Origin of the sequence: Psychrobacter sp. UBA2514, from assembly GCF_002341255.1 — a bacterium.
Classification (GTDB): Bacteria; Pseudomonadota; Gammaproteobacteria; order Pseudomonadales; family Moraxellaceae; genus Psychrobacter; species Psychrobacter pacificensis.
On sequence record NZ_DDNS01000018.1, the window covers coordinates 1 to 55,658 of the forward strand.

The 55,658-nt window shown below is 43.1% G+C and carries 48 protein-coding genes; 24 read left to right on the forward strand and 24 right to left on the reverse strand.

Features of this window, described 5'->3' with window-relative positions:
• Positions 1 to 126: 126 nt before the first annotated feature.
• The 3 genes from B3V51_RS06220 to xthA form a co-directional block, all read right to left on the reverse strand.
• Positions 127 to 525 carry a DUF4377 domain-containing protein gene (locus B3V51_RS06220; protein WP_058024290.1) on the reverse strand — a complete coding sequence of 133 codons (399 nt, stop codon included), beginning with the start codon at positions 523 to 525 and terminating at the stop codon, positions 127 to 129.
• Positions 526 to 921: 396 nt separating this feature from the next.
• Positions 922 to 2,145 (reverse strand): bifunctional glutamate N-acetyltransferase/amino-acid acetyltransferase ArgJ, encoded by a 1,224-nt coding sequence (gene argJ / locus B3V51_RS06225; RefSeq protein ID WP_071001472.1) that lies wholly within the window; start codon positions 2,143 to 2,145, stop codon positions 922 to 924.
• A 173-nt stretch (positions 2,146 to 2,318) separates the two neighbouring features.
• Positions 2,319 to 3,143, reverse strand: a complete 825-nt coding sequence (gene xthA / locus B3V51_RS06230) for an exodeoxyribonuclease III (protein ID WP_286708116.1) — start codon at positions 3,141 to 3,143, stop codon at positions 2,319 to 2,321.
• 232 nt (positions 3,144 to 3,375) lie between these two features.
• On the opposite strand from xthA, the gene B3V51_RS06235 reads away from it, so the two are divergent.
• From B3V51_RS06235 to B3V51_RS06255, 5 genes are all read left to right on the forward strand, one after another.
• On the forward strand, positions 3,376 to 3,954 hold the full coding sequence (locus B3V51_RS06235; RefSeq protein ID WP_286708117.1) for a thioesterase family protein: 579 nt from the start codon (positions 3,376 to 3,378) through the stop codon (positions 3,952 to 3,954).
• Positions 3,955 to 3,960: 6 nt separating this feature from the next.
• Positions 3,961 to 4,797: an ABC transporter ATP-binding protein gene (locus B3V51_RS06240; RefSeq protein WP_083328798.1), complete on the forward strand. Its 837-nt coding sequence runs from the start codon at positions 3,961 to 3,963 to the stop codon at positions 4,795 to 4,797.
• A gap of 103 nt (positions 4,798 to 4,900) precedes the next feature.
• A complete protein-coding gene (locus B3V51_RS06245) occupies positions 4,901 to 5,677 on the forward strand; it encodes an ABC transporter permease (RefSeq protein WP_286708118.1) in 777 nt (258 codons plus the stop codon).
• A gap of 569 nt (positions 5,678 to 6,246) precedes the next feature.
• Positions 6,247 to 7,944 carry an AMP-binding protein gene (locus tag B3V51_RS06250; RefSeq protein WP_286708119.1) on the forward strand — a complete coding sequence of 566 codons (1,698 nt, stop codon included), beginning with the start codon at positions 6,247 to 6,249 and terminating at the stop codon, positions 7,942 to 7,944.
• Between the two features lie 561 nt (positions 7,945 to 8,505).
• Entirely contained in the window at positions 8,506 to 10,197 is a 1,692-nt protein-coding gene (locus tag B3V51_RS06255; RefSeq protein ID WP_071001468.1) for an AMP-binding protein, read from the forward strand.
• Between the two features lie 96 nt (positions 10,198 to 10,293).
• On the opposite strand, the gene B3V51_RS06260 is transcribed toward B3V51_RS06255, so the two are convergent.
• The 5 genes from B3V51_RS06260 to sohB form a co-directional block, all read right to left on the reverse strand.
• Positions 10,294 to 11,163, reverse strand: coding sequence for an SDR family oxidoreductase (locus B3V51_RS06260; RefSeq protein ID WP_186474628.1), 870 nt, complete (start codon positions 11,161 to 11,163; stop codon positions 10,294 to 10,296).
• A gap of 159 nt (positions 11,164 to 11,322) precedes the next feature.
• Entirely contained in the window at positions 11,323 to 12,084 is a 762-nt protein-coding gene (locus tag B3V51_RS06265; protein ID WP_071001466.1) for a histidine phosphatase family protein, read from the reverse strand.
• A 42-nt stretch (positions 12,085 to 12,126) separates the two neighbouring features.
• A complete protein-coding gene (locus tag B3V51_RS06270) occupies positions 12,127 to 13,371 on the reverse strand; it encodes a phosphotransferase family protein (protein WP_071001465.1) in 1,245 nt (414 codons plus the stop codon).
• Between the two features lie 189 nt (positions 13,372 to 13,560).
• Positions 13,561 to 14,808: an acyl-CoA dehydrogenase family protein gene (locus B3V51_RS06275; protein WP_071003587.1), complete on the reverse strand. Its 1,248-nt coding sequence runs from the start codon at positions 14,806 to 14,808 to the stop codon at positions 13,561 to 13,563.
• 270 nt (positions 14,809 to 15,078) lie between these two features.
• On the reverse strand, positions 15,079 to 16,059 hold the full coding sequence (gene sohB / locus B3V51_RS06280) for a protease SohB (RefSeq protein ID WP_286708120.1): 981 nt from the start codon (positions 16,057 to 16,059) through the stop codon (positions 15,079 to 15,081).
• Between the two features lie 374 nt (positions 16,060 to 16,433).
• Here sohB and aspS point away from each other — a divergent pair, with 374 nt between their 5' ends.
• The 4 genes from aspS (at position 16,434) to B3V51_RS06300 (ending at position 21,196) form a co-directional block, all read left to right on the forward strand.
• Entirely contained in the window at positions 16,434 to 18,260 is a 1,827-nt protein-coding gene (gene aspS, locus B3V51_RS06285; protein WP_071003586.1) for an aspartate--tRNA ligase, read from the forward strand.
• Positions 18,261 to 18,327: 67 nt separating this feature from the next.
• A complete protein-coding gene (locus tag B3V51_RS06290; RefSeq protein WP_071001463.1) occupies positions 18,328 to 19,308 on the forward strand; it encodes a lysophospholipid acyltransferase family protein in 981 nt (326 codons plus the stop codon).
• A 130-nt stretch (positions 19,309 to 19,438) separates the two neighbouring features.
• Positions 19,439 to 20,233, forward strand: coding sequence for a glycosyltransferase (locus B3V51_RS06295; protein ID WP_286708121.1), 795 nt, complete (start codon positions 19,439 to 19,441; stop codon positions 20,231 to 20,233).
• A gap of 105 nt (positions 20,234 to 20,338) precedes the next feature.
• Positions 20,339 to 21,196 carry a hypothetical protein gene (locus B3V51_RS06300; protein ID WP_186474632.1) on the forward strand — a complete coding sequence of 286 codons (858 nt, stop codon included), beginning with the start codon at positions 20,339 to 20,341 and terminating at the stop codon, positions 21,194 to 21,196.
• Here B3V51_RS06300 and B3V51_RS06305 read toward each other — a convergent pair.
• Positions 21,193 to 22,317 carry a glycosyltransferase gene (locus tag B3V51_RS06305; protein WP_286708122.1) on the reverse strand — a complete coding sequence of 375 codons (1,125 nt, stop codon included), beginning with the start codon at positions 22,315 to 22,317 and terminating at the stop codon, positions 21,193 to 21,195. The genes B3V51_RS06300 and B3V51_RS06305 overlap by 4 nt on opposite strands.
• Positions 22,318 to 22,606: 289 nt before the next feature.
• Here B3V51_RS06305 and B3V51_RS06310 point away from each other — a divergent pair, with 289 nt between their 5' ends.
• The 4 genes from B3V51_RS06310 (at position 22,607) to B3V51_RS06325 (ending at position 26,732) form a co-directional block, all read left to right on the forward strand.
• Positions 22,607 to 23,608, forward strand: coding sequence for a Stealth CR1 domain-containing protein (locus B3V51_RS06310; RefSeq protein WP_286708123.1), 1,002 nt, complete (start codon positions 22,607 to 22,609; stop codon positions 23,606 to 23,608).
• 93 nt (positions 23,609 to 23,701) lie between these two features.
• Positions 23,702 to 24,868, forward strand: a complete 1,167-nt coding sequence (locus tag B3V51_RS06315; protein WP_186474634.1) for a nucleotide sugar dehydrogenase — start codon at positions 23,702 to 23,704, stop codon at positions 24,866 to 24,868.
• Entirely contained in the window at positions 24,868 to 25,881 is a 1,014-nt protein-coding gene (locus B3V51_RS06320; protein WP_071001458.1) for an NAD-dependent epimerase, read from the forward strand. The genes B3V51_RS06315 and B3V51_RS06320 overlap by 1 nt, the downstream gene beginning before the upstream one ends.
• Before the next feature lie 83 nt (positions 25,882 to 25,964).
• Entirely contained in the window at positions 25,965 to 26,732 is a 768-nt protein-coding gene (locus B3V51_RS06325; protein WP_284719318.1) for a hypothetical protein, read from the forward strand.
• Positions 26,733 to 26,798: 66 nt separating this feature from the next.
• On the opposite strand, the gene B3V51_RS06330 is transcribed toward B3V51_RS06325, so the two are convergent.
• The 6 genes from B3V51_RS06330 to glnE form a co-directional block, all read right to left on the reverse strand.
• A complete protein-coding gene (locus B3V51_RS06330) occupies positions 26,799 to 27,908 on the reverse strand; it encodes a glycosyltransferase (protein WP_071001456.1) in 1,110 nt (369 codons plus the stop codon).
• Between the two features lie 65 nt (positions 27,909 to 27,973).
• On the reverse strand, positions 27,974 to 29,053 hold the full coding sequence (locus tag B3V51_RS06335) for a glycosyltransferase (protein WP_071001455.1): 1,080 nt from the start codon (positions 29,051 to 29,053) through the stop codon (positions 27,974 to 27,976).
• Between the two features lie 65 nt (positions 29,054 to 29,118).
• Positions 29,119 to 29,985, reverse strand: coding sequence for a glycosyltransferase (locus B3V51_RS06340; RefSeq protein ID WP_071001454.1), 867 nt, complete (start codon positions 29,983 to 29,985; stop codon positions 29,119 to 29,121).
• A 73-nt stretch (positions 29,986 to 30,058) separates the two neighbouring features.
• Positions 30,059 to 30,895, reverse strand: coding sequence for a glycosyl transferase (locus B3V51_RS06345; protein WP_286708124.1), 837 nt, complete (start codon positions 30,893 to 30,895; stop codon positions 30,059 to 30,061).
• 106 nt (positions 30,896 to 31,001) lie between these two features.
• The gene (locus B3V51_RS06350; protein WP_093069073.1) at positions 31,002 to 31,931 is read right to left on the reverse strand and encodes a branched-chain amino acid transaminase; all 930 of its coding nucleotides are present in this window, start codon (positions 31,929 to 31,931) and stop codon (positions 31,002 to 31,004) included.
• A gap of 309 nt (positions 31,932 to 32,240) precedes the next feature.
• Positions 32,241 to 35,105 (reverse strand): bifunctional [glutamate--ammonia ligase]-adenylyl-L-tyrosine phosphorylase/[glutamate--ammonia-ligase] adenylyltransferase, encoded by a 2,865-nt coding sequence (gene glnE, locus B3V51_RS06355; RefSeq protein WP_286708125.1) that lies wholly within the window; start codon positions 35,103 to 35,105, stop codon positions 32,241 to 32,243.
• A 398-nt stretch (positions 35,106 to 35,503) separates the two neighbouring features.
• Between glnE and tusD the strand changes: the two genes are divergently transcribed.
• From tusD to B3V51_RS06375, 4 genes are read left to right on the forward strand one after another with little or no spacing between them, the layout of a single operon-like run.
• Entirely contained in the window at positions 35,504 to 35,968 is a 465-nt protein-coding gene (gene tusD, locus B3V51_RS06360) for a sulfurtransferase complex subunit TusD (RefSeq protein WP_286708126.1), read from the forward strand.
• A gap of 52 nt (positions 35,969 to 36,020) precedes the next feature.
• Positions 36,021 to 36,344, forward strand: coding sequence for a hypothetical protein (locus B3V51_RS06365; RefSeq protein WP_075106164.1), 324 nt, complete (start codon positions 36,021 to 36,023; stop codon positions 36,342 to 36,344).
• Positions 36,345 to 36,397: 53 nt separating this feature from the next.
• Positions 36,398 to 36,727 (forward strand): hypothetical protein, encoded by a 330-nt coding sequence (locus tag B3V51_RS06370; RefSeq protein ID WP_286708127.1) that lies wholly within the window; start codon positions 36,398 to 36,400, stop codon positions 36,725 to 36,727.
• Entirely contained in the window at positions 36,724 to 37,083 is a 360-nt protein-coding gene (locus B3V51_RS06375) for a TusE/DsrC/DsvC family sulfur relay protein (protein WP_102092846.1), read from the forward strand. Before B3V51_RS06370 ends, B3V51_RS06375 begins: the two co-directional genes overlap by 4 nt.
• A 92-nt stretch (positions 37,084 to 37,175) precedes the next feature.
• Here the strand turns inward: B3V51_RS06375 and B3V51_RS06380 are convergent, their stop codons facing one another.
• A complete protein-coding gene (locus B3V51_RS06380) occupies positions 37,176 to 37,736 on the reverse strand; it encodes a tRNA (cytidine(34)-2'-O)-methyltransferase (RefSeq protein ID WP_286708128.1) in 561 nt (186 codons plus the stop codon).
• Positions 37,737 to 37,997: 261 nt separating this feature from the next.
• On the opposite strand from B3V51_RS06380, the gene B3V51_RS06385 reads away from it, so the two are divergent.
• On the forward strand, positions 37,998 to 38,138 hold the full coding sequence (locus tag B3V51_RS06385; protein ID WP_252962385.1) for an entericidin A/B family lipoprotein: 141 nt from the start codon (positions 37,998 to 38,000) through the stop codon (positions 38,136 to 38,138).
• A gap of 108 nt (positions 38,139 to 38,246) precedes the next feature.
• On the opposite strand, the gene hemW is transcribed toward B3V51_RS06385, so the two are convergent.
• On the reverse strand, positions 38,247 to 39,512 hold the full coding sequence (hemW, locus tag B3V51_RS06390; RefSeq protein ID WP_286708150.1) for a radical SAM family heme chaperone HemW: 1,266 nt from the start codon (positions 39,510 to 39,512) through the stop codon (positions 38,247 to 38,249).
• Between the two features lie 462 nt (positions 39,513 to 39,974).
• Between hemW and B3V51_RS06395 the strand changes: the two genes are divergently transcribed.
• From B3V51_RS06395 to accC, 4 genes are all read left to right on the forward strand, one after another.
• Positions 39,975 to 40,463 carry an EVE domain-containing protein gene (locus B3V51_RS06395; protein ID WP_212563602.1) on the forward strand — a complete coding sequence of 163 codons (489 nt, stop codon included), beginning with the start codon at positions 39,975 to 39,977 and terminating at the stop codon, positions 40,461 to 40,463.
• Positions 40,464 to 40,808: 345 nt separating this feature from the next.
• Entirely contained in the window at positions 40,809 to 42,176 is a 1,368-nt protein-coding gene (locus B3V51_RS06400; protein ID WP_212564525.1) for an MATE family efflux transporter, read from the forward strand.
• 241 nt (positions 42,177 to 42,417) lie between these two features.
• On the forward strand, positions 42,418 to 42,846 hold the full coding sequence (gene accB / locus B3V51_RS06405) for an acetyl-CoA carboxylase biotin carboxyl carrier protein (RefSeq protein WP_075106157.1): 429 nt from the start codon (positions 42,418 to 42,420) through the stop codon (positions 42,844 to 42,846).
• Positions 42,847 to 42,971: 125 nt separating this feature from the next.
• Complete coding sequence (gene accC, locus B3V51_RS06410; protein WP_071001443.1) at positions 42,972 to 44,333, forward strand: acetyl-CoA carboxylase biotin carboxylase subunit; 1,362 nt, start codon at positions 42,972 to 42,974, stop codon at positions 44,331 to 44,333.
• 162 nt (positions 44,334 to 44,495) lie between these two features.
• Here accC and B3V51_RS06415 read toward each other — a convergent pair whose 3' ends face one another.
• Both B3V51_RS06415 and leuA read right to left on the reverse strand, forming a co-directional pair.
• The gene (locus B3V51_RS06415; protein WP_071001442.1) at positions 44,496 to 45,116 is read right to left on the reverse strand and encodes a hypothetical protein; all 621 of its coding nucleotides are present in this window, start codon (positions 45,114 to 45,116) and stop codon (positions 44,496 to 44,498) included.
• A 279-nt stretch (positions 45,117 to 45,395) separates the two neighbouring features.
• Entirely contained in the window at positions 45,396 to 47,180 is a 1,785-nt protein-coding gene (gene leuA, locus B3V51_RS06420) for a 2-isopropylmalate synthase (RefSeq protein ID WP_286708129.1), read from the reverse strand.
• A gap of 221 nt (positions 47,181 to 47,401) precedes the next feature.
• Here leuA and B3V51_RS06425 point away from each other — a divergent pair, with 221 nt between their 5' ends.
• Positions 47,402 to 47,890 (forward strand): Lrp/AsnC family transcriptional regulator, encoded by a 489-nt coding sequence (locus tag B3V51_RS06425; RefSeq protein ID WP_286708130.1) that lies wholly within the window; start codon positions 47,402 to 47,404, stop codon positions 47,888 to 47,890.
• A 22-nt stretch (positions 47,891 to 47,912) separates the two neighbouring features.
• Here the strand turns inward: B3V51_RS06425 and B3V51_RS06430 are convergent, their stop codons facing one another.
• The 5 genes from B3V51_RS06430 to B3V51_RS06450 form a co-directional block, all read right to left on the reverse strand.
• Entirely contained in the window at positions 47,913 to 49,169 is a 1,257-nt protein-coding gene (locus tag B3V51_RS06430; protein ID WP_286708131.1) for a YbfB/YjiJ family MFS transporter, read from the reverse strand.
• A 126-nt stretch (positions 49,170 to 49,295) separates the two neighbouring features.
• Positions 49,296 to 50,639, reverse strand: a complete 1,344-nt coding sequence (locus B3V51_RS06435; RefSeq protein ID WP_286708132.1) for an ABC1 kinase family protein — start codon at positions 50,637 to 50,639, stop codon at positions 49,296 to 49,298.
• Positions 50,640 to 50,720: 81 nt separating this feature from the next.
• Positions 50,721 to 51,512 (reverse strand): HesA/MoeB/ThiF family protein, encoded by a 792-nt coding sequence (locus tag B3V51_RS06440; protein ID WP_286708133.1) that lies wholly within the window; start codon positions 51,510 to 51,512, stop codon positions 50,721 to 50,723.
• Between the two features lie 45 nt (positions 51,513 to 51,557).
• Positions 51,558 to 52,430 (reverse strand): peptide chain release factor N(5)-glutamine methyltransferase, encoded by an 873-nt coding sequence (gene prmC, locus B3V51_RS06445; protein WP_186474653.1) that lies wholly within the window; start codon positions 52,428 to 52,430, stop codon positions 51,558 to 51,560.
• A 48-nt stretch (positions 52,431 to 52,478) separates the two neighbouring features.
• A complete protein-coding gene (locus B3V51_RS06450; RefSeq protein ID WP_286708134.1) occupies positions 52,479 to 54,086 on the reverse strand; it encodes an AmpG family muropeptide MFS transporter in 1,608 nt (535 codons plus the stop codon).
• Positions 54,087 to 54,852: 766 nt separating this feature from the next.
• Between B3V51_RS06450 and B3V51_RS06455 the strand changes: the two genes are divergently transcribed.
• On the forward strand, positions 54,853 to 55,658 hold an 806-nt coding region (locus tag B3V51_RS06455), incomplete at its 3' end, for a peroxidase family protein (protein ID WP_349676139.1).

Consider the following 55,658-nt stretch of genomic DNA (forward strand, 5'->3'; position numbering starts at 1 on the left):
CGTTACAAATCTCGCTAAGGCATCTGCATTATCGTCGCTTTGTGCCTTGTCTGGAACAGTTTTAGCGATCAGCAGTGCCTATTTGCAAATGTTCAACACGCCCTAGTTGTATACTTTCAAGCTGTACTATTCAGCAGTTTTTGAAACGACTTCGTTTAAAATCCAAACTGGTTTGACCACATTAGATCCTTCAGCAGTGACTGCTTCTTGGCGTACATCTAATACATAACGGTAGTTTGGCTCATAAGTGAAGCCTTGAATGTTACCACTTAAAGTGGTGTAGTTTTTCTGATAAGTTTGGCGATACTGTAGGCACTGTGATTCAACCATCGTACCGTCTGTTGCAGTCAGGTCACAAACTGCTTTACGCGGTGCGATTTCTACTTCAAAACTTGGAATATTTACCACTTTGACGTTCATAGGCTGTCCTTCTACAACCATTGTACGTTCATTGTCCATGTCCATAGTAGAACAACCAGTAAGAGCAAAAGTTGTCATCAATGCTGCAAGTGCTAATCTTTTCATTATTCAATCCTCAGATAATTGGTAATAATTCTTCATTTTCTATCTAAATTTATTGTTTTAAAAACTCTACTGCATTTCTTCATACAACAAAGCTTCTTTCTATCATGATGATATTTAGAGTCACGCTAATTGAAATCTCTAGCCAGCTTTACTAGCGATGTAGTGAATATCATCTGTTTACCCCAGCAAGTATAGGTCGCAATTCACCTTACTCTCTATGACTGCTTTGTAAAGTAACGTCAGCTTTTGCAACTGATGTTAATAAAGCGTATTGAATAAAAGAGTAATTTGATAACAGCTTAGTATTAGACATAAAAAAGCCAGAGCAATAATCACTCTGGCTTTTTATAAATAGATTTAAAAAATCTGTCAAGATTGAAACTTTTAAGACCGTTTCTAACTGCGATAGTCAGCGTTTATTTTGACATAGTCGTATGACAAATCGCAGGTATACACCGTATCGCTAGCATCACCACGAGCCAAATCAATGTGAATAGTAATCTCAGCGCGGCTCATGACGGCCTTACCTGCTTCTTCTGTATAGCTGGGCGCGACACCGCCATTTTGACAAATCATCACCTCATCTAAATACACATCAACTTGCTCGGTGTCTAGGTCGTCAATACCAGCATAACCGACTGCCGCCAAGATGCGCCCCCAGTTTGCATCACTCGCAAAGAATGCCGTTTTTACCAGCGGCGAATGCGCCACAGCATAAGCCACATCGCAGCACTCTTGCGTGGTCTGCCCGCCAGTCACTTTGACGGTCATAAACTTGGTCGCCCCTTCACCGTCACGGACAATGAGCTGTGCCAAACGTACAAACACGTCGCGCAGTGCATCAAAAACGGCCTGATAATGCGGATGCGCTGGACTATCAATCACCTCTGAGCTGGCAGCGCCTGTCGCAATCAACACGCAGCAGTCGTTGGTCGATGTATCCCCATCAACGGTAATACGGTTAAACGACTGTTCATTGATAGCGCTGAGCATCTCTTGCAACAGATCAGCGGCGATATTGGCATCGGTTGCGACATAACCCAGCATAGTCGCCATATTTGGACGTATCATGCCTGAGCCTTTTGACATGCCAGTGATATGATAGCTAGTACCTGCAACGTCGACTTTTTGGCTAGCAAGCTTAGGGACAGTATCTGTCGTTCGGATACCGTTAGCAGCAGCCAACCAGTTATCAGAGGCTAAGTTTGCTAACGCATCGTCTAAACCTGCAATGACCGCGTCACTATTTAATGGTTCGCCAATCACGCCAGTAGAAAATGGCAATACTGTATTAGCCTCTACGCCAGCTTTTTCAGCCAAGGCAATACAGATTTCAGTAGCGCGGCGTTTGCCATCAGCGCCCGTCCCTGCGTTTGCATTACCTGTATTGGTTACCAGATAACGCGGACTAGCCTTGGTAAAGTGCTCACGTAATATACGTACAGGCGCGGCGCAAAATGTATTTTTGGTCGTGACAACTGCGGTCGTGGCCTGTTCAGCGATTTCAATCACGACCAAATCATCACGATTTTTGTAGCGTACCCCTGCTGCGGTTGCGCTAAGCTTGACGCCATCGATGGGATAGATTGTGTTAGGTACTGCTACGTTTCCAACAGCCATAATAAAATCCTTATTTTTCAATTTTTATCGTTGTTTTTAGGTGATGTAATAAACACTATAGTTGATCCAATTTAAAGGTGGTACAAGGCAACCGAGTGCAGATGTATATGTCATACTTCAAGCGAGGTTAACGCCGTAACGCCTTTATAGTGGATTGACTATATATCTGAATATTACAGTTTTTTTAGATCAAATGCCGACCAGATTGGCGCATGATCTGAGGGTTTTTCCATCGCACGCAGCTCATAGCTGATGCCAGCACCAATGCATTCACTAACGAGGTCTGAGGTGCATAAAATATGATCAATACGTAAACCGCGCTTGGGTTCATCATTAAAGCCGCGGCTGCGATAATCAAACCAACTATATAACTCTGTACTCTCTGGATAATGCAAACGGTACGTATCGGTCAACTCACGCGACATTAATGCTGAGTACCATTCGCGTTCCTCTGGCAAAAATGAGGTTTTTCTATTTTTTAACCAGCGCTTTGCATTGACCTCACCGATACCGATATCGATGTCCTCTGGCGCAATATTCATATCACCCATGACAATGATCGAACGACCTTCTGCCTTTAGTGTATCAATATAAGCCATTAAATCTGCATAATAAGCACGCTTCATCGGAAATTTGGTCGGATGGTCTTGGCTCTCTCCTTGTGGAAAATAACCATTGAGCACATCAACCTCACGCCCTTCAAGCTCATAGCGTGCATGTATAAAACGCTTTTGTGCTTCGGTATCTTCGCTAGGAAAGCCTTTTTGTACAAATATAGGCGCCACTTTTGACAGCAGTGCCACGCCATAATGTCCTTTTTGCCCGAAATACTCTACGTGATATCCTAGACCTTTTATGTCATCAAGTGGAAATTGATCGTCATGGACTTTGGTCTCTTGTAGACCCATGACATCAGGATCGATTACTTCGCGCACTGCCTCAAGCTGATGCTGGCGAGCGCGGATACCATTGATATTAAAACTGACAAAACGGGTCATAAACTGTCCTATACTGATTGATTAAAATACGATGCTGATATAGATGTATGCGATGCAAATGTCTATGATAACAGACCTAGGCTGCCCTAGCTGTTACATGGCCTTATATCTTGAGCTAGAGTAGCGCTTATTATAAATATAATAGAGACTATTTTTTGTTGGGTTTCTTATTTGCCCACATATATAAATTACGTTCGCTAAACAACCTTTATCAAAAATACTGAGCACCCTTATGACGACAACTGAGCATAAAAATACAGCCGTGAATAATATGGAACCACTATTTGCTAAAGATTATAACGTCTACATCAACCATACGGATGCAGGCGGCATCGTTTATCATGCCAACCATCTGGTGTTTTTTGAGAACTGCCGCCGTGATTGGTTTACCAAACTGGGCTTAAACGGATACTTTTTGCAAACTGATGATGGCGACATACAGCATTTTGTCGTGAGTCAGGCGGATTTACAATACAAGAGAGCCATTCTCTTAGATGAAGTCATCTCTGTACGTATCGATAAAGTAGAGCTAAAGCCTGCTAGCATCATATTTTATCAAAGCATTCGCCGTAGCACATCAGATAATAGCGCTACAGACAAAACCACTAGCCAGATATTAAGTAGCACTAAGATCGTCATTGCTTGTGTACAAAACCTCGTTAAGCCAGAACCAATGGCTAATAACGAAACAAATAACGCTCAAGCTGACAACGCAGTAAATACCACACCCATGCGCCCTATCCGTGTACCAAAAGAATTACGAGATGCCATTGAGCAGGCGATTAGTGAGCAAACGAACGAGCGACTGTAGAACGCTATGCGCATTGATCCTGATAGAACTTTGCTTGAATTTAATAATCTCTGGGTGCATGGCAGGCCGGTAGTCGGTAGCAATAATCCTAAGCATAGTAGTGGTGAACAGACAAAAACCTTTGTACCGCATAAACTCTATCAAAGGTGGTTAAATAAGCGACAAAAAAATGCGCTATCTGATGGACTATCGCCTCATAGCCGCATATTGATAAACGGTGCGAGTGGCAAGCTACTATCAGGACAAATCACCGTGTTGACAGGGGCTTCTGGTAGTGGCAAATCTGTCCTCTTGCGGGTGCTGGCAGGATTGTTGCCGATGAGCACTGGTGATATTCATTTGCGTAGTGATGCCACGCCACATCAGCGAGATGAAAGCATTCACGCCACATCGCCAATTACTTGGCGCAAGCAAGTGGCGCTGCTTGCTCAACAGCCACAGCTGTTAGAGGGCAATGTCCTTGATAATTTAAAGATGCCTTATGCTTTAGACGCGCATCAGACCCAAAGTTTTGATATAAACTGGCATTTGACCCAACTTGCGTCTTTGAATAAAAATGCAGACTTTTTGCAACAAGAGGCCAACCACTTATCGGGTGGTGAGCGTCAGCTGGTCAATACCTTACGCCTACTACAACTCAATCCGCGAGTACTATTACTAGATGAGCCAACCGCCGCGCTAGATATCGACACCTCAGCGCAGTTGGTCAGCTTGCTGATGAGATGGTTGCAGGCCAACAGGCAGCGCTCGTTATTATGGGTAACTCACGATACCAAAGAGATTATGTCATTGGCCAGTAGACATTGGCATATGCAAGCAGGTGTACTAACCGAAGCGCTCTAGGGCACGATATGATGCTCAAAAACTTGCTCGAAACCTTCATTACATCGTGCTCATGACATTACTGCCTTCCTTTATAATGAGCCCCCTCAACGGTATGAATCATATGCAAGTATTTTTAACTTACAGTGATATTGCCCTTGCCAGTTGTATGATTATCATCGTACTGCTCATCTCATGGCAACTGCGCTTAAAACTGACAAAGACACTCTTGATAGCTGCTATTCGCACCATCGTGCAGCTTAGCTTTATTGGTTTGATACTGGCATGGATTTTTGCCCGTGAGCAGTGGTATGAAGTTCTGCTGATTTTGACCATCATGACTCTGATTGCAGGGAGTGCCGCCAAAAATCGTGTCAAACGCAGCTATAAAGGGTTGCTAACCGACACGCTACTAGCCGTCGGCATCTCAGCGACACTGGTCACTGCAATAGCGATGATCGTTATTCTAAGAGTACAGCCTTGGTATACCCCGCAATTTATTATTCCTATACTGGGCCTGATACTAGGCAACTCTTTGACTGCCATCTCATTAACGAGCAATCAGTTGATCGAAGCTTTTCATGAGCAGCAAGGGCGTATCGAGATGATGCTGAGTCTTTCTGCTCGACCATTTGAGGCTGTCCATGAGCAGATTCGTGCCGCAATCACAAATGGCATGACCCCAACGCTCAACTCTATGCTAGTCGTCGGTATCGTCAGCTTGCCCGGTATGATGACGGGGCAAATATTGGCTGGTGCCGACCCCACACAAGCGGTCCGCTATCAGATAATCACGATGTTTTTGATCTGTGTGAGTAGCACACTTGGCTGTACCATCAGCGCGCTGCTCATTTATCGACGCTTTTTTAATAAAAACAAGCAGTTTATTCTGCCTCATTGATACCATTTTCTCTTTGCATGATATTCATCTTATTGACCATCAAACGTTGCCAGCTTAGTGACTTGCACCATGAATGAGTCATATCCATTTTAATACTTACGCAATCACTTCTCTGTTTTATCAATAAATCCTTCTACCCTATTGACACGTTTGACTCACTCAAAAACTTATCTTGCGGTAGCAAATTTCTTATACATCATATACCTGCTGTAGTGTTCAGCTTTATCTATGTACTGCTCAGTCTTGCTTTCTATTATTGTCTTCAACATTATTCATGCTACTGTATTGCTTAAATGTATCGTTTTTTTGATACCGTAGTTGCAAAAACCAGATAATATCTACTTGAAATACAGCTTATTTCTTTCATTGCATTATCTAATTGTTTGATTCATTTAACTCACCCATCAGTAGTTAATTAGATTGAACAACGGCAACAACAGCAAGCAGACATGGACGTTACTGCATCCAATAGCAGGTTAATCACATTAATGCTGATTTGTGATATTGACATGCATATGACTGCTTTCTTAAAAAACATTCACCTATATCAAACTGCAAGGACGCTGACTATGATGCCGAACAAACCTTGGCTTGCCAATTATCCCGATGGTGTACCTAAGAATATCAACCCTGATAGATATAGCAGCATAATGGAGCTGTACGAGGAATGCTTTGACCGCTTTCGTATGCACCCTATGAGTATCTGTATGGGTGTGACTCATACTTATCATGATGTCAATAACGCCTCGTTGGCCGTCGCCGCATGGCTACAATCTCAGGGACTACCACAAGGCAGTGTGGTGGCACTGATGATGCCAAACGTGCCGCAGTATCTGCCCACGATGATTGGTATCTTGCGGGCAGGCTATGTATGCACCCCAGTCAATCCACTCTATACAGGCCGCGAGCTGCGTCATCAGCTCAACGACTCAGGCGCACAAATTATCTTTGTGGTAGACAACTTTGCCCAAGCGCTCGAGCAGGTCATCGGCGAGACCAAAATCAAACGTATTGTCTTATCAAAAATGGGCGATATGATGGGGCTCAAAGGCATCTTGGTCAATACTATCATTCGCCAAGTCAAACGTCTGGTCCCCAAATACAAGCTCAACGACCCAAAGTATCAAGTCACCAAACTCCCTGATGTGCTCAAAAAAGGCAAAAACCTTCCCTTTCAAAAGCCAAAAATGTCACTTGATCAAAAGGCGTTTTTGCAATATACCGGCGGCACGACAGGATTATCAAAGGGTGCCATCTTGTCGCAGCGTAATATCGTGGCGGCGGCGATGCAATCAGAGGCTTGGACCCGCCCTATCACCTCTGAGATCAATGAGGTATATATCAATATGGTCATGGCGCTACCGCTGTATCATATCTTTGCCTTTATGCTCAGCTTGCTCGGCATGCGCTCAGGTTATACCTTTATTTTGATACCCAACCCGCGCGATATACCAGGGTTTATCAAAACCTTATCAAAACAGCCTTTCCATATTTTTCCAGCGGTCAATACGCTGTTTAAAGGCTTGCTAGATCATCCAGACTTTAAACACCTAGATTTTAGCTCGCTACGTATCTCGCAGGCAGGTGGTATGGCGGCGACCGAACAAACCGCCACTCGCTGGCTTGAGACCACTGGCTGTGCGATGATCGAAGGTTGGGGGATGACCGAAGGCGTGGCGGTCGGTACGGCCAACGTCATCACAGATCGTAAGTTTAACGGCACAATTGGTGTGCCCGTCCCTAGCGTCGATGCCATTGTGATTGATGATGAGGGCAAGCGCGTCGGTGTAAACCAAGCAGGCGAGCTGTGTATCAAAGGCCCTAACGTCACCTCAGGTTATTTAAACAGAGACAGCAGTGATGACTTTACCAGCGATGGTTACTTCCGTACTGGTGATATCGTTAGTATGGATGAAAAAGGCTATTTTAGACTGTTGGACCGTAAAAAAGACATGATTTTGGTCTCTGGTTTTAACGTCTTTCCTAATGAGATTGAGTCTGTCATGCTTGACTGCGACGGTATCGTTGATTGTGCGGTCATTGGTATTCCTGATGAGCGCCAAGGCGAGGCAGTCAAAATCTATGTGGTGCCTGCGGACAACAATGTCACCAAAGAAGCTATCAAAGAATTTGCGCTGGACAACTTAACGGGTTATAAATGTCCGCGCTATATTGAATTTGTGAGTGATCTGCCAAAGAGTAATGTTGGTAAAGTATTACGTCAAAAACTGCGTGAGAAACATCATGCAGACCACCCTCAACACTAAGTAGCTTCTCTTGAAAAAAGCGCCCTATATCAATAATAAGGCGCTTTTTTGTTGCACCTATTTGCTTTTAATGTCTCATTGAAAGATAAATGTATCGAGCACAAATTTTTATCTACTCTGATCAATTCTGTATACCCTTCACTCTCCAACATATATTTTTTCATATATCAAACCCAAATATAAACTATCAAGTTCTCGTATGCCTGTAACGAGTTTAGTTGTAGTTATGTTAATGTAAACCCGCAATGTGTCACTAAGTTTTCTGTCGATTTAGATTAATCGAATATTGACTTTAGACACGTCAAAACTGTTGATTTGAAAGGTATTTCAATTTTAGAAACAGTAACCCGTTATTTGATCTACCCAGAAGCGTATTTATTAAGCGTTTAGTCTTGGTAGTTAAATCAAATTTTATAGAGGACTCTGTACGTTAGCAGTATGTGAAAACAAAGGATAGCACTCGACAATTTATTGCTCAAAGAGCAATGATGTATATCGTCGACATGGATGTGACTACTTTTTTATAGACCCTTAACTTATCTTAATTTAAGGACGCTTGGCATGACAGTAGAGAAACCTTGGCTTGCTCAATACCCAGAAAACGTACCCAAGACCATTAATCCCGATCAATATGAAAGCCTCATAGAGTTGTATGAAGAGTGCTTCAACCGTTTTCGTATGCATCCGATGACTATCTGCATGGGTGTGACTCATACTTATGATGACGTTGACAAAGCATCATTGGCAGTAGCAGCATGGTTACAAGCTCAAGGCTTACCTAAAGGCAGCGTCGTGGCACTCATGATGCCAAACGTTCCACAATATTTACCAATCATGATTGGTATCTTACGCGCAGGTTACGTCTGTACCCCGATCAACCCACTATATACAGGTCGTGAGCTGCGTCATCAATTGAATGACTCAGGCGCTCAGGTGATTTTTGTGGTGGATAACTTTGCTCAAGCGCTAGAGCAAGTCATTGAAGAGACCAATATCAAGCGTATTGTACTCTCAAAAATGGGCGATATGATGGGCTTAAAAGGTATTTTGGTAAATACTGTCATCCGTCAAGTCAAACGCTTAGTGCCTAAATACAATCTAAATGACCCTAAGTACAAAGTCACGAAATTCCCTGAAGTACTGAAAAAAGGACGTAATCTACCGCTTCAAGCACCCAAAGCCACCTTGCAGCAAAAAGCGATTTTGCAGTACACAGGCGGCACAACGGGTCTGTCTAAGGGTGCTGTTTTGACGCAGCGTAATGTCGTCGCAGCGGCGATGCAATCAGAAGCATGGTATCGTCCAGTCACCTCAGATATCAATGAGGTATATATCAATATGGTAATGGCATTGCCGCTCTATCATATTTTTGCGTTTATGCTCAGCTTACTTGGTATGCGTTCAGGCTACACTTTTATTCTAGTACCCAATCCGCGTGATATGCCAGGGTTTATCAAAACGCTATCAAAACAACCGTTCCATATTTTCCCTGCGGTAAACACTTTGTTTAAAGGTTTACTTGATCAGCCAAATTTCAAAGATTTGGACTTTAGCTCATTGCGTATCACGCAAGCCGGTGGTATGGCGGCAACCGAGCAAACAGCAGCCCGTTGGTTAGAAGTTACTGGCTGTCCGATGGTTGAAGGTTGGGGTATGACTGAAGGTGTTGCAGCGGGTACCGCCAACGTCATTACTGATCGTAAGTTCAACGGTACAATCGGCATACCAGTTCCTAGTGTCGATATCATCGTCGTTGACGAAAATGGTGAACGTGTCGCCATGCATGAGGCAGGTGAGATGTGCATCAAAGGCCCAAACGTCATGTCAGGCTATTTCAATCGAGACAATACCAATGATTTCACAAGCGATGGTTACTTCCGTACTGGCGATATTGTGAGCATGGATGAAAAAGGCTACTTCACTTTACTAGACCGTAAAAAAGATATGATTTTGGTGTCAGGATTCAATGTATTTCCAAATGAGATTGAAGCGGTCATGCTTGACCATGAAGGTATCGTCGATTGCGCCGTGATTGGTATCCCTGATGAAAAACAAGGTGAAGCCGTCAAAATCTATATTGTGCCTGCAGACAACAATGTCACCAAAGAAGACATCAAAGAGTTTGCATTAGACAATTTAACGGGTTATAAGTGCCCGCGTCATATCGAGTTTGTCAGCGAACTACCAAAAAGTAATGTCGGTAAAGTATTGCGTCAAAAGCTACGTGAGCAGCACATATCAGACAACCCGTAAACACTATAATCTGTACATGATTATCTAGCCATAGAGACAAAAAAGCCCACTGTTATTAGAGTGGGCTTTTTGTTTTTATTGCACGAGCGTGTTGCATCAGCTCAATCGACTCATCACTTGCAGCGGCAAACGCTTCATCGCCTGTCCCACGATTGACCATGGTAAGCTCGGTACACACGCCTCTTCTACCTCGGCCTCAATCGCGGCAACGATCGCTTTGGTACCTGTCTCAGTATCGACTTCAAACGGCAATGGCTTGGCATTCGTATTAATCTCAGTACGGATGTAACCGGGATAAATAGTAGAGACCTTAATAGGCAACTTAGTCAATAGCATATCAGCACGAATCCCTTCTGCAAGATGTGCCAAACCTGCTTTACTCGCGCCGTAAGCTGTCAGGTGCTTAGGCAGGCCACGCATCGCTGACATGCTCGACATGACGACCAGATGACCACTGTTTTGAGCCCGAAAGATATTCATCGCCGCTTCGCATTGTGCCAATGCCGAGATGAAATTAATCTCAACGGTACGGCGATTGGTATCAAAACGTCCTTTACCAATACGGCGACTATCGCCAATCCCTGCATTGACCACGATACGATCAATAGTGCCAAAGTCAGCAGCAAATGCGTCAAATACCTTAAAAACAGCATCATAATCACTGACATCTAACGCTTGGTATTCAACGCGTATATTAGGATATGCTGCTACCAGCTCTGACTGCAAGCGCTCTAAACGATCAGTACGGCGCGCACAGATAGCAAGATTATAACCAAGCTTAGCAAACAATCTTGCCATACCCTCGCCCAATCCTGAGCTTGCTCCTGTGATCAGGACGGTTTTGCCTTGACCAACCTGCTGTTTGTTTAGGTCTTTTAGATAGCGTGATGGCTGAACGGCGCTAAATACCTGAGCTTTACTTTGTTTGGCGCTTTTAGTGACTAAATTAAGCAGTTTGTGTTGCATAAGCCCTCCCTTGTATCGACTCTAAATGACACTCCAGTTTTATAGATCCTCTGTACCAACGACAAAAACTGGTTGACTAAAATCGTTTATTGTAATGGCTAATGCTCTACAAATACGTGGCGATTATGTATAAAAGCGCATCCAAACCCATTGACTCAATTATCGCCACGTCACAAACTGCTTACCTTCAGAAAATAAATGACTGTATTCATTTAAAGACAATAAATGCGCGCGCTGACTCTTTAGGGTGATCGATGTCACGCCCGTATTGACTAAGCTCTTATTTAACTGATAAGCGGTTTGACTGCCTTGGCTCAGTAGCTTTGCGGTAATGGCAGCGATGACACCGCCTGAGGTAAAGACCAATACAGTGCTATGTTGGTCTAAGTGCATATCGGCTATCTTTGTACGTACTTGTTCAAGCGCTTGCTGCGCTCGCTCATTGAACTGCGGCCAGCTTTCAATATAATCCTGATCATTGTTGCCACCATGCCAGCGCTGCATCGCTTGATCAAACAGCTCAGCAAGACGCCGATTTGGTGATTGAGCATTGGCAATTTCAGCGGATATCTCAGCTTGGTTATCAAAATCACCAGCGGATTTCACAAACACATCTTTGTGATTGAACTCGTCAAATTGTGGCAAAATATAGCTTTCATGCTCATCAAAGTTGATGGCTGTCGCAATGGCCATGTCGTCATTATTGGCCTGAGCAAACGGTTGATACCCTTGCCAAAAATGGCGAGCAGAGTCTTGTTGCCTGACCAGATTACCCGTAAATATCGCATCGATACGGCGCTGGGTATTTGCATAGTGTTGACCCAGCATTTTTGCTTGGGTTTCACCTAGCTCTGACAGCCGATCATAGTTTTCTTGACCAAAAGAAGCCTGACCATGACGGGCTAAAAGTATGGTTGTCATAAAATACTGCCTTTTATTATATTGTCCAAATTGCGGTTTTTCTTATACTTCAGCTGAATCAGAGGGCTTAGCAAAATAGCCTTTTGGTAAAATGCCTTTCACTACTTTTTGTACAGGGTCTGGCAATTTCTCAATCGTTGCCGCATCGACTCCTCTGTCTTCTAAATATGGCTGAACGTGTGTATTGAACAGCGCTTCGCCTTCATATTGTGCAATCAGTTTGAGACATTTGGCATGCATGACATGTATGGCAAGCCACGCGTTTTTAAATGCTGGATTGGTGGTTTGTTTATGATAGTAGCGATAGTAGATTTGCTGAATGATACCTGATAGACGAAACAGCCCAAACACTTCATAAAAGGTCCAGTTATCTATCTGTAGTCCAGATTTTTCTAGATAATAAGCAACCACTTCGTCACGCGTCATCATACCTTCTAAGTGAGTTGGCTGGCGACGAAACTGCTGCATGACAATATTGTCGTCTTCCTCAATCCAGTAAGCCAACGCACTACCCAAGTCCATTAGTGGATCGCCAAGGGTTGCCATCTCCCAATCGAGGACTCCGATAACTTTAGTCGGCTCGTTTGCATCGAGTATGACGTTGTCAAAGCGCCAGTCATTGTGAATAATGCACGTTTTGCTATCAGCAGGGGTATGCTTTTTGAGCCACTGTCTGACCAAGGCAAAGCTTGGGACGTTGGGTGTCTTTGCTTTGATATAACGCTTGTCCCAGCCACTAATTTGGCGCGCGCAGTAGCCATCACCGCGACCCAAATCAACCAAATCAGGATGCGCTGTATAATCTATTTGATGCAGCTCTACTAGCGCATCTAAAACATTGGTGCAAAGCTGACGGATTTGTTCAGGATCTAGATCGACCCCTTTTGGTAAATTGGCACGGGGAATGATCCCTTCCATACGCTCCATGACATAGAAATCAGCACCGATGACAGATTCATCTGTACATAGCGCAATCATTTCGGGCACATAAGGATAAGCATTTTTTAATGCTTTTTGAACGGTATATTCGCGTACCATGTCGTGCGCAGATTTTGCCTTGGTACCTTTTGGTGGACGGCGTAAGATAAGATCTTGGTTTTTATCATCGCCTTCATATTGTAAGCGATACGTCCAGTTAGAAGCCCCGCCTGAGAACTGAGTGACTGTAGGCTCGCCTACGACATCGACACCTTGGCTACGTAGCCATTCACTTACCGCTTTGGCATCAAGCTCCTCACCCTCACGTACGGCACCGCCTTTATCGAGTACTTTATTGTCAGTTGACATGTGACATTCCTTATCATGTGATCAGTTATTTTTATAACTTATACTTATAGTAGTAAAAAATTAGTAGTAAAAAACAGTCATAGTGATGAAAAATTCACTACTAAAACGTTAATAGTGAATTTCCAATTTTTTATTTTCAGCAATAGTGGCGTGAGCAACTTAAGGTTTACTCACACCCAATGATTAATATTAGGCTTTGTTAGACTTAGAACGGCTAAAACCCTGACGCTTTAGCTCTAGCTTGGCAATCATGGTTTTATGTACTTCATCAGGACCATCTGCCAACCGTAGCACACGAGCTTGCGCATAGAAATTTGGTAACAATGTGTCTTGGCACACACCCATGCCACCATGAATCTGAATCGCCATATCAACCACTTCTTGTAGCACCGTTGGCGCAACCACTTTGATCGCAGAGATTTCCGTCAATGCCGCTTTGGTTCCTTGAGCATCCATTTTTTGCGCCGCATAAAGGGTTAGCAAGCGCGCTTGGTCAATTTTGATACGCGCCTCAGAGATACGCTCAAAGTTTCCACCCAATTGTAGTAATGGTTTACCAAAGGCCGTGCGCGACATGCCGCGTTTCACCGCCAGCTCTAAAGACTTCTCAGCCGCGCCAATACAACGCATGCAGTGATGAATACGACCTGGCCCCAAGCGACCTTGCGCAATCTCAAAACCCTTACCCGGCCCACCAATAAAGTGACTGACGGGCACACGTACATTATCAAAGCTGATCTCACCATGACCGTGCGGCGCATCATAATCGCCAAACACTTTAAGCATACGTTTAATATTCACACCCGCAGTATTGACTGGTACCAGTACCATCGAGTGCTGATGATGACGATCTGCGCTTTCATCCGCGGTATAGGCCATAACAATCAAAATATCAACCGCAGGATCGCCAAGGCCCGATGACCACCATTTGCTACCGTTAATGACAATTTCATCACCATCGACCACAGCAGTTGCTTGCATATTGGTGGCATCGCTTGAGGCCACATCAGGCTCAGTCATACAAAACACTGAGCGGGTCTCACCTTCTAATAGCGGCGTGAGCCATTTGTCTTGCTGTTCTTGCGTACCATAGCGCCATAATAGCTCCATATTGCCGCTGTCAGGCGCATTGCAGTTAAACACATGCGGCGCGAGCAAACTGCGACCCGTCAGCTCTGCAATCGGTGCATAGTCAGTGACTGAAAGCCCTGCACCTAAGGTGTCGTCAGGTAAGAATAAGTTCCATAAACCCGCTTCACGTGCTTGTTTGCGTAGGTTGTCATAAGCGTCTGGCCATTCCCAGTTTTCCCAATTTCCATCAGGATTTTTCTTATGACATTCTTCCCAGAATTGGGCTTCGATGGGTTCAATATGCGTTTCAATGAACGCTTTGACTTTGGCATGCATGGCTTGACCATGTTCCGTTGCGGTAAACATTAAATTGTCGCTAGACATAAATGACTTCCTTTTCTTTATTGATTGTCTAAATCGGGTTTTGACAAAAAGCTCTGCGAGATCTTTAATGCGAGCCTTAGTGTACGGACGTATACTGTTTTTTGTATCCTACATTTATAACACAGCAATTATGATTAAACAGCAAAAAGGCGCGACCCGTTAGGACACGCCTTTTACAAAATACAAACAGTGTATTGCTGAACATATGACCGCTAAAATACTAGCTATCAGACATCATAATGATATCTAACACTATTTTAGAATATTCAAACGGCTGTTTGACTCAAAACGTGCGAGCGCATCTGGCAGTTTATCCACTACCATACTAAGCGTCGCTTCTGCGGCTTGCGCAAGACCCAGCTTCTCTGCTAGCGTCGGCTTTTGACGTGAATGTAATGCGTACACCTCATTGTCTTCCATACGCTCTAAGATGTAGCTGTCAGAGGTCTGCAAGCTATCAATCAGGTTAAGCTTTAACGCATCTTCACCATACCAATGCTCACCTGTGGCTACTTTGGCAACATCAAGTTCTGGACGATAAGTATTGACGAAATGCTTGAATAGCTCGTGCGTCTGCTCTAGCTCTTCTTGGTACTTGGCACGATCTTCGGCATCGTTTTCGCCAAACACCGTCACCGTGCGTTTATAGTCGCCAGCCGTAAACATCTCATAATCGACATCATGGTTTTTGAGCCATTTATGAAAGTTTGGCAATTGTGACACCACGCCGATTGAGCCAATAATCGCAAATGGCGCTGCCACCACATTGTCTGCCACGCACGCCATCATGTAGCCACCACTTGCCGCCACTTTATCGACGCAGACCGTTAGCTTTAGACCAGCGTCCTTTAAGCGCACCAATTGCGCGGCTGCCAATCCATAACCATGCACCAAACCGCCACCTGATTCGAGGCGTACAATCACTTCATCGCCTTTGTTAGCCGTACTGATTAAGGTGCTGATTTCTTCGCGCAGATGCTTAACGGCAGTGGCTTTGATATCACCTTCAAAATCCAAAACAAAAACTTGCGAGGCATTGTCAGGATTTTTTTTCTGCTTTTTACTTTTTACTTTTAGCGCCTGCTTGGCTTTTTTTGCCATAGTTTTTTTGAATGCTTTAAGCGCAGCTTTGCCTTGGGTGGCTTCCATTAAATCTTCACGGCGCTGTTTTTGCGCTTCATTTAAGTGTCTTACTTTTAGCTCAACCGGGTTTTTTGGTGGATGAAATAGCATGATTACAAATCCTCAAGTCAGTAGGTATATCACTATAGATGTTTTTATTCAGGTATGGTTGATATGCGCACGCTCGCTGGTATTTTCAAGCAAAATGACAATATTTAACCTAATATAGATATCGCTCAATAAATACAGCCGATACCAATGCATGGCTACGCTTTGATTGAACTCAGCCGGTTGTATAACAAAGGTAGATTAGGCATAATATGCGTTTATATCAAATTTTCTGCAGCCAACGTGATGACCCTTTGTCTTGATCGCGTTGTTTGTGTGTTTTTTTGGCAAATCGCTTGAAACGCACAGCAATGGCTGCATTATTGTACTTCGAATTGGGCTGATAACTGGATAACAATATTATGACGCAAAGCACTATGACGCAAAGCGAATACCGAGACGAATATTGCGGAGCTGTAACCGAGAGCTTGCTTGAGCAAACCATTAGTATCGTAGGCTGGGTACATCGTCGTCGCGATCACGGTGGCGTGATTTTCTTAGACATGCGTGACCGCGCGGGTATCTTGCAGGTGGTTGTCGATCCTGATACACCAGAAGCTTTTGCAACGGCCGATGCGGTACGTCCTGAATACGTACTAAAAATCACTGGCCGCGTACGTCGTCGTTATGAAGGTACTGAAAATAACAATATGACCAGTGGCCAAATTGAGCTATTGGGCAAAGAAATTGAAGTACTGGCCAAATCTGAAACACCGCCATTTCCCTTGAATGACGAAAAAACGACTGTGTCAGAAGACTTACGTCTAAAATATCGCTATCTCGATATGCGTCGTCCGCACATGCAAGAGCGTATGGTATTCCGTGCCAAGGCAACCTCAGCGATTCGTCGTTATTTAGATGATCATGGTTTCTTGGATGTAGAGACACCTATTTTGACACGTGCAACGCCAGAAGGTGCGCGTGATTATCTTGTACCATCACGTACCCGTCCTGGTAACTTCTTTGCCCTGCCGCAATCACCACAGCTATTTAAGCAATTATTGATGGTGTCAGGTTTTGACCGTTATTATCAAATCGCGAAATGCTTCCGTGATGAAGATTTACGTGCCGATCGTCAGCCTGAATTTACACAGGTCGATATCGAGACATCTTTCTTGAACGAAGAAGAGATCATGAACATCAACGAAGGTCTGATCAAGCATTTGTTCAAGACCATGATGGATGTTGAGTTCGAGCAATTCCCTCGCATGACATATGCTGAAGCAATGCGCGACTATGCATCAGACAAGCCTGATTTACGTATTCCACTGAAACTGGTTGACGTTGCCGATTTGATGAAAGACGTTGATTTCAAAGTATTTGCAGGTCCCGCTAACGATCCTAAAGGTCGCGTCGCTGCCCTTCGCATTCCTGGTGGCGCTTCATTAAGCCGTAAGCAAATCGATGCTTATACCAAATTCGTCGGTATCTATGGTGCACGCGGTTTGGCTTATATCAAAGTCAATGACGCAAGCCTCGTCACCAATGGTGTGGATAAAGAGTCTGGCCTACAATCACCAATCATCAAAAATATGACTGATGATGTACTTGTGAGCTTGATTGAGCGTACTGCTGCGGAAGATGGCGATATTATCTTCTTTGGTGCAGATAAAGCCAGTATCGTGAATGACGCAATCGGCGCATTACGCCAGAAAATCGGTCTAGACTTAGACATGACAACTTGTGAGTGGGCGCCGCTTTGGGTGACTGACTTCCCAATGTTTGAAGAAACCGATGACGGTCAATGGACGTCAATGCATCATCCATTTACCAAGCCTAGAGGCTCTGTTGAGGAGTTAAAAAACAACCCAGAGTCTGCACTATCTATCGCTTACGACATGGTGTTGAACGGCACTGAGATTGGTGGTGGTAGCTTACGTATCAATACTTATGATATGCAGCAAGCCGTCCTTGAGGCCTTGGGTATCGGCGAGCAAGAGGCAGAAGACAAGTTTGGTTTCTTACTTGATGCCCTAAAATTTGGTGCACCACCGCACGGCGGTTTGGCGTTTGGTTTGGATCGCTTGATTATGCTTATGGTAGGCGCTGACTCTATCCGTGATGTGATCGCATTCCCGAAAACCAAAACTGCTGAGTGCCCCCTAACTCAAGCACCTGCTGGAGTGGATAGCAAACAGTTACGTGATCTTGGTATCCGTGTGCGTGAAAAAGCACAGGCTGATACCAACAAACCTGCTCAATAAAACATTTAATGATGTACTATTGCTGTCTACAGTGCTTGTTACGCGATTCATCACCATGTGAGTGGTTATGAATCCGTATCATATTTTTAAATTCGTGCCATTGTCTGTACTACAGATGCTGGCACGTTTTGTCGCTTGGGTTATCATCAAGATACCAAGTCTTAGCATCATGCGTACCATTCATATTAATATGGCGCTGATTACTGACAAATTGTCTGAGCCACAAAAACGCGCACTGACCAAAGACATCATCTATCATCAATGTCTGAGCAGTATCGAATCTATAAAAAGCTGGGCAATGCCACCTGAATGGAGTATTGCCCAGATTCGTGACGTCCATAATAAAGATATTCTACTAGAAGGTCTTGCCAATCCCAATGGCATGCTGGCTATCGTCCCTCATCTCGGTACATGGGAGATGATGAACGCGTGGCTCAATCAGTTTGGTTCGCCAACTATTATGTACAAGCCTGTAGACGGCAGATTCGCTAATGAGTTTATTCTTCAAGGGCGTGCGCGTCTCAATGCAACCTTGGTGCCTACCGATGGTAGCGGTGTTAAAGCCGTGTTTAAAACCCTCAAGCAAGGCGGCTTTAGTATTGTATTACCAGACCACGTCCCAGATCCGTCAGGCGGCGTAGTCGTTCCTTTCTTTGGTATCAAAACATTAACCAGTACCCTTGCCTCAAAACTGGCGAGCAAAACCAAATGTGCCTTAGTTGGCTTGTCTTGTATTCGTCGTAATGATGGACGCGGTTTTGATATTTACTGCTATAAGCTCGACGATCCAGCGCTATATGACCGCAATACCGAAGTCGCGACTCACGCACTCAATCAAGCCATGGAGCATATGATTAAAGACAACTATAGTCACTATATGTGGGGCTATCGACGTTTTAAGCGCATACCAAATCTAGGCAATCCTTACCGAAAAGATAAAGCCACTTTAGCAGCCTTTATTCGGTCTCATCACGCTACTGCTAGTCGTTCTGGTAACGATGTAAGTGGTTCTTTTACTGATGACACTAACATCGATAATCGCAAGTAATAACTGTACTATCGTTTACTGATTTAGACATATCATCAATCACAGTTATGCTAATATTGGCTAAGTTCTGTACCCTCTAATTTCTATTAGCCCTTCATTTACCTCACTATTATCTCACTACGAGTGCATTATGACATCTGACGTAACTAAAACCTTACCTATAGAACCAACACAAAGCCATACTGCTGAACAGCGTTATATTATTTGTATGAAATGGGGTGATAAATACGGTCCTGAATACGTCAATCGTTTGTACAATATGGTGAGCCGTCATCTGAGCTTAGATTTTCAAATGGTTTGCCTAACTGATGACAGCACAGGTATTGATCCTGCGATTGCTTGTTATCCCATACCTGACATGGATCTACCAGCAGGTCCTGAACGTGGCTGGAAAAAGCTCACGACCTTTAAACCTGAGCTATATGGTTTAAAAGGGGTGGCACTATTCTTAGATATTGATATTGTGATTGTCGATAATATTGATGCGTTTTTCACTTATCAAGCGAAGCATGATGACAGTGTGGTCATTATCCGCGACTGGAAAAAGCCGTGGCGTATGATTGGTAATAGCTCCGTGTATCGCTTCAATGTTGGCATGAATACCTACCCTGATTTGCTGGCAAACTTTGAGCGCAATTTTGACACCATTCGCACCCAAGTGCGTCACGAGCAGGCTTACCTCTCTAACTATTTGCGCGAGCATCATCACCTAGAGTACTGGGATAAGACATGGTGCGTGAGCTTCAAGTATCAATGTATCGCGCCCATCCCTTTTAACTTTGTGCGGACCCCTACACTGCCAGATAATGCAAAAATTGTTATTTTCCATGGTGAGATTAACCCGCCCGATGCCATTGCTGGTAGCGGCGGTAAATGGTATCGACATGTGAAACCAAGCCCATGGTTAAAAGATTATTGGCATTAAATATATAGCCATGAACCATGTGTATATAGTTCACCAATAGTCCAAACAATTTGCAGGCAATGCATTAGGATACAAGTTATTTGAGGTCAACGACTGGAACATAGTATGGCGTTATATTTGAGGTTACCTGCTACCGCTGGGTTTAATATTGATAACGAGCTCATCGTTATTAGTGCTTTTAATGCCAATGAAGCAGAGCAAAGTTTGCTTGGACAAGACGTCAATATTATTGCCTCAGGGCCATCGGTACAACAACTATCGTTGTCAGAACTATTAGACACGCCCACTATTTTTGTCAACGGTAGTATCAGCCTTACTGAGCACCACGCCTTCGATCATATTGCTGGTTATGTCATCAGTGATGCGCGCTTTATCAATCATCAACCTGAAATTCTACGTCAGTATTATACAGGTCAACCTTTGTATGCAACATTAGCCGTCTTTGAAGCGATGGCCACGACTCACCCTGATATCATGCGTACGTATCATCACGCCATGCGGGTATTGTATCCAGTAGACAGACCATGGGGCGTCAAATCAAATAAGCTATCATTCAATAAGCTCATATTTAAGAAAAAACGCCTGAATAAGAAAATGCCTTTATCCTACTTTATCAATCATCCGAATTTTGTTATTGATAGCAGTCAAAGCGCAACTGAGATCGGCGTCTCACTCAATGTTACTCATGGATTTGTCGAGGCGGGTACGGTTGCTTACGTAGCCACACAGCTGGCTTTCTCACGCCATGCAGCGACCATTCACCTATATGGGATTGACTTACTCAATAGCGATCAGCCGCGATTTTATGAAAACAACCACAACCGCGCGCCAAGCACGCTGAACAAAGTCATGAACGAGCGCATTGTGCCTTCTTTCAATTTATTGAGTAGGAGCTACAAGGCGCATGGTGTCGATGTCATCAATCACTCTCCTGTCTCCAAATCTCTATTTAATGATCTTTAGTCATTCTTATCTGATGAATTCAACGCTACACCGAACTCTAAATATTGCTGCGCGATATGATTTGGCAGTAGCTGCTGATTTAGCGGCACTATGTAATTCGTCAGATTGTCTACTGCTTGATCGATGAGCATCGCCAGTCCCTCAATATCACCGACGGGTATCAAGCTTTTGGCAGGTAACAACTCTCTTGGACCAAATGGACAATCGGTACTGATTACTGGTACGCCAAGTGCTTGCGCCTCTACAATGACATAGCCAAAACCCTCAAATTTGGAAGTAAGCACCATCAATGCCGCTGAGGCAATGATCGGATAAGGATTACTCTGAAAGCCCAAAAACCTAACACGGTCACTAATCTTAAGTTGAAACGCTAGCGCTTTAATCTCTGCTTCAAGCTTGCCTTTACCGACCAATACTAATGGCAGCTTCCGCTCTGTTTTCGCATAGGCTTGTAGCAAATCTCGATGACCTTTCATGGTATCGAATGAGGCCACATGAATAATATACTGTTTATCTGCTAAGCCAAACTGTTCGATATGTGGTTTTTGTAACGCTTTGCTTTGGATCCAAGTGGCATCGCAAGGATTATAAATTGTGGTGGTTTTAGTGATGTCTCCTAAAAGCGAGTTTAAGTCTTTGCGTGCACCCTCGCTGACACAGCTACACGGATGAGCGCCGTAGACCATACGTAAATGATTTATCGTCTGTAGTGGCTGATTAGATAATTGCTGTTGAAACTGCTTAGATAGCGCTGTATGCAGCACATTCACGATGTTGGGTAATTGGCTGTGCGCCATAATCCAATTCACTTTATAAATATTAGCCAATATCAGATTTGGCCTCCCTATTTGGCTAAGCACATACTCATCAATACGCTTAGCGACTGCCTCATAAGCCTGTGCCTGCTTAGAGTTTGGCTCAAGATCTTGCTCAGAAAAAACCTCATCGTATGGCACGATATGATAGTGAATGTCAGTATCTAACGGCATATCCTGTGTTTCTTCTAGACATAGAATATGAACACTATGACCCATTTTTGCATAAGCGCTTGCCAATGTAGTCACCATCCGCTCAGCACCTCGGCCTTCAAGTGCTTTTAAAATAAATAGAATGATGGGCATTGATATCTCAACTTGGTTTTTTGAATGATAGTCATACAAGGCATCCATGTTCACAATGATTGCAGGATTTTGGTTCTTTATGCTAGTCTCATCTACTTTTATTCACTACAGTATAAGCTAGGCTTATCAACTGACGCGTAAAAAGTCATGAATATTGTTGATTTTATAAATCAGTTAACCCTTGCTAATACAGGTATCAATAAATATCATAGCTGATCTAAGTAGAATCAACATTTAAATAGAATGTATAGCCACTAAAGACACCTATTGAAAAAAAACAGGATCAATCATGCAGCAACTTGATGAGAAAACAGTAGACGTTGTCATCGCTTGGGTGGATGGCACAGATCCTATACTCAAACAAAAAAGAGAGTCCTACAAGCCAAGCAACACCGTAGCGTCAGATGCCATAACTGCCACCCGCTTCGCAAGTGATGATGAGATATACTATAATATTGCCTCTATCATCAAATACGTGCCTTTTTGCCGTCATATTTATGTGGTCACCGACCAACAAAAACCTGCATTCATTGATGAATTTGCTAAGCAAAACATCTGTGCAGCAGATAAAATACGTATTGTCGATCACAAGGAAATATTTTCGGGTTATGAAGAATTTTTACCGACCTTCAACACTCGATCAATTGAGACGATGATTTGGAATATCCAAGGATTGTCTGACTATTTTATCTATATGAACGATGATTTCTTTTTTAATCAACCAGTGACGATAGATGATTTTTTAGACAATGAAAAGCTAATCATTCATGGTGAGTGGCGTAAAAGTGCTGCTTTGAGTGCCAAGCTCAATTTTCGAAAATCACGCTTTAAATTGTTTGGCACACCGATACAGCCAAGGCATACTATCGCGCAAATGTTAAGTGCTAAAATACTGGGCATGAATCAGTTTTTTGAAATTCATCACTACCCTCATATTGTCGATAAAAATATCTTAAAGTCCCATTTGTTGAATCATCCGCAATTATTGACTGAGCAGATAAAATATAAATTTAGAGATGTCGCCCAAGTGAATCCTATAACGCTAATGAATCATCTAAAAATTCAAAAAGGCGAAGCAAGTTTAAAACCTAACACCTCTATCAACTATCTAAAAAATGAGAATAGCGTAGAAGATTTTATTCTTGCTTTAGAAGATAGAACTATTAAATATGGCTGTATTCAAAGTTTGGATCTTCTTGAGTCAGACTTATATAAAAAAATCAGTCAAGCCATGAGGCACAAATTCTTGGCTTATCTACCTGCTTCTTTGATAGCAAGCACCGATAAATAAATTTAAATATATTTAGTTTAAGATTGAATGGTGATTAATTTCACTTCCTCTTGATCTAAACCAATAAAAGCTCAAAAATCACTTGGATATATTATGAAAATAGCAGTAGTAGGTACAGGCTACGTAGGCTTATCGAATGCAATGCTGTTAGCACAGCATAATGAAGTCGTTGCTGTCGACATTGTCGCTGAAAAGGTAGAATTGCTAAATAATAAGCAGTCTCCTATAGAAGATACAGATATCGACAATTTTTTATTGAACAAAGAGCTCAATTTTTCTGCAACGCTGGATGCCAAAGAAGCTTATAAAGATGCAGATTTCATCATCGTTGCCACGCCGACTGATTATGATACCAAGACCAATTATTTCAATACCTCCACAGTAGAAGCCGTCATTGAGCAAGTGCTGTTAGTGAATCAACAAGCAACCATTATTATTAAGTCTACAGTGCCAGTAGGTTACACAACCAGTATCAAAGAACGTTATGCGACTGATCGCATTATTTTTTCGCCTGAGTTTTTGCGAGAAGGTAAGGCACTACATGACAATCTTTATCCTTCACGTATCATTGTAGGCGCACAGACTGAGCAGGCTCGAATATTTGCCAATTTATTACTTGAAGGCGCAATCAAAAAAGACGTACCGCTATTGTTCGTTGAGCCAACAGAGGCAGAAGCCATTAAATTATTTTCTAATACTTATCTGGCAATGCGAGTAGCGTATTTTAATGAGCTTGATACTTATGCGCAGACGTTTGGACTCGACACCAAACAAATCATCGAAGGGATTGGCTTAGACCCTCGTATTGGCAATCATTATAATAACCCTTCCTTTGGCTATGGCGGCTACTGTCTGCCCAAAGATACTAAGCAGTTATTAGCAAATTACGATGAGGTGCCAAGCAACCTGATAAAAGCCATTGTCGATTCTAATAGAACCCGCAAAGACTTTATTGCCGATAAAATCATCGAAAGACAGCCAAAAATCGTGGGAATACATCGCCTAGTAATGAAAAGTGGGTCAGATAACTTTAGAGCATCTGCCATACAAGGCATCATGAAACGTATCAAGGCAAAAGGTATAGAAGTCGTTGTCTACGAGCCTGTGCTAAAAGAAGACAATTTCTTTAATTCGCGTGTGATTCAAGATTTAGAAGCCTTTAAATCAATGAGTGATGTCATTGTCGCAAACCGCCTATCTGATGAGATAAAAGATGTGGCGGATAAAGTATTCACTCGAGATCTATTTGGGAGCGACTAATGAAAATACTGGTCACTGGTGCGGCAGGTTTCATTGGTTTTCATTTAATCAAGGCGATACTAGAAACAGATCTATCTGCTAGGGATTACTGTATCGTTGGTATCGACAATATCAACGACTATTATGATACAGATCTAAAAGAAGCGCGTTTGAGAATATTAGGTGAGATATCAGATCCAGAAAGTTTTACATTTATTAAGTTAGACCTTGCTGATCGTGAAGCCATGTCTGAGCTTTTTGCAACCTATCAATTTGATACGGTTGTTAATTTAGGTGCCCAAGCAGGTGTGCGTTACTCTATCGAAAACCCTAATGCGTATATCGACTCAAATGTGGTTGGCTTTGTTAATATTCTAGAAGGCTGTCGTCACCACGATATTAAGCACTTAATCTACGCAAGCTCTAGCTCTGTTTATGGTATGAATATAAAGCAGCCATTTACCACTGCTGATTGTGTTGATTTTCCTATTAGTCTATATGCCGCCACCAAAAAATCCAACGAGCTTATGGCACATAGCTATAGCCATTTATATAATATTCCTACGACAGGATTAAGGTTCTTCACTGTTTATGGTCCTTACGGTCGACCTGATATGGCATATTTTTCGTTCACAAAGAAAATTCTAGCTGGCGAGCCAATTAATGTTTTTAATAATGGTGATATGCAGCGTGACTTTACCTACATTGATGATATCGTCAACGGTATCATTCGCATTATTAATAAAGCACCTTCGCCCCAGCATTCTACTATTACGACTGCAGCTGCCCCCTACAAGATTTACAACATTGGTAATAATCAGCCTGTCACTTTGCGCCGTTTTATTACTGCCATTGAAGATGCTTGTGGTAAAAAGGCACAGGAAAACTTATTGCCCATGCAAGCAGGTGACGTACCGATTACTTACGCCGACATAGATGAATTGGTAGAAGATATTGGCTTTAAGCCTGAAACTAGTATCGAAGAAGGTATCAAACAATTTGTCGATTGGTATAGACAATATTATTCAGTTTAAACAAATAACAATGATCTCTAAAGCTTATATCATAGAGATTAAGGCGCTAATATCTTTATATATTTTTAAAGGATTTTGATAACATGGCTACACCTTCAAGTTGGCAGAGAAAATTGATATTGATCTTTCGAAGCGAAAAAAGATTGAATGCGGGTAAGATTATCAAAACCTATAATGATAGAAGCTTTGATGAGATGAAAGCAACAACCATTACTGAATCAATGTGTGATATTGAAGCGTTAACTAATGAGCGTAAAAGTACAGATTTAGAAAACCATTTGAATAACTTGAAATACAAATCGCTTGGTGAGTCTGAGCTCTGCTTTTATCACAACACACTTATTATACTAATGCGCCGTAAGTACAAAATAGATAAAACATTCGTTGAATTTGAAAGACTATGGGAAGCAGAGAGCGACTATTTATTGACACATCTGTCGTTGCGCTGGATTGTCTCTGCTTGCGATACGTTTATTGATCATTCAAACAATACTCATAGAGCAGCTATCTTGATGAATGTCGTAACTCTAATGAATACTTTACGTACTTATGAAACCAAAAACTTTCTGCAGTTATCCACTAATGCTGAATCTATGCCATTGCTAACTGAAAAAACCGATATGCTTTATGCTGGTGACTTGCCTCTGTACGATGGTCTTACTTATTTTCGTATCGGCACCGATGATAGCTTGAGAAATATGCGAAAACGCTATAATAAATTTCAGAAAGTTGATAAATTGGCCACGACCATGTTACTGGCAGTGTTTGAAAAACTGCAGAATAATGACAGTGCTTTTGCTACTCTACGGCAGTTGCACAGAGATGATTGGTCTAAATGGTGGTTGGATTAGTCTATTTCATATATTACTACACGACTACACCCTACACCTTTTATCAAGGCTGCAACCGAGTAATGTCTAACCATTAGTTCTCATAAAATCTATATATTGTTGAGCAATATTAATTGGTGATAACTCTTTGTCAAACGAGGACTGATATGTATCAGCCTTCTCCATTGCTTCATCCATCTTCTTAGCTAATGTATCAATATCTCCCACAGGGACGAGGTTGTGTGGTGGTAGCAACTCACTTGGACCCGATGGGCAGTCTGTACTGATAACAGGTGTCCCTAAAGCCAGTGATTCAGCAATAACCCGTCCAAATCCCTCAAAGACTGATGACAAAACCATAAACTGTGCTTTTTGGATATAAGGATATGGATTTTTTTGAAAACCTAAAAAATGTACACGGTTATCCAAACCTAAAGAAGTAACCAGCTCTTTCATTGACGCTAGCAATACACCTTCACCCAATAATAGAAGTGGCAATGTTTTCCGAGTCTTTGCATAACTTCTAATCAATACTTCATGAGCTTTTTGAGTCTTAAAACTACCAACGTGAATAATGTAACTGTCAAACTCTGGCTCAAACTCTGATGCCAATTGCACAATCTGTCTTTGGTCAATCGGGTTGTATATTGTCGTTGTATTCATCACACCCAATGTAGCTTGAAAGTCTTTTTCGACTCCTTTACTAATACATATACAAGGATGCCGAGAATATATATTGCTTAATCTTTTATCATTTGCTTTTTTGCCTTGGCTTCTAAACAATTCAATTTTTTTAGAAATAGTATTTCTAATTACGTGTGCAATATTGGGCAGACTACTATGGCGCAAGACCATATCGGCTTTATCTAAATTCGCTAGCGTCAATATTGGAGTACCAATCTCTTTGAGCACGTATCTGTCTAATACTTTTGCAAAATACCAGTACCTAAGACTTTTAGTAGGTATAGAGTTATAATCATTTAGGTCTAGTTGATGATAAGTAATATCATCATTGAGCTCATAAGCTACTTTGGATTTGAAGCGTAAAATATGGACATCATAACCTAACTCGTGAAAACCTTGTCCCAGCGTCAAGACCGAACGTTCTGCACCGCCACCTTGCAAGCAGTTAATAACCAATAGCACTTTTTCTTTACTATTCGAATTGTCTTTTTTTTCTGTAGTATTATCAATCATTTATTAAGTATTCTTAAAAATAAATATTTAGACTTAGAGATGTAGCGGCCCAACTGTTTTACCAGCTAAAGATTTTGGGTAAATTCTACGTATCTTTCTGCTATTTTGGCTGGTAGCAGCGCTTCATCGAATGGCGCATGAAACGCTTGCGGATTACTCATCGCTTGCTGCATTTTTGCGGCAATGGCATCAACATCGCCCATCGGCATTAAGTTACGTTCTGGTAGTAATTCACTTGGGCCTGATGGACAGTTGGTACTGATAACAGGAGTACCTAGCACAAGAGCTTCGGCAATAACTAAAGCAAAACCCTCCCAGTCAGAGGTCAGTATCTTAAACTGCGCATTTTTGATATAAGGGAAGGGATTATCACGAAATCCTAAAAATATCACTTTGTCTTCTAGGCTTAACTCTGTTACCAGTCGCTCTGTTTCACCTTTATGCTTACCTTGACCCAAGAGCAGTAAAGGCATAGATTGATCTGTTTTTGCATAAGCATTTACCAATACATCATGACGCTTGGCATCTTTAAAGCTACCCACATGGATAATATAGTTTTGGTAGTCAGGGACAAAAGCATTAGCCTGCTTTTGAATACTCTCTTTATCAATTGGATTATGAATGGCAGTGGTTGGCGTAATATGACCAAAGCTCTTAATAAAATCTTTTTGAGCGCCTTCACTGACACACACACAAGGATGCTTGGCATATATATCTATCATTCTTTGCTTTAACTGCTCAGCGTCGTGATTTTTATTAAACTTATAGAGTAGTGATACTGTATTATGAATAATATAAGTGATATTAGGCAGTTTACTATTACTTAGTATACTATCGGCACGATCTAAGTTGGACAGTATGATGTCAGGCTGACCGATATTTTTCGACACGTATTTATCAACAGCACGTGCAAAAATCTGGTCACGTCTTTGTGCCCCTGGTATAAGTTTATACGGCTTAAACTTAAGTACATGGTAGTTAAGATTCGGACTTAAGTCATATTGTACTAACGGCTTAAATCTTAGAATATGTACTTCATAGCCCAATTCATAAAACCCTTGCCCCAATGTTAATACGACACGTTCCGCACCACCGCCCTGTAGACAATTAATAACGAGTAACACTGTTTTTTTATGCTGCTTCATACACGATAACCTATGGAGTAATTTTTCATTTTCTTAGAAAGGCTTATCATTGCTTCATTAAAAAACTAGCGTTTAAATAGCTTCGAAAAAAATGATTTAGAAGCGTGTGGACGAGTCACCTTATTACCGGTATAACCTTCTTGAGATTTTTTAGGAAAATGACCAAAAGGTTCCACCCTATAACTGTCTAAATCGTATCCAGCAGCAAGTGCTTCGTTATAATATTCATCAAAAACCTCAGATAAATCCTGCCTCGGGTGCGACATTATTTCACCGTCAAACCAGTGCTCGATACCTTCTTCACTGACTCTAGGTAATGAATATTTATGACTGAACTGCGTACCCATATCTGAATAATGCAAAATCCTAATATCTTCTAACGCTAAGTTTTCGCCATCTATACAGTTGTAACTATCCTGATAAGGCTCAATGAGCTGATTATTATCTTTAAATACAGCCATCATTTCTTTATGGCTTTTGGGATCTTTCCTGAGTTTTTTAATTGGTAGGACAATGTTTTTTGCCGCCTTGCAATCCCATACGCATGTACACAATCGAGTCATATCCGCATTAGTCTTAGCAGCTACAACAGACTGTCCTTCAATAGGATGGTGCCACAGCTTTGCCAAATCATCTAAAATAATGACATCAGCGTCCATGTAGATGGCACGACCAGAGTATTGACAGTACTCTGGAATTGCCCAGCGAAAGCCTGAAAAAGGCGTTGACCATTTAGTGGTATTCCAACCCTCTCCAGTCTCAGGATTAGAATACCAATAGCTATTAGGATCACGTGACAGCTGCATCCATACTATCTCAACGGGTACACTGGTATGTTTATGAATACTATAATCTAATACCATCATCTGCTCTAGATCACAGTTATTTGGGTCACAACCAACAAAGACTTTAATAGTATCTTCTGTATTCATAATTTTATCCGTTCACTGACTAATGTTTATCTTTGCTAATGCAATGCGATAATACTCAAATATATAATGGGACCTATTCTTTCCAGTACTTTTCGATCCACCCTACTGGCAAGATAAAATGACGCAAGTGACGTAGCGGTCTTTTTAGATTTTTGGGCTCAGTTAATCTTTTTAAATGATCTTTGGCATTGTTAGCAGCATTTTTATTATATCTACCTTCGATCGCATGTGTAGGATATAGATCTCCTGGGAAAATAACAATTCGAGCACCTTTAGGAATCTTTGGCTCTTTGATGTAGTTAAGTGGGAACGGTTGACGGCATTTGCGTCTAAAATGCGCAACCCACTTTTTCGGAAATAACTTAACCCCGCCTGGGGCGTTACGCGTCACAAAGCGCTGCTCAAAACGATATTTGTCCGCGATGCCTTGTGGATCTGCTTTAAACTTCTCTTGAAGAGATACTAACGACCCTACCTGAAAGCGGAAGCAAGAAGTCTGGCCGAGGCGCTCTAGCGGGTTACTTGGGTTATAAGATAAAATAACATCGTCCGGCTCGCCGTATTCAAAGAAAGGATCGAGACTATCTACTATAATCACATCCAAATCTACAAATAATACTGTTCCTGTCAAATCACCTAACTTCTCACCCCACAAACGTGATTTTGGCCACTTGCCAAGTGTGTTGGTTGGCATAGTGACATCTAATGGTGGCAATTCTTGACATTCAATTTCTGGACGTACATCGGTGGTATCATCGGTAAAACAGACGAAACGAAATGGTGGCGTGATATTACGCGATACCATGCCATATAGTTTATTGGCGTAATCAGCCCCGTACTTTGTACCCCATTTAATACAAATAATTTGTTTGATATCTTTATTATCTGCTGTACTAGAATCTATTGCCATGGACTGCTCACTTTAATCTTAAGAATAAATATGATGGCTATATTAGCATAAAAAAAAGACTGAACAATTATGTTCAGCCTTTTTGGTCTTTAAACTAACGACTTTATTAGTCAATAAAGCTTAACCAGTCCATATACTGCTCATTACGACCATGTACCACATCGAAATATAGAGTTTGCAGTTTTTCAGTGATCTCGCCGCGGCCACCATTACCAATGACACGATCATCATATTCACGGATAGGAGTCACTTCAGCAGCCGTGCCAGTCATAAAGATCTCGTCAGCTAGATAGAACTCATCACGAGTGATGCGGCGCTCAACGACTTTGATACCCAAATCTTCAGCAAACTGAATGATAGTGCGACGGGTGATACCGTCAAGTGCGCCGCCCGCCAAATCTGGCGTATGTAGCACGCCATTTTTTACCAAGAATAAGTTCTCGCCAGCGCCTTGACATACATACCCTTGCGGATCCATCAAGATAGCTTCGTCATAACCATTACGAGTGACTTCTTGGTTGGCCATGATAGACACAGGATAGTTGCTTGAGGCTTTTGCCTTACACATAGTGACGTTTGGCATATGATGCGTGAATGAAGAGGTTTTTACACGGATACCATTTTTGATACCTTCCTCACCAAGATAGGCGCCCCAGTGCCACGCAGCAACCATAGCATTGATGCTATTGTCACGCGAAGATAAGCCAAGCTTTTCTGCACCTACCCAAATAAGCGGACGAATATAGGCTTCTGCCAAGTTGTTTTGCTTGACCACATCTTTATGTGCTTGCTCTAGCGTCGCCGCATCAAACGGCACGTCCATTTGAAAGATTTTTGCCGAACCAAGGAGACGTTCGGTGTGTTCCTTTAGGCGAAAAATAGCGGTGCGGTTGTCAGCTGTTTGGTAAGCGCGTACGCCTTCAAACACAGCCATGCCATAATGCAAGCTATGGGTAAGCACATGAACGTTGGCATCTGGTTGTTCAATTATTGTGCCATTCATCCAAAGCTTACCATCTTGTGTTGCCATATTCATTTTATAGTCCTTATGCTAGCACTGACGTCTAACTTTTTTTAGGTAGGTTTTATTTAATAGTATTGATCAACATCGTGTGATAATACTGCAGCGTTCATTTTTATTGCTCAAATACCGCTTCATTATGACGAACACTTGACTGTATTATAATGATGTGTGACCGATTATATCACTGGCCGTGTTGGCAAATGAAATCTTTTGGTTTGAGACCCTATAGTTTTTAATTACGGTTTTTAATTATCATAAGGCCTTACAGTTTAAGCGCCTCTTTGGCTATCGGCAAGGCCTTAATAAAAACAAATCTCATAATTATTCTTTGACAGATTTTACGCCCATTAGATGCTGCCACTGTGCTTGTACCAGTGCGCGTGTTTCTTGCCAAAGCGACTCATCGACCAATAATGATTGCTCTGATAGTGCCAGTTGATGAGTCGCAGCACGTATTCTAAGATAAGCATCTGTTAATGCCTGACAAACTTGCTCCTCCCAAATACCAAGTGAAGCAACTTCTTCAAAAATACGGACATTATCACTCCATTTGGTCAAGCTTGGATGCTCATGTGAGTAAGCCAATACCGCAAACTGCGCTAAGAATTCAATGTCTACAATACCGCCTGCATCTTGTTTGAGTTGAAACTTGCCCGCTTGCTGTTGCCACTGGCTGGTGCCTAAGTGCTTCTGCATTTTGATACGCATACTGGTGACCTCAGAGCGTACTTGCTCTAACGTCCGCGGCAGCGCCAGCACATCTCGGCGAATGTCACAGAAGCGTGCAGTCACTCGTCTGTCACCACAAATCGCCCGAGCGCGCACCAGTGCTTGATGCTCCCATGACCACGCTTTGTCCATTTGATAAGTTTCAAAGGCATGACAGGACACGACCATCATGCCAGCGTTGCCCGACGGACGCAGACGCATGTCAATCTCATATGCCCTACCATCTCGCGTTTGGGTATTGAGATAATTCATCAGCTTTTGTACCAGACGTGCGGCAAACTTCATGCCACTCACTGACTTCTCACCTGTGGTCATGCCCTGCTCTTTTATCTTATGTAAGAATACCAAATCCAAGTCGGAAGAATACGAGAGCTCTAAACCACCAAGCTTGCCATAACCGATAATCGCAAAACCACAGTCAGCCTCAGTGACTGGATCGCCATCTTGACCGATAGGATAGCCATAACGATTGACGATTTCGGCAAACGCTCGCTCTAGCGCGGCTTCTAGTACCACTTCAGCAATATAAGTCAGTGAGTCTGAGACTTTCATGATTGGACGCTCAGCCAACACATCGCTGGCAGCCACAGCCAACACTTGGTTTTTCTTGAACAGTCGCAGCACACTCAGTAGCTCTTCTTCGTCATTGGGTTCGACACGCAATAGCTGTTGGCGCAGGATGTCACGCAGCTCAGGCTTATCTGGCAGGTGGCGATAGTGTTGCTGTAAAAAGGTGTCTAACAATACAGGATACTGTGCCAACTCTTTTGCAATCCACGGGCTCGCCGAGAGCATCGGAATCAGCTCAATCGTTGCATTGGGGTTTTCTGCAATCATGACCAAGTAGATTGAACGTCGGCAAATGGCTTCAAGCAATGCAATCAATCGCGGTAAGGCAGCATTGGCAAGTTTTTGCTGCTCTTGATGGGCTAATAGCGCATGGACAATGACAGGATACGCATCATCTAAGCGCTCTCGGGCCTCCTCGCTGAGGTTGGCAACCATCTTTGATTGCCAAAAATTCTGCAATAACTCGCGATTTTCTTTTGTTAGTACCTCATTTAAACGCGCAATTTGCGCTTCTAAATGCTCAGGCTCTAGATCAGTATCATCATTGTCAGGTACTTGACGCTCTGTCACCATACGTTCAAATGGCACATTAACATTGTCTCGATGAGCATTTAATTGGGTCAGTAATGCCTGCCAATCATTAAACCCAAGCGTCACTGCAAGATTATGCTGCCAATAAGCATCATGCGGCAGTCTTTGGGTTTGCTGATCGTTAATGGCTTGAATCGCATGCTCAAGTCGACGCAAAAACCGATACGCGGCTTGTAAGTTATCGTAGGTAATCTGCTCTAGATATCCAAGCTCACGCAACACTTGCATCGCCTCCAAACAAGGCTTTACCTGTAGCTGAGGATGCCGACCACCGTAGATCAGCTGAAACGCTTGTACAATAAACTCAATATCTCTGATACCGCCCGCGCCAAGCTTAATATTGTCTAGATCTTCACGCTGTGCAACTTGATTTTGAATGAGCGACTTCATCTCCCTGAGTGCTGAAAACGCGCTGTAATCCACATAATAGCGAAAGACAAATGGTTTGATTAGCGCCTGAATCGCATCATAAAATGGCTGATCTATCTGCCCAACGACTCGTGCTTTTAACCAAGCAAAACGCTCCCACGCGCGTCCATGCAACGCAAAATATTTCTGTAACGCTGAGAGATGGATGGCCAAATCACTGCCATCACCCCATGGACGCAAGCGCATATCAACCCGAAAGACAAAGCCGTCAGCCGTTTTATGATCAAGCAGCTTAATAATCCCTTGACCCAGACGAGTCATAAAACGTTTATTGTCTATGCTACGCGTGCCCTTTGCCTTGTCACCATTGGTTTCGCCGCGCGCTTGATGTACAAATATTAGGTCAATATCGCTCGATAAATTCAGTTCCTGAGCACCAAGCTTACCCATGGCCATGATGGCCATATCATCGATCTGCACATTGCCTTGTTCATTGATAAAGGTTGGCTCACCGTATTTAGCAATCAAATGCTGATAGGTATAGTCCTTGGCAAAGGAGATACAACCGCCTGCAAACTCTGATAGCTCATCAGTCAATTGCTCAAGACTAATCATCTGCAAGGCATCTTGCCAAATCCAGCGCATCATTAACAGCTTACGCAAATTACGTAAGCCACTCATGACTTTCGTTTCATCGGCGAGTTGATAGTTTTCATCTAGCGTATAATCTTGTATCAGATCATCGATTTGCTGACGAGTCAGCGTACTGTTCAGTGGGTAGCTACGCAAAAATGTTTGGCAGGAAACCGTTCGGCTCTCCCAAATTTGATAAGCAAACTCACTGGCTGTTTGCAGTACTTGCAGTTGCTCTGCTGTCGGCTGATAATCTGTACCACTGTTCATACGTGAGGGCATAGCAGGTAACATAGTGACAAAAACTCCTTACATAGAATGGTAAGACTACGTGAACCCAACTCATAAGTTTATTGTTTTTTCTTACGAGACAGTCACAGCATCAGATGAACATACTCAATATATCATTACAAAACATAAAGCCCTGTTTAGTAACAGTGACTCTATTTGCTTTGAGCCGCTTTATGGTAGCATAAACATCTTTAATCGAAATGCTTTGAGACAGCTTCATTGCAGCGCACCTTTATACTCAATAAAAATAGCGTTTTGACTCAATGGTATTAAGAAATATTAAAGTTCGACTATAAATCGATTAGATTACTTTACACAAAACATTTATAGCCTTTCAATAATATTGTCTCACCCTTATAACACTCTCTAAACGCTTATTTATAATATGTGATACTGTCCCTATGACTACTACCCCGCTACTACTTATTACCGCTGATCCTAGTCACCCATTAGCGCATTTAGCATTACGTTATGCGCGCGCGTATCTTAAGAGCGCATCAGCTGATCATAATATCGATAGTCATGCAGACGATATCGTCAATAAAGAAGACATCGACAATCCTATCACCAAACGGCCATTGCTCAATGTCTTTTTTTATGGGGATTCGGCGCATCTGGCGAATCGGCTACGCTGGCAGTCCGCTGATCAAATGAATTTGACCAAAGAATGGCAAATGTTGGCTGAACAATATCAGTTGCCACTGCCTGTTTGTGTTAGCACAGCTCTTAGCCGCGGTGTGAGTGATACCGATAACAGTACCCGCCATCAGCTTGATGGTGACAATCTGGCGACAGGATTTACGTTGGTGGGACTCAGTGAGCTCGCTCTGATGATGCAGAATGGCTGCCGCTTAATACAGTTTTGATAGCGTATCCATTACGACATTAGCCTGCGATAAATATATTTAGGAATACATGATGAGATTATTAATCCAGCTGCATACACCCACCGAAGCAGCAAGCTATGAAGGCTGCGCTCTGGCACTGACATTAGCGACATTCGGTCATGAAGTGCAGCTGTACTTGGATGCACCTGTTTTTGGCTTATTGATGCAGCCTGAATCACGTTTGCACGGTATGATTCAGTCGCTTGATCTTTACGACATGCCAGCGGCTTGGCTACCTGATGATGTCTTTAGTGGTTGGGTGATTGGAATGATGCCAGTAGATCTGACTTCACAGCTCATGCTGGTGCCAGAAATGATCCGCTCGCAAGATTTTGAGCAGATTTTAACTTTTTAATTGGCAATATAATCAAACTTATAAAATAATAAAGTACACACTTGGACACTGTTATGGCAACTTTATATCAATTACACAGCACGATGGATACCCTCAGGCGCAGTGCTGAAGAGATGTCTCGCACTTGGCGCACTGGCGACAGTATTATCTTACTTGGTACCACAGCCGCTTTTATTGACTGGCTCAATGCTTATTTGAATGATAGTGAAATAGATGGTATTGCAGGTATTTATGCATTAGCGGATGATATATCGCAGCTGACAGTTAACACTGCTGGCAAGCTAAATTTAGAGAGCAAATTGACTGGTATTTTAACGGATGAAGAATGGATTAGCCTATCTCAGGATAGTCAGTTTGATAAAGTGGTGACGATTGCCTTATGACGACTCATACCTCTACGACAACTCATACTGCCACAGCATCGACCGATATTGCATTAGATCAAGATGGGCATTTGTGTGACCATACGATTTGGACACCTGATATCGCACAACAACTAGCAGACACGCTAGATGTCAGCCTAACGAGTGAGCACTTACAAATCTTGCAGCAAGTGCGCGCGTTTTTTGTCAAATTTAATCATGCGCCAGCGACACGCCCATTGATTAAATGGCTACAGAAAACTTTGCCTGAGCACGATATTAGCAATCAAAAACTACAACAGCTATTTAATACAGGATTGGTTGCGCGCCATGTCAATCGCTTAGCTGGGCTACCCAAGCCGCCCAATTGCCTATAAAAGTGTCTTTTTTAACTGTGGCTGCTTACCAAGTGAGCACTGATGAGTCAGTCATATCCTCGACTCATTTGGTACATCGCTACTTTGGATCGCTATTTCGGATCGTAGGCTGTCAGCGTTTCATAACCGACACTTCGTCCTTCATCACCCAAAAATCCTTGCTGTCGCCATATTTCATACAAGCATATGGCGACACTATTGGATAAATTGAGACTGCGCGAATCAGCCAACATTGGTAATCTCAACCAATTATCAGCACCGATATCTTCTCGTATATCATCTGCCAGACCTGCTGTCTCTGAACCAAATACTAACGCGATATTGGGCATGGTTTTATTGTCAGGTTTTTCACTGTCTGCTTGCCCGCCAAAATCATAATCATAGAATGGTTTGCTCAGTTTGGTGGTCAATGCGGTGACAATATGGCAGTCCGCTGATTGCAAGGCTTGCCTCGCTGCAGCCCAATCTTCGTGCACCTGCAAATGCGCGTATTCATGATAATCAAGGCCTGCGCGGCGTAGTTTTTTGTCATCAAGCTCAAACCCTAACGGTCTGACTAAATGCAGCTGCGCGCCGCTGTTGGCACACAGTCGAATGATATTGCCAGTATTGCTCGGCATTTTTGGGGCGACCAACACGATATGAATGGTCATATTTGTTTACTCCACAACTAGTCGATGCTCTGTTATTTAAATTTATGAGCGGTAGGTAATTAAAAGTTACAGTTTACTGCCAATAATTACATTTTGATACTGTGCAGGGTTTTTAACTTTCACTATGATGTCTGTAATGGATAGCGAGATAGCATTTATGTATGACTGTCTCATCCAATACCCCTTCAGTGAAGCTTGAGCAAGATACTTAGCGTCACTGTTGTTATTTATAACCATTCATTTATCTTTGAGGATACTATTATGAAAAAAGTAATCATCGCATCTTTAGCTGCTATGTTTGTTCTAACTGGTTGCAACACGTTTAAAGGCCTTGGCCAAGACGTATCAAGCGCTGGAAATGCTGTAACTGACGGCGCACAAGACGTACAAAACAAAATCTAAGGTCTGCTTTTTTTAGATTTTTTGAGGGACTTACTATTTTGTAAGTCCTTTTTTTTGGTCACGAATTCTTTATTCTAAGTAGTTACTGCACATACACTTTATCAGATGCTATAAAAAAGCACGCAATATCTGATTGAGATAACGCTGACCTAACAATGTTGGTTGTAACTGAGTCTTACTATCTATCAGTAGCCCTTGCTTAATTAACTTGTCTACTTGTGTGGTAACGCTTTCAAGCTTAAGCCCTGTTCTCTGCTCAAACAACGCCCAAGCAACACCGCTATGCAAGCGTAATGCGTTCAACATAAACTCACTCACCAACTCTTCACTATCGATTGCTTGCCAACCAACCATTTTTGGTACGTTTTGAGTGCTCTTGGATGTTTCCGTCTCTATATCTCCTACATAATCTTTTGGCAAACGTGATTTGCTAAAACGATAGATGCCAGATTCTGCTAATAAATCGTTTTCTGATTTATCACTTTCCTTTGACGGCGCGCTACCCCTGTCTGCGTGACAACCAATCGTCACTTTACCATGTGCACCAGCACCTATTGCTAGATAGTCGCCAAACTGCCAATAGTTGATATTGTGACGGCAAGGCTTATCTGACTCGCCCGCCCACGCAGACACCTCATAATTGCTGTACCCCAGTTGCTGCAACAGCGCTTGCCCCGCTTGTTCGATATCTGCCAAGTTGTCTTCATCGGGTAAAATAGGCTGGCTACGATAAAACACCGTGTTAGGCTCAATCGTTAATTGATACCAAGAGATATGCGTTGCGCCAGCATCGTGCGCCATTTGAATATCATTTAATGCTTCGTTCATGGTTTGCTGCGGCAGACCATGCATGAGATCGACATTGACTCGCGCAAACCCAGCAGCCTTAGCAGCGCGTATCGCTGATAACGCTTGTACAGGATCATGGATACGTCCAAGCACTTTGAGCTTATCAGCGTCAAAGCTCTGCACACCGATAGACAATCGATTGATACCAACCTCTAGATACTGAGCAAATGGTGCATGCTCGAGTGTCCCTGGATTGGCCTCCATCGTAATTTCAATGTCCTCTGCAAATTCAAAACATGACCGCAAACCAGAGAACAGTCGCTGATACTGAGCAATTGGCAATAGTGATGGTGTGCCACCGCCAATAAATATTGAGCTGATTTTACGCCCTTGCGCCAATGTCTGTTGCATATTCGCATCCAAAAGGAGCGCATCGACATAATCATCATACATAGACAACTGACTGTTTATAGGCAGCTCATGCGAGTTGAAGTCGCAGTAAGGACATTTTTTCACACACCACGGAATATGGATATAGAGCGACAGTGGAATGCTCGTCACCTCTACAACGCTAGTCTCTGTCATCTTTTCTGTGAGTTGTAACGTATCAAGGTTATTTGGCGAGCTATCAGCATTCATTTTGGACATAAATAAACTTATTGTGTAATGGGCAATAATGATCAGTATCGAAAGTATCGCTAGGATAACGGCTAGATGATATAAAGAAAAGCCTAACTGACATAAAACTATTAACAAAGCCACGCACAAATCCCTTATTCACCATGGTAACTTGCAGGCAGTATATAAAAAGACTATTAACAGTACAGCATCCAAAGCGCAGCGCTGTATTCAGAATATAGTCAATATTTTCCTTGCGTGCTGTGCCTATGCTGCTCGATGCTGCGAAAAATTTATCCCAGTCCCACTGTATCGTTTTTATACTGAATTCACTATATAACCGTTACATTTGCGGCGCGCTTGAAATCTGCTTAATAAAAAACCACCCTGATAATATTAAATTTAAACATGAAGCAAAGGATAAGACATATGGCTTATTGGCTAATGAAATCAAACCCAAAGTTTTTTGGTATTCACGATTTACAACGGCTCGGTACAGATAGCTGGGATGGTGTCCGTAACTACCGCGCTCGCAACTTTATGTGCGACGACATGAAGGTTGGTGATCAGGTATTCTTTTATCATTCTAGCGCAAGACCCTCTGGTGTGGCTGGTATTATGACGGTCAGTCAAGCAGGTTACCCTGACCCCACTCAGTTTCATCCTGAGCATCGCTATTACGATCCTATTGCAACTGAAGAAGAACCACGCTGGTATATGGTGGATCTCACTTTTGAGCAAGCTTTTACAGAGGTGTTGCCGTTATCAGCGCTGAAATTTTTGCCTGCGCTCGAGGACTCATTACTGCTGAGAAAGGGCTGCGAGCAATTAACGGTCATTCCATTAGAGCCCAAACACTGGCACGCGATTATGAACATGGCCGAGACACTCGAACTCCTGCCAGAACACACCGATTAGCTCGACCCTCTATCTACTGATTATCAATACCAAGGTAAAACAAACCTAAGATGAATATTTATATAGCGCTTCTAAATCGTTGACATCATAGTCTGGCTTCTTTACCATCTTATGTGTATATGACCTGTCAATCTACTGCTTGGATTGACGGGTTATTTTTATTTTAGTGCCTTCACTTTTATTTTCTGACTCCGTCTGTATAAGCTTGCTCATATTATTTATCGGAGTATCATCGTCGGCACCACTCTTCTCATACTGTGTCAATATTGAATTGACGACGGTATTTGCTTATTCATCGTTACTACTTTCATAACAATTACCGCAAAGAATAAAAAGTTGCTTACCATGGTTTTCCCATTATCTTTCAGAGACTTTAAAAGCTACAGTTTACGCTTAGGGGTACTCGCCCTACCTATCTTGATTACTCAGTTTTGCCAAGCAGCGCTTGGGGTTGTCGATGCCATTATGGCAGGCCAAGTATCTGCGCTTGACTTGGCAGCTGTGGCAGTTGGATCTGGCATTTGGCTACCGCTGTTTTTGTTAGCAACAGGTGTGTTGATTGCCACTACCCCTCTCATTGGTGAGGCTGTCGGTCAAGATCAGCATCACCATGTTCCTCATATTACTCAGCAGTCTTTGTGGACAGCAGGCGCTCTTGGCCTTATTGGTTTTATTGTTGTCAATTTGGCACCCAATGTCCTTGGCATCATGGGTGTGCCTGAGAATATTCAGCCTATAGCAACACAATATTTGCATGGTGTGTCTTTTGGTTTCCCTGCATTAGCTGTCTATGCTGTGTTACGCAGTTATTGCGAAGCGCTTGGTCGACCTGAGCCAGTGACGGTTATTAGCATTGTCGGTCTACTCGCAGATATTCCTCTGAACTATATTTTTATCCATGGTTTATTTGGCATGCCCGAGATGGGCGGCGCAGGCTGCGGTGTGGCAACAGCACTGGTATTGTGGATAAATGTGTTGTTACTGGCGGCTTATACCAGCGTCAGCAAGCGGCGGGAATTTGCCAGCACTCGCTTTTTTTATGGATTTGCGAGTCCAAATCGCACACAGATCAAAAAACTTCTAAAATTGGGGATTCCTATTGGTGTCTCTATCTTTTTTGAGGCAAGTTTATTTAGTTTGGGCGCTCTTGTTATCAGTCCGCTCGGAGAGCTTGCAACAGCCTCACACCAAGTAGCGTTATCAGTGACGTCACAGCTGTTTATGATACCGATATCTGTTGCGATGGCACTCACGATTATGGTCTCAAATCGTTATGGTCAAAAAAACCTCTTAGCCTTACGTCAAGTACAAGCAACTGGACTTGTCTGGACCGTATTGATTGCGCTCACTTGTATGCTTGGTATATGGCTATTTAGACCAGAGTTGGCAGCAGCATTTACCGATAATCCAGCGGTCAGAACGGAGTCGATGCACTTGCTCATTTTTGCCCTTGCCTATCAGTTATTTGATGGCTGGCAGGTCAATATCGCGGGTATATTACGCGGCATGCAAGACACCACCATACCGATGTGGGTCACGCTTTTTTGCTATTGGTTAGTGGCGCTACCACTAGGTATCTATTTAGTGCGTTTCACTGATGTTGGCGCTCAAGGCTTTTGGATGGCATTAATCACTGGCCTATTCTTATCTTCTATTCTATTGACCCTTCGTTTGCGCTATCAGCAAAGACGTTTAACCGCGCTGTGGGGTTGAAACTGATTGATTAAAACGTCACACCTCATAACCATTGCTAGCGATATATGGTCACATAGACTATGATAAATCGTAGATGATTTCTTGCTAAAAAGATGGCTTACGTCAAAATATGTAAAAAATCTCAGTTAACAACTGTACATTGATTGCTCATTACTCTGAATCTAGGTATCATTAGCAACTAATTAGACAATATTTAGTTACACTATTTTCGAATTTAGTACAAGGTCAGATAAAAACTATGGATATTGAAAAAATACGCACCCTCATTGCCCTTATGGAAGAAAGTGAACTGGTTAATTTAGAAATCAGTTCAGACGATGAGCATATTAGCTTGACTCGTCACTATGATGCGCCTGCACCAGCCATGATGGCCGCACCAACTGCTAGCGCAGCGCCTATTGCTGCTGAAGGAAAACCTGCGGAAAAAGCGGGTAGCGTCGAAAACTCGCCAATGGTTGGTGTTTTCTATTCAGCGCCAAGTCCTAACGACCCACCATTTGTAAAAGTTGGTCAAAAAGTTCAAGCGGGTGATACTCTAGGTATTATCGAAGCGATGAAAATTATGAACCCTCTTGAAGCGACTCAAAGCGGTATTGTTGACGAAATCTTGGTAGATAATTCTGAAGTCGTACAGTTCGGCCAACCTGTCATACGTTATAAAGCGTAACGATATTTGCCATACTTTATTTCATTATGGCTGGTTTTTGATATAGGTATCGCATCAAAGTCAAATAACAGGATGCTAGATATCAAAACTTGGTCAATAACTGATGCTTCGACAAGGATGAACCCATGATAAAAAAATTGCTCATTGCCAATAGAGGTGAGATTGCCCTGCGCATCGTTCGAGCTTGTAAAGCGCTAGGTATCGAAACGGTAGGCGTCTACTCTACTGCTGATGCCAACTTGATGCACCTGCGCTTTGTTGATGAGGCAATTTGTATTGGTAAGCCTAATGCCAATCAAAGTTATCTTGATATTAATACTATCTTAACTGCCGCTGAAATCACTGGCGCGGATGCTATTCATCCGGGTTATGGTTTTTTGTCTGAAAATGCTGAGTTTGCTGAGCGCGTAGAAGAAGCAGGATTGACCTTCGTTGGCCCTAATGCAGATCACATTCGCTTGATGGGTAATAAAGTCTCTGCGATCAACGCCATGAAAAAAGCGGGCGTACCAACCGTGCCTGGCTCTGTGGGTGCCGTTACGCTACATAATGCTGAAGAACAAGCGCGCAATATCGGTTTTCCGCTATTGATCAAAGCGGCTTCTGGCGGCGGTGGACGCGGTATGCGTGTGGTTGAACGTTTTGATGAGCTGGTCGGTCAAGTGCAGGCTGCTAAGCAAGAAGCTGAGCTTTGGTTCGGTGATGATACTGTCTATATGGAGCGCTATCTTCAAAACCCGCGCCACGTAGAAGTACAGGTACTGGGTGATGGCAATGGTAATGCTATCCATCTGTATGACCGTGATTGCTCATTGCAGCGTCGTCATCAAAAGGTACTAGAAGAAGCGCCTGCGCCAGATATCCCAGATGATGTCCGCGAACCTATCCTGAAGGCCTGTGTGAGAGCCTGTGAGCTTGTGAAATACCGCGGCGCTGGTACGTTTGAGTTTTTGTTTGAGAATAATGAATTTTTCTTTATTGAGATGAATACGCGCGTACAGGTTGAACATCCAGTAACCGAGATGATTACTGGTATCGATGTCGTCGTTGAACAGCTAAAAATTGCAGCCGGCTATGGTTTATCTTATCGTCAAAGTGAGATTGAAATCCAAGGCCACGCGATTGAGTGCCGTATTAATGCTGAAGATCCAGCAACTTTTGTTCCTTGCCCTGGTACTGTCAATCAACTGTTTGCGCCAAGTGGCGCAGGTGTTCGATTCGATTCACATCTATACCCTGGCTATGAGATACCGACTTACTATGATTCACTCATTGGTAAGCTTATCTGCCATGGTCAAACTCGTCAGCAAGCGGTTGCTAAAACCTTACATGCATTAGATGAATTGATCATTGAAGGCATCAAAACCAATATACCGCTACACCGTGATGTGATTTTGTCAGATGATAATTTTGCCAAGGAAGCGCAAAACATTCATTATCTCGAAAGAGAGCTTCTAAACACAGACAAAGCCGAGAAAGAGGCATAGATCAAAACAGCGCTAAGCTGTAGTTTGCTTACTCGTACTGACTGGGACAGTAGTCATTTCCCATAAAAATCAATTTCCACAAAAAAAGCCGCTATCGATATAGCGGCTTTTTTATGCTTAGTAGATGTCGAATAACTCGTGCAATATGATACAAGCCACTTATTATGGCAATACTCTATTAAAAGTCATAAAGCACTCTGTACCGTCAGGATCAGCACACCACTGCATCTGATTGCCATCATGGTATAAAAACGCAATCAACGCTTCGTCACTTTGATCCACTTGGTTGCCTGAGCAGTCTACTTCGTTATTATCATAAATCGTCTTGATAGCGATGACGGGCAGGCCTTCTTCGCGGTGTGTGACTAGATAGCGACCGTATGTCCACTCTTTGCCACTGACCGCCCACATCTCATTGTCCGCGCCAAAATTATATAGCTCACGGCATTGGTTTGACTTATTTACGGATGCCATTAAGTTTTTGCGGCTTGTTGGGTCAGCGTTCACGATGCGCGCTTCACTTTGAGTGATTATGCCACCGTCCATATCAGCTACCACCTTAGGCTCTGAACTGTTTTTTTGCAGACTATTCGATGATGCCGCTTGCTGAGCTTTCGCGTCTTTGGTCATGGTGATAGAACTGTTTAAATCTATCTCCCACTGTCCTGTAATGGCTGGACTAATATGCGTAGTGATTGTCGGCTCAGTAACTGTCTCACCATTCACTGGCAATGAAGCCAGAATAGATGCCAATGTAAATGAAGCAAATGATATAGGTTCCATGATTAACCTTTTATTTATAATATTTTATATACATTAGCGTAAGTCGTAGACACCAAAAACACAAGTAACATTATGCTATTGGGCAAAATACCTTAATCCAAACGATAAGCAAAACCTTAGTCAGTAGTGACGTTGAAGTAAGATAATGCCCGATAATCTAGTCGCTTTCTACTCATAAAAAAATGACACCGTAGCTTTGCTTGTTGAGTACAAAGAGCTACGGTGTTATATATTTATGAAATCAAGACCAGTAAAGTATTACGATATAGTTATCTAATACTAAGCAGCTGCTACACTCAATGCTTGAGCAAAGGCTGATAACGCCCCTTTTAGCATGGCTGAGACCGTGCTACTACATGTACCGATGCCAGAGTACACTTCGCCATCTACATTCAGCTGAATATAAGCGGCGGCATTTGCATTCGTTTTATTATCACTATTGGTATCATCATCGATACCGTTACCACTATTATGATGCGGGTTAATGGCATGCTCTGCATAGTTAATAATATGCAATGATTTACCCGTATGCTGTGCAAGACCGTCGATAAACGATGATAATGGACCATTACCCGTACCATCGATATCAATGGTGTCGTTATTCATCTGGACTTGGCCGCTGAAATACACCTCACCGCCTTTGTTACTGACACTATAATCTAGTAACTCAAACTTACCTTGCTGCAAGTAGGTATCCTCAAAGGTTTGTAAAATTTCATCATTTTGTAATTCACGGGCAACCGCTTCCGCTTGCTTTTGTACCACACGGCTAAAGTCAATCTGCATCCAACGTGGTAGGTTAAAGCCATAATTACGCTGCAAGATATACGCAACACCACCTTTGCCCGACTGACTATTGATACGTACTACATCTTGATAGCTACGACCAATGTGCGCAGGATCAATTGGCAAATATGCCACATCCCACACGTTGTCCGTTTCGCTCTGATGATTTTCATTGTAGTCGAGTGACTTCTTAATGGCATCTTGATGTGAGCCGCTAAAGGCGGTAAAGACCAATTCACCCACATAAGGATGGCGCGGGTGTAGCGGTAAGTTATTGCACTCGCTCACAACCTGTACGATTTCACTCATGTTGCTAAAATCAAGCTCGGGATCGATACCTTGGCTAAACAAGTTCATGGCCATGACCATAATGTCCATGTTACCTGTACGCTCGCCATTACCAAGCAACGTGCCCTCGATACGATCTGCACCTGCCAAAACACCCAATTCGGCCGCGGCTACAGCACAGCCACGGTCATTATGAGTATGAAGACTAATAATGACATGCTCACGCTGAGGAAGATTGCGGCAGAAATACTCTACTTGATCCGCAAAGACATTCGGCATAGAGGCTTCAACAGTCGCTGGCAAGTTAAAAATCACCTCTTGGCCTTGTTGTGGCTGCCACACATCACAAACCGCATCACAAACCTCTACTGCGTACTCAGTCTCTGTTTGACTAAAGCTCTCTGGCGAGTACTGAAACACCCACTCAGTCTCAGGGTATTTGGCCGCATACTCTTTCAATAATTTGGCGCCAGTGATAGCAATTTCTTTAATTTCGTCTTTGTTTTTGGCGTAGACTTTTTCGCGTTGCACACGGCTGGTTGAGTTGTAGACATGGACGACGGCGCGTTTGACGCCTTTTAGCGATTCAAAAGTACGGGCGATCAAATGCTCGCGCGCCTGTACCAATACTTGTAGCGTCACATCATCAGGCACATGGTTTTCTTCGATAAGTTTACGGGTAAAGTCAAATTCAACCTGCGCCGCTGATGGAAAACCAATCTCAATCTCTTTAAAACCCACCTCTACTAAGGTCTTAAAAAAGCGCATTTTTTGTTCAATGGTCATTGGATCAATCAGTGCTTGGTTACCATCACGCAGATCCACACTTGCCCATATCGGCGACTTCTCAATTGTTTTGCTCGGCCACGTACGATCTGGCAGCGATGGCGCAAAGGCAAATGGACGGTATTTACGGAAGTCAAAAACGGCATTTTTCGGTGTAATCTTTGCAGTCTTTGCGACTGCCGTAGGCGTGGTTTGGTCAGACATAATCAATCCTTAGATGATATGGTTATTTGTATGTTTAGCTAGAGGATTAGCTGTTGTTTAGAATTGTATTTATCATACGAGATAACGAGTAGTTACACCATAATAATAGCAAAGTTTAGCGAATAGAAACCTGCTATTTTTTACTTTATTTTCTATGATTTTAGTGAAAAAACCCAATTTAGTAGTTACAATCAACTAAATTCACTATCGAGGCGCTAAAAATGCCAGAAAGTCATTTTAGAAGTATGGGCACAATAGATATAGATGACATCGATAAGCAATTATTGCGCTTGTTACAGACGCAGGCACGTATGAGTATCACGGAGCTTGCTGAGCGTGTCAATCTCTCTGCCACCCCTTGTGCCCGCCGTATTAAACGCTTAGAAGACGCTAATATCATTACAGGCTACCATACCAAAACCGATGCGCAAAAACTGGGCTATCCGCTTGCCGTGTTTATCGCCGTCAGTATGGATCGTCATACGGCTGAGCGTTTCGAACACTTTGAGCGTAGCGTTCAGAGTTTTGAGGAAGTCGTGAGCTGTAGTATTGTCACAGGACGTACAGAAGACTATCTTATTAAGGTGAGAGTACGCGATATGGCACATTATGAGGAGTTTTTATTGCATCGCCTCAATCGTATTGAAGGCGTTGCTCAAGTACATACCAGTTTTGAGCTGCGAGAGGTATTCAGCCGTAGCATCGTATAGAGCGTTCATGGCGTTAAAAATGCTAAGCGAGCGTTGGTGACTGTCTACGAAACATTATTATCAAAATCAGTCCAATCATCAATCCAATAGCAGCGACCAGTAACCCTGCATTGAAATTGCCATCCTCTCCTGCCAATGCTACCGTCACCAAAGGTCCCAAGAACTGCCCTAGCGCATAGGCGAGCGTCGCCAATGCAATCAGTAAATTAGAATAAGCAGGATTGATGTTTTTAAACAACGTGAGGGTCATCGCCACCATACCGACAAAGGTCAATCCCAATATCGCTGCATTGGCGTATAATCCAAGCGCACCATCAAACCATATAGGCAAACACATGCCAAACGCTTGTAATATCGTGAGACCAATTAGGGTTTTTACCTCACCGATACGTTTGGCAAGCGCGCCCCATAACGGGTTTGATAGCATCGCAAAAATACCAACCACCAACCAAATCATCAACCCAGCATAGGTCTGTGTCGTTAAGCGCTGCGCTGCCATAACAGGCAGGAAAGTTGCTGAGCTGATATAGCCAAATCCTGCCAATATATAACTCATAAAAAGTAAAGCAAGCGCTTTATGGTGTCCAGCAAGCGCTTCATATAAAGAGCGTTTGAAGTTTAAATAGCTCTGATAAACGGACACGTGCTGATCATAGTCGGTCCGCTGTGATACTGAACTATCTACTGGTTTGGGTTTTATCGCGTAGAGGAGCCATATCAGCGGTAAACTGGTGCAGCCTGCAACCAGCCAAATCACATCAAAATGATAGCCCAATGTTAGAAGCCACCACGTCACAATGGCAGAAGCACTAATACCAACGCCAATGCCTGCATAATGTACGGCCGAGAGTACAGAACGACGTTCGGGGCTCAGGTTTTGAATCACAAACGATGAGCTCAATATCATCGCTACCCCGCTTGCAATGCCTGCGATTAGGCGAATGATATACCATAACGTGAGCGACATATTTGGTATAACGAGTAGCATTGTTGTGACAACACTGATTATTGCCCAAAGCGTCATCGCCTGCCATGTCGCACGCTGAGGCACAAACATAGCAATGAGGGCGCCGATAAAATAACCGATATAGTTGATTGATGCTAGCCAGCCAGCAATCGTCGTTGATAGTGACAATTGCACCATAATATCAGGTAGAGTGGCGGTAAAGAGAAAGCGTCCATAGCCCATGACAACTGCCAAACAGTACATACCGATACAGGCAATGGCCGCTTCATTGGTGATGGTAGGAGCGACACGGCTTTTAATAGCAGTCATCATGACAGCGCCATTTTTGTGGCAATTAGCACACAATTCTTTGTGTTAGATAATTAAAAGCAATAGTAAAATAAGTAGGATTCAAACAGTTATTGGTACTATTGGGACATCATAAAATAAAAACAAACCCTACAATACATCTAACGTGGTTGTCCCTATCGTATCCTGTCCTAGCATTTGTACACGCTGATCGCTAAACATATCCATGTCAGGGGCTAGCGTACGCATAAACCGATCAAAATATAACATCTGCTTGGTCAATAAAGCAAAGTCGCGTGGAAAATGGATACCATGACGTTTGCCAACTTCGACAATCTCAAGCATCATTTTATTGAGCTCGTCGGCCTGCTCTTTACTGTTAAAAGGCACACCGCTGGTAAAGGTCTTATCTTCTGCCATGATCGTTATCATCATGCGCTCTAGATCGTTACCTAATGCAACCACATCAACTTTATTGCCACCATGCGTCATTTCCATGTCAATCATATGACGTGCCATCGCTTGATAGTCACTGTCTTGCATCGCTTGCATCATACCCATGCACGCACGCCAGCTCTCGGCTTTGAGTTTACCGACAATACCAAAGTCTAAGAAACCAATACGTCCATCGGTTAATAGCATCAAGTTACCCGCATGCAGGTCAGCATGAAAACTATTGCACAGCATAAGACTGGCAAACCAGGTGTTTAATGTATCTGCCATGATTTGCGCAGGATCGCTGCAATACTGACGCATGAGTGACTCATCAACCATAGAAACCCCATATAGGCGGCTCATCGTCAATACACGCTTGGTGGTCAGATCGTCATACACTGTTGGTGCCACTACCCGAGTATTACCTGAGACGGCTAAGAACTGCTGAAAATCGCGGATGTTTTGTGCTTCAGCGATAAAATCCGTCTCGGCAAGCATACGCAGGCGAATCTCATCGATAATTGGCGCGATACTTGCGAACTTCATCGATGGCATCACTATTTCAAGCAGCTTGGTCACGCCATGCAATACGCCCAAATCGGTCTGCATGATGGTTTCGACGCCAGGCTTTTGTACCTTTAGCACCACTTCATCACCATTATGCAAACGGGCAGCATGAACCTGAGCGATAGAGGCTGATGCTAGCGGCTCTGAGTCAATATGCGCAAACTTATCATCAAGACTCATACCATCAGTCGCCAGCTCTTCTTTTAGCACCTGCTCGATATAAGCATAAGATAATGGCGTGGTTTGATCCAAGCAGCTCTGGAAAGCAGTAACATAATCACGTGGAAACAGCGAGGGTGTACTGGCGATAAACTGACCGATTTTGATATAAGTCGTGCCTAACTGCTCAAAGGTTTCTTTGAGTAGCATTGCATCAGGTTTTTCCCCTTTTGCCACTCTTAGCGCAGATAAGCCTGCGACACTCGCGGTTTGGCGAACACGGTTGACGACATTAAAGGTATGCTTTAACAAATGCGGACGATGAATTTTCATAAAAAACAACTATGGTAATAGAAAGGATTTGAAAATAGATAATTTCGAAAATAGACTAAAAATATATCAAAGACATAGTATTCAATCAGGGCTGCTACAGACTGGGCATTCTGGATCTTTTCTATAACCCATCAGCCGCTGCTGCATCTGCCTACCATCCCATATAAGCAGTTTATTTGTCAGTGGATTTTTGGTTAATCCCAAATATTGCAAGGCGGTATTGGCTTGCAGGTTACCCATAACCGCAGTGGTGCTCGCAAGCACACCTGAATTGGCACAGGTACGCTCATCAGCAACCTCATCATGCATAAGCGCGCCAAACACGCAATGATAGCAACCTGTGTCCAGATGTGGCTCAAACAGCGCCAGCTGCCCTTGCATCGCAATTGCCGAGGCAGATAATAATGGAATCCGATAATGGACGCTAATGCGATTGATGACGTCACGAGTCGCAAAATTATCCGTACAGTCTAGTAATAAGTCTGGCTTACCAGAGGCTAGATTGAGCAACTCATAAGCATTATCTTCATCTAACCGCGCCACGGTGCCGTAAGCTTCTATCAAAGGGTTGATGCGTGCCAGCATAGCCGCTGCTGTCAGCGCTTTGGACTGACCGATATCTTCTGGCAAAAACAGCGTTTGCCGTTGCAGGTTACTCGCTTCGATCGCATCATCATCGATCAGATGCACATAACAAACCCCTGCACGCACCAGTGTCTCAGACGCTGGACAACCAAGGCCGCCTGCGCCTATTATCACCACGCGTGCTGACTTTAATCGCAGCTGAGCATCCATATCCCAACCGTCGAGTAGTATTTGCCGTGCATAACGGAGCAGCTCATCATCAGATAGCTGTGCCAAATCGTCTGCCATATTTTTTGCAACCTATAATTAAAAATGTCTATCCATAAAGCCTATTTATGGATATTGTCCTACTGTGACACGATCATTACCACCGTAATCTTGTACCGTGTGTACTGACTCAAAGCCGCTGTCTAAAAACAGCTGTCGAACCGCAACCCCTTGGTCATGGCCATGCTCGATAGCCAGCAGTCCTTTTTTGCACAAATAAGACGGTGCCTGCTGGACAATATGCTCGATATCAGCCAAACCATGATTGGGTGCACTGAGCGCACTGATCGGTTCAGCGGTTAGTCCCGCCAAATGCTCGTCTGCCTCATCAATATAAGGCGGATTTGAGACAATCACATCAAACCGACATTCGTCATCAGTAGATAGCGCTTGATACCAACTGCTTTGGATAAATTCAATATTAGTGACACCATTAAAATCCGCATTATGCCGAGCAATATCGAGCGCCTCAAGCGACAAATCAACGGCGACCACTTGCCAATTGTCTTTTTTTAATTCATGAGCGAGACTGACAGCAATACAACCTGAGCCTGTACCCAAATCAAGTAAGCGCTTATGACGATTAGATACTGGCTGAGCATTGATCCAATTCAATACTTGCTCGACCAATACCTCGGTATCTGGTCTGGGAATCAAGGTGTGCTCATTGACCACAAAATTCAGCGACCAAAACTCCTGCTGACCCGTCAAATAAGCGAGCGGCGTCCCTTCTTGCATCTTAACCATACCAGTATAAAACCGCCTTTGCTCACTTTCTGTCAGCTGATAATCTTCGCCAGTAATCAAAAATAGTGAAGGTTTATCAATAACATATAGCAGCCAATCTGTTGGCCAAAACGATGGTATCTGACGATTTGTCTCACCATTCGTCAGTTGACCAATTTGCTGCTTTATTTGACGAATGGTCAATGCGGTCATAAGTCACTCTTAAAGATATCGTAAATAAAGATAAAAGTACTGCCAATGCTACTCTGACGCGCGCGGTGGCTCATTGGTATCGGTCAGGTTTGGATTTGCCTTTGTTAATTTGTCATTATCACCAATCACAATGTGTTTATCGACCAAGTAGATTAAGATCAAAATTGGCATACCAATCGCAAAGGTGAAAATAAAGAAAAACGGATAGCCCATATTGTCAACGATAGCCCCAGAGTAGCCACCCATCACCTTAGGTAGCAACGTCATTAATGAGGAGAAAATAGCATACTGTACCGCGGTAAAACGAATCGAGGTCAAGGCAGACAAGAACGCAATGAATACAGCGCTGGCAAGGCCTGCCGCTAGATTATCAAAAATCACTGCCACGTACATATGCGGCAAGCTACCAGGATGATAAGTGAGCAGGACAAATAATAAATTCGTCACACAAGCCAAGATGGCACCGACCATCATCGCCTGCATCATACGCAGTTTTTGAGCCAAAATACCACCCAAAAAGCCACCCGCAATGACCATAATGACACCAACCAGTTTCACTGCATTGGCAATATCCGTTTTACTGAACCCCATGTCTTGATAAAAGACGTTCGAGATGACCCCTGCGACGATATCAGAAATCCGGTATAACCCAATCAAGGCCAGTAGCAATAATGCTTTTTTGCCATAACGACGGAAAAAATCAACGACTGGTTCAACCCAAGTGGTATAAGCCATTTCTTGTTTGACCACGCCTACTTTGACAGACAGGTAACCCACAACCGATGCCACCAGTAAGCTGGTTAATAGATGGACAACTTCAAGTAAAAAAGCAAACATCACACTGTCTGTCTCTGGCAGTAACGCACCAACGTTGACAAAAGCGATGATAAAAGCGGCGACCGACAATACAAATACCAATACCAAACGGGCATAGTCAGAGGCGGGACGATCAATACGTATCTGCTCGCTCACAGGCTCCCGAATTATCAACGTGGTCACCACACCTACGCCCATCACCGCTGCCATGATCCAGTAGGTGTTGCGCCACGCTTCGTAACTATAAAGCTCTTCGGTCGAACCAAAATAATCTGCTAAATAGAGCGCACCTGCGCCTGCAAAAATCATCCCTAAACGGTAGCCTGCGGTATACATTGCCGACAATACTGACTGAAAACTCGCAGGGGCAAGCTCAATACGATAGGCATCGACCACGATATCTTGCGTGGCGGACGAAAAGCCCAATAGCACGGCTGCCATGGCCATATAGTGCAAACTGCTCTCATCCGTCGGGTTGATGCTGGCCATCATATAAATCGCCAAAATAATTAAGAGCTGTGCAATCAAAATCCAGCTACGACGGCGGCCCAGTAATCTAGTCAATATCGGTAGCGGCACCGCATCTACTAGGGGCGCCCAAATGAACTTGAACGAATACCCCAATGCCGCCCAACTAAAGGTCGTCACCACACTGCGATCAAATCCCGCCTCACGAAGCCATAACGACAAGCTGGAGAAAATAAGCAAAATAGGAATACCAGCTGCAAAACCCAAAAACAGCATGATCATAGCACGCCGATCCAGATAGGCTTTCGCCGCCTCGCCCCATGATTTTTTGGCGATGGGAGGTTTGGGTGGTACAGATTTGACAGCAGACATAATAACTCACCAACAATTGAGACAAATAACACAACTGCGCACAATTTTTATCAATCTTTAGAATCAGTTATCCATAAAAAGATCGATAAAAATTGCTTTACGTTGCACCAATGCGTTTATTACAACAAAATTCAGTTATGGTACTTGAGAACCGCTACCTTGACTAGATGTTTTTGCATTAACTCATTGATTCTGGCACTTTCATAACGGCTTATATTTCGCTGCAGTAACGAAGATTATAGCAATCTTTCACTATGGTTAAACCAGTCCTTAGTTTTCTTACTACTTACTCTCATCAAAGATGTCTAACAACGCTTTCATTTATCGGCAATATATAGATAGAGGTAGGCTCAATACAAACTTGATCGGCTTATTACTGTCCCACCTAGTAGCAAGAGCAATGGCGTTAATAGCAAGCTGGATGAGGTACTACACCAAGAATTAATGATTAATAATTTAAAACATATAATTTTTATATATTAGTTTTATAAATGAAAAGCACTTCGTTATGCTCTCTATATCAACAATGATTATCTTAATTGACGGTTTGTTCTTTCTATTACCATAGCCTAGGAGTTTTACCATGTCCGATTCAACCAACACCCCAACCGACAAAAACACCACGCAAGATACCGCTGGTTGCCCGATAAACCACCAAGGTAACAGCGATACCGCAACCAATACAACTTATGATCAAGGTGATGATAAGGGACCGACGATTCATAGTGAAAACGTTGATCAAACACACGCACCGCAGCGTCCTAGCATGGGCGGCTGTCCCGTCATGCATCAAGCGCATACTACCACCGCCTCTGCTGTGACTGACTGGTGGCCGAATAGCTTAAACCTAGACATATTGCATCAGCAAGACAAAAAGACTGATCCAATGGGAGCAGACTTTGATTATGCTGAAGCGTTCAAACAACTTGATTTAGAAGCGGTCAAAACCGATTTGAAAAGCCTCATGACCGAATCACAAGAGTGGTGGCCAGCAGATTGGGGTCATTATGGTGGCTTGATGATTCGTATGGCGTGGCATTCAGCAGGTACATATCGCGGTGCCGATGGTCGCGGCGGTTCTAATACTGGTAATCAACGCTTTGCGCCACTAAATAGCTGGCCGGACAACGCCAACCTAGACAAAGCGCGCCGCCTACTATGGCCCATCAAGAAAAAGTACGGCAACAAACTGTCATGGGCTGATTTGATGATTTTGGCAGGCAACATGGCTTATGAGTCTATGGGCTTTAAAACGCTAGGCTTTGCTGGTGGTCGTGCTGATATTTGGCATCCAGAAAAAGACATCTACTGGGGTTCTGAACGCGAATGGCTGGCACCGACCGAAAACCGTTACGATAGCGATAAAGACCGTGCATCCCTCGAAAACCCACTAGCAGCGGTACAAATGGGCTTAATCTATGTCAACCCTGAGGGCGTCGATGGTAACCCTGACCCATTGAAAACCGCTCAAGATATGCGTACGACGTTTGCGCGTATGTCAATGAATGATGAAGAAACGGTTGCTTTGACCGCGGGTGGTCATACCGTTGGTAAGTGTCACGGTAATGGCGA

Excerpts from the sequence above, each read along its gene's own strand:
- B3V51_RS06220 (WP_058024290.1), bottom strand. The coding sequence starts at position 525 with ATGAAAAGATTAGCACTTGCAGCATTGATGACAACTTTTGCTCTTACT.
- argJ (WP_071001472.1), bottom strand. The coding sequence starts at position 2,145 with ATGGCTGTTGGAAACGTAGCAGTACCTAACACAATCTATCCCATCGAT.
- xthA (WP_286708116.1), bottom strand. The coding sequence starts at position 3,143 with ATGACCCGTTTTGTCAGTTTTAATATCAATGGTATCCGCGCTCGCCAG.
- B3V51_RS06235 (WP_286708117.1), top strand. The coding sequence starts at position 3,376 with ATGACGACAACTGAGCATAAAAATACAGCCGTGAATAATATGGAACCA.
- B3V51_RS06240 (WP_083328798.1), top strand. The coding sequence starts at position 3,961 with ATGCGCATTGATCCTGATAGAACTTTGCTTGAATTTAATAATCTCTGG.
- B3V51_RS06245 (WP_286708118.1), top strand. The coding sequence starts at position 4,901 with ATGCAAGTATTTTTAACTTACAGTGATATTGCCCTTGCCAGTTGTATG.
- B3V51_RS06250 (WP_286708119.1), top strand. The coding sequence starts at position 6,247 with ATGATGCCGAACAAACCTTGGCTTGCCAATTATCCCGATGGTGTACCT.
- B3V51_RS06255 (WP_071001468.1), top strand. The coding sequence starts at position 8,506 with ATGACAGTAGAGAAACCTTGGCTTGCTCAATACCCAGAAAACGTACCC.
- B3V51_RS06260 (WP_186474628.1), bottom strand. The coding sequence starts at position 11,163 with ATGCAACACAAACTGCTTAATTTAGTCACTAAAAGCGCCAAACAAAGT.
- B3V51_RS06265 (WP_071001466.1), bottom strand. The coding sequence starts at position 12,084 with ATGACAACCATACTTTTAGCCCGTCATGGTCAGGCTTCTTTTGGTCAA.
- B3V51_RS06270 (WP_071001465.1), bottom strand. The coding sequence starts at position 13,371 with ATGTCAACTGACAATAAAGTACTCGATAAAGGCGGTGCCGTACGTGAG.
- B3V51_RS06275 (WP_071003587.1), bottom strand. The coding sequence starts at position 14,808 with ATGTTTACCGCAACGGAACATGGTCAAGCCATGCATGCCAAAGTCAAA.
- sohB (WP_286708120.1), bottom strand. The coding sequence starts at position 16,059 with ATGCTATTTCATCCACCAAAAAACCCGGTTGAGCTAAAAGTAAGACAC.
- aspS (WP_071003586.1), top strand. The coding sequence starts at position 16,434 with ATGACGCAAAGCGAATACCGAGACGAATATTGCGGAGCTGTAACCGAG.
- B3V51_RS06290 (WP_071001463.1), top strand. The coding sequence starts at position 18,328 with ATGAATCCGTATCATATTTTTAAATTCGTGCCATTGTCTGTACTACAG.
- B3V51_RS06295 (WP_286708121.1), top strand. The coding sequence starts at position 19,439 with ATGACATCTGACGTAACTAAAACCTTACCTATAGAACCAACACAAAGC.
- B3V51_RS06300 (WP_186474632.1), top strand. The coding sequence starts at position 20,339 with ATGGCGTTATATTTGAGGTTACCTGCTACCGCTGGGTTTAATATTGAT.
- B3V51_RS06305 (WP_286708122.1), bottom strand. The coding sequence starts at position 22,317 with ATGCCCATCATTCTATTTATTTTAAAAGCACTTGAAGGCCGAGGTGCT.
- B3V51_RS06310 (WP_286708123.1), top strand. The coding sequence starts at position 22,607 with ATGCAGCAACTTGATGAGAAAACAGTAGACGTTGTCATCGCTTGGGTG.
- B3V51_RS06315 (WP_186474634.1), top strand. The coding sequence starts at position 23,702 with ATGAAAATAGCAGTAGTAGGTACAGGCTACGTAGGCTTATCGAATGCA.
- B3V51_RS06320 (WP_071001458.1), top strand. The coding sequence starts at position 24,868 with ATGAAAATACTGGTCACTGGTGCGGCAGGTTTCATTGGTTTTCATTTA.
- B3V51_RS06325 (WP_284719318.1), top strand. The coding sequence starts at position 25,965 with ATGGCTACACCTTCAAGTTGGCAGAGAAAATTGATATTGATCTTTCGA.
- B3V51_RS06330 (WP_071001456.1), bottom strand. The coding sequence starts at position 27,908 with ATGATTGATAATACTACAGAAAAAAAAGACAATTCGAATAGTAAAGAA.
- B3V51_RS06335 (WP_071001455.1), bottom strand. The coding sequence starts at position 29,053 with ATGAAGCAGCATAAAAAAACAGTGTTACTCGTTATTAATTGTCTACAG.
- B3V51_RS06340 (WP_071001454.1), bottom strand. The coding sequence starts at position 29,985 with ATGAATACAGAAGATACTATTAAAGTCTTTGTTGGTTGTGACCCAAAT.
- B3V51_RS06345 (WP_286708124.1), bottom strand. The coding sequence starts at position 30,895 with ATGGCAATAGATTCTAGTACAGCAGATAATAAAGATATCAAACAAATT.
- B3V51_RS06350 (WP_093069073.1), bottom strand. The coding sequence starts at position 31,931 with ATGAATATGGCAACACAAGATGGTAAGCTTTGGATGAATGGCACAATA.
- glnE (WP_286708125.1), bottom strand. The coding sequence starts at position 35,105 with ATGTTACCTGCTATGCCCTCACGTATGAACAGTGGTACAGATTATCAG.
- tusD (WP_286708126.1), top strand. The coding sequence starts at position 35,504 with ATGACTACTACCCCGCTACTACTTATTACCGCTGATCCTAGTCACCCA.
- B3V51_RS06365 (WP_075106164.1), top strand. The coding sequence starts at position 36,021 with ATGAGATTATTAATCCAGCTGCATACACCCACCGAAGCAGCAAGCTAT.
- B3V51_RS06370 (WP_286708127.1), top strand. The coding sequence starts at position 36,398 with ATGGCAACTTTATATCAATTACACAGCACGATGGATACCCTCAGGCGC.
- B3V51_RS06375 (WP_102092846.1), top strand. The coding sequence starts at position 36,724 with ATGACGACTCATACCTCTACGACAACTCATACTGCCACAGCATCGACC.
- B3V51_RS06380 (WP_286708128.1), bottom strand. The coding sequence starts at position 37,736 with ATGACCATTCATATCGTGTTGGTCGCCCCAAAAATGCCGAGCAATACT.
- B3V51_RS06385 (WP_252962385.1), top strand. The coding sequence starts at position 37,998 with ATGAAAAAAGTAATCATCGCATCTTTAGCTGCTATGTTTGTTCTAACT.
- hemW (WP_286708150.1), bottom strand. The coding sequence starts at position 39,512 with ATGACAGAGACTAGCGTTGTAGAGGTGACGAGCATTCCACTGTCGCTC.
- B3V51_RS06395 (WP_212563602.1), top strand. The coding sequence starts at position 39,975 with ATGGCTTATTGGCTAATGAAATCAAACCCAAAGTTTTTTGGTATTCAC.
- B3V51_RS06400 (WP_212564525.1), top strand. The coding sequence starts at position 40,809 with ATGGTTTTCCCATTATCTTTCAGAGACTTTAAAAGCTACAGTTTACGC.
- accB (WP_075106157.1), top strand. The coding sequence starts at position 42,418 with ATGGATATTGAAAAAATACGCACCCTCATTGCCCTTATGGAAGAAAGT.
- accC (WP_071001443.1), top strand. The coding sequence starts at position 42,972 with ATGATAAAAAAATTGCTCATTGCCAATAGAGGTGAGATTGCCCTGCGC.
- B3V51_RS06415 (WP_071001442.1), bottom strand. The coding sequence starts at position 45,116 with ATGGAACCTATATCATTTGCTTCATTTACATTGGCATCTATTCTGGCT.
- leuA (WP_286708129.1), bottom strand. The coding sequence starts at position 47,180 with ATGTCTGACCAAACCACGCCTACGGCAGTCGCAAAGACTGCAAAGATT.
- B3V51_RS06425 (WP_286708130.1), top strand. The coding sequence starts at position 47,402 with ATGCCAGAAAGTCATTTTAGAAGTATGGGCACAATAGATATAGATGAC.
- B3V51_RS06430 (WP_286708131.1), bottom strand. The coding sequence starts at position 49,169 with ATGATGACTGCTATTAAAAGCCGTGTCGCTCCTACCATCACCAATGAA.
- B3V51_RS06435 (WP_286708132.1), bottom strand. The coding sequence starts at position 50,639 with ATGAAAATTCATCGTCCGCATTTGTTAAAGCATACCTTTAATGTCGTC.
- B3V51_RS06440 (WP_286708133.1), bottom strand. The coding sequence starts at position 51,512 with ATGGCAGACGATTTGGCACAGCTATCTGATGATGAGCTGCTCCGTTAT.
- prmC (WP_186474653.1), bottom strand. The coding sequence starts at position 52,430 with ATGACCGCATTGACCATTCGTCAAATAAAGCAGCAAATTGGTCAACTG.
- B3V51_RS06450 (WP_286708134.1), bottom strand. The coding sequence starts at position 54,086 with ATGTCTGCTGTCAAATCTGTACCACCCAAACCTCCCATCGCCAAAAAA.